This window comes from Streptomyces sp. NPDC008137 (assembly GCF_042957035.1).
Classification (GTDB): domain Bacteria; phylum Actinomycetota; class Actinomycetes; order Streptomycetales; family Streptomycetaceae; genus Streptomyces.
Window position 1 is genome coordinate 55,307 of record NZ_JBIBHN010000002.1, and the last position, 57,130, is coordinate 112,436.

Genomic DNA, 57,130 nt, shown 5'->3' on the forward strand with positions numbered 1-57,130 from the left:
CATCGGCCGGGAGCCAGGAGACTCACGCGGTCGCCTCCTCCACGAACCACCGGGGCGGATCTCCCCGGAGAGAGGACAGGTGCGGCATGTCCGCAACCCCGGCCGGAGGGGTTCCGTGCCGCGTCGTCGTCTGCCGGGACTGCTGCTGCGGCACCGGCAAGGTGACCGGCGTCGATCACACGGCACAGACCGAGCGGCTGCGCGAGGCGGCGCCCGTACGGGTCTCCGAGTGCCTCGACGTCTGCGACCAGGCCAACGTCATCGTCGTACAGCCGTCCGCCGCGGGCCGGGCCGCCGGGGCCCGGCCGGTGTGGCTCGGGCTGGTCAACGACCCGGCCGCGACCGAGGACGTCGTCTCCTGGGTCCGCGAGGGCGGCCCCGGTGTCGCGCCCCTGCCCGAGATCCTCGGCCTGTACGCCTTCAGCCCGCTCGCGAAACGGCGCGCGGGCAGCTCCTGACCAGGCCCGGCTCTCAGGACTCCTGTTCCTCGGCCGGCACGCACAGGACCGGGACGTTCGACAGGTGCAGCAGCTTGTGGGGCGTCGAGCCCAGCAGGGCCCCGCGCACCGGGCTCTCGCCCCACGTGCCCACCACGATCACCCTGGCGTCATGGCGTGCCGCGGCGTCGATCAGCGCCTGCGCGGGCCGCTCGTCGATGAGTTCGACCGTGCTGGGCACACCGGCCTCGTCGGCGACCCGGACCGCGTGACCGAGCACGGTGGTGCCGGCCTCGCGGACGGCCTTCTGATGGGCGCCGAACTCCTCGCCCGTGACGCCGGGGGCCGCGGCGCCGTAGACGATCACCAGGGGCTCGCCGTACGCCGCCGCCACCTCGATCGCGACCCGCAGCGCGCGCAGGGCACCCGGGGACTCGTCGTAGCCGAGGACCACCGACATCTTCAGGACTCCTTGCCGTGGACGAGATCGGGGTCGACCGTGCTCGGGCGTTCCGACCAGAACGCGGGGGCCGTCAGCCGCCAGACGACCATGATGATCACGCCCGCGAGGGCGACGCCGATGCCGATGACGAGCGGCGGACCGAGCCCCAACCAGGAGCTGCCGGTGTAGGAGTTGGCCGGGTCGGCCATGTCCTGGACCGACTCCACCAGCAGCCACGCCAGCAGCCCGGCGCCGATCAGCGGGCCGAGGCCGATCAGGAGGAAGTCCCTCACGCTCCTGGTCAGCTCGCGCCGGTAGTAGACCGCGCAGGCGAGGCCGGTGAGCGCGTAGTAGAACGCGATCAGCAGGGAGAGCGCCGTCAGGGAGTCGAAGAGGGCGTTCTCGCTGGCGTGATACAGGACGAGGTACCAGACGATGGCGATGCCGGCGACCCACCAGGTGCTCACGTCCGGGGTGCGGAACCGGGGGCTGATGTGCCCGAAATGCTTCGGCAGGGCGTACCGGCGGGCCATGGACAGTCCGGTGCGGGACGCCGGGATGATCGTCGTCTGCGTGGACGCCAGCGCCGATGTCGACACCGCCAGCAGCACGACCCAGTCCCAGCCGCCCATCGCCTCTTCGGCGAGCAGCGCGAAGATGAACTCCTCCTCGGCGGCGTTCTCGGCGAGGTAGTCCGTGCCCGCGTAGGCGACGACCGCGAAGGCGACGGCGAGGTAGGTCACCAGCAGCAGCACCGTCGACCAGATGGCCGCCTTGCCGGGGGCGGTGGCGGAGTCCTCGGTCTCCTCGGTGAGGTTGACCGCCGACTCCCACCCCCAGTAGATGAACACGCCCAGCAGCAGGGCGCCGGTCAGGGACGCCCCGCCCGCCCCGAAGGGGTCGAGCCAGCTGAACTCCGGATCGATGGCGTCGAGGGTTCCGGTGTCGGCGTAGACGCGGTACAGCGCCACCACGGCGAAGGCGAGCAGGCAGACGACCTGCGCCAGGATGAGGACGTTCTGCACCTTGGCCGATACATCGATGCCGATCACACAGATGGCCGTCATCACCACGATGAGCAGCACGGTGAGCACTTGGCGCACGACGTCGTTGTCCGCCCAGCTGTCCAGGCCCACGGCGAGCAGGAAGAAGGTCACGGCGACATCCGCCAGCGAACCGACGACCAGGACGCCCGTCATCGCGATGGCCCAGCCGCCGAGCCAGCCCGCCCACGGCCCCATGGCCCGGGTGACCCAGGAGAAGGTCGTGCCGCAGTCCTGGTCGACCTTGTTGAGGTAGTAGAACGCCGACGCGATCAGCAGCATCGGCACGAACGAGGCGATCATCACCCCGGGGGCGTAGATGCCCACCAGGGCGACGATCGGGCCGATGACCGCCGCCACCGAGTACGCCGGCGAGGTCGCGTTGAGCCCGATGACCAGCGCGTCGAGGAACCCGATCGCATTGGGCTTCAGGCTCGCGGACGGTGGCGGGCCCGCGTCCGTGATGTCCTTGGCCATGCTCCCTCACTCCCGTTGTGCGTGGATCCATACAACAGGCAGGCGCGAGGCATTTTGGCGATTGACGGCCTTTTAGGAGATTTATGTCGCTTTGCGGCTCCGCACCAGCAGACGCAGGAAGTACGGAGTGCCGATCACCGCCGTCATCAGTCCGGCGCCCAGCTGGGCCGGGGCGATGACGGTCCGTCCGAGCAGATCCGCCGTACAGACGAGCGCGGCGCCGAGCAGGACGGCGACCGGCACCACCCGTACATGCCGCCGACCCACGAGGGCACGCGCCGCGTGCGGCGCCACGAGACCCACGAAGCCGATGGTCCCGGCCGAGGCGACGGCCGTCGCGGCGAGCAGGACGCTCACCACCAGGAAGCCGAGCCTGGCCCGGGGCAGCCCGAGGCCGAGCAGCCGTGGGGTGTCCTCGTCCAGGGAGACGAGATCCAGCTCGGTGCGGCGCGCGACCGCGACGGCCAGGCCCAGTGCCAGCACGAGCGCGACGGGCACGACGTCCGGCATGGTCCGCCCGTACGTCGAACCGGACAGCCAGGTCAGCGCCTTCGTGGCGTTGAACGGGTCGGTGAGCACGATGAGCAGACTGATCAGGGCCGTGGAGCCGGCGGCCATGCCGATCCCGACGAGGACCAGCCGGTTCTGCCGGTAGCCGCCCCGGGCCGCGAGCCCGAAGACGATGGCGGAGGACAGCGCGGCGCCCCCGAACGCGGCACCCGCGAGGCCCCACGAACCGGCGGTGGGCACGGTCGTCACCAGCAGCACGGCGCCCAGCGCGCCGCCGCCGGAGACACCCAGAACCCCCGGCTCCGCCAGCGGGTTGCGGGTCACGGCCTGCACGAGCGTCCCGGCCAGGGCGAGCGCGGCGCCCGCGCACAGGGCCGCGAGCACCCGCGGCACCCGGGTGTCCAGCACGAAGGAGACGGCCTGACCGGCCCGCCCCTGCGCCCAGTTCGCGACATCGCCGAGCAGGAGCTTGCTGTCGCCGAGCAGGACACCGGCCAGCGTGACACCCACGACCACGGCGGCCAGGGCGCCCACCGTGACCAGGAACGCCGTCCGGCTGGGGATGCGCAGCCGGTCCGGCGCGTCGGCCCCGGCCGTGTCCCGCAGCCGCAGGGCGGTCACCACCAGGAACACGGCACCGACCAGGCTGGTGACGATGCCGGTGGGCACGGCGACCGCCCGGTCCGCCGGGACCAGGGCCCGCAGCAGCACGTCCGACCCGAGCACCAGCGCGGCACCGGTCAGCCCGGCCACCGGCAGGGCCGCGCGGGAGCGCACGAAGCCCCGGAACCGGCGGGCGAGCGGACGCACCAGGGCGGGGGCGCAGAGCCCGACGTACCCGATGGGCCCGGCCAGCGTCACGGCCGCCGCCGACAGCAGCGCCGCCAGCACCACCACTGTGACGCGGGTGGCGTGGACCGGGACGCCAAGACCGCGCGCCGCGTCGTCCCCGAGGGCGAGCGCGTCGACCCGCCGCGCGACCAGCAGCAGCCCGGCGAGTCCCACCAGGGCGACGGGGAGCATCTGCACGACGCCGTCGAAGCCGTTCTGGCCGATGCTCCCCTGGTTCCACTGGTAGAGGCCCTCCGTCTCCTGCGGGAACAGCAGGAGCAGCCCCTCCGTCACGGAGTTCAGGCCCAGCGCCAGCGCCGTGCCGGCCAGGACCAGCCGTACGGTGCCCGTGCCGAGCCCCGACAGGGCGAGCACCACGGCCGCCGCCACCAGCCCGCCCGCGAAGGCGACGCCCGAGGACGCCAGCAGGGGCAGGGAGAGGCCGGTCGCGCCGACCAGCGCGAGCGCCAGATACGAACCGGCGTTCACCGCGAGGGTGTCGGGCGAGGCGAGCACATTGCGGCTGACGGCCTGGAGGACGGCGCCCGCGATGCCGAGGACGACGCCGACCAGGACGCCGGCGGCCATCCGCGGCAGCCGGGAGGCGATGACCACGGACGCGTCGCCCGGATCGGCCTGCCCGGTCAGGGCCTTGAAAACCTGCGCCGGTCCGACGGCGGCGGTGCCCTGGGTGATGTCGACGACCGCGAGAGCGGCGACGAGGAGGACGAGCCCGGCCGTCACCGCGGCCGCGCCCGTACGGGACGCTGCCGCCGGCGGGCGGGTGGTGCTGGGGGGTGCTTCGGTGACGGCCATGGCTCCGGTGCTTCTGCTTCGTCCGAGCGGCTGTTTCGCCGGCTGCTACTTCGTCAGCTCGCCGACGAGGGCGTCGATGTACGCCTCCATCGACTCGGGGCCGCCGAACATCCAGATGCCGTCGGGCAGCCGGTGCACCTGGTCCGCCTTGACGAACGGCAGGGACGTCCACACGGCGTTCTTCCTCAGCTGGCCGGAGAACGGGTTGCTGGTCTTGTCCTCGTCGTTGCCGATGTAGGCGAACCGCACGTCCTTCGGCAGGGCGGTGAGGCCCTCGACGTCGGTGGTGCCGAGGCCGTAGGCCGAGTCGCCCTTGACCTTCCAGGCGTTCTTCAGACCGAGCTGCTTGTTGACCGACCCGATGAGGGAGCCGTCGGTGTACGGGCGCAGGGAGACCTGGTTGGCGTTGACGTAGCCGTCGGCGAAGGCGATGTCGGAGCCGTCGAGCTTGGCGTCGGCGAGGGCCTTCTTGCCCTCGGCGACCTTCGCGTCGAAGCTCTTGCGGGCCGCCTCGGCCTTGTCGGTGGTGCCGGTCGCCTTGGCGATCAGGTCCAGGTTGGTGAACATCTGCCCGATCTGGTCGGACGCGTCGGCGGACTTGATCTCCAGCACCGGGGCGATCTTCTTCAGCTGCTTCACGGCCGCGTCCGGCAGGTCGGAGCTGGCCACGATGAGATCGGGGGAGAGCGAGGCGACGGTGTCCATGCTGGGCTCGCCGCGGGTGCCGATGTCCTTGGGCTCGTTCTTCAGCGGGACGGCGGTGTCCCAGGTCTTGTAGCCCTTGACGTCGGCGACGCCGACGGGGTCGACGCCGAGGGTGATGAGACTCTCGACCTCGTTCCACTCGGTGGCGACGACCTTCTTCGCCGGGCCGTCCAGCTTGACCTTCGCGCCCGTGGAGTCGGTGAGGTTGATGGCCTCGGAGGTCTTCTTCGAGGAGCTGTCGGCGGCCGGCTCGGTGGTGCCGCAGGCGGCGAGGGTGAGCGCCGCGGCGGTGGTGGTGGCCGCGGTGAGCAGGATGCGTCTCATGAGGTGGTGCCGAGCCTTTCGCTTCGGGTGTTGCGGGTGTGGTGCCGGCCGATCGGACGGGTCCGCAGTCGGCCGGTGTGGGGGTCTGTGTCGACGTCGATCCGGATGCCGTAGACGGCGGTCAGCCGCTCCGGGGTCAGGACCTCCTCGGGCCGGCCCTCGGCGACGATCCGGCCCGCTTCGAGCAGCGTGATCCGGTCGGCGATGGCCGCCGCCTGGTCGAGGTCGTGCAGCACGACCCCGACGGCGATCCCGTGGTCGTCCGCCAGATCGCGGACGAGGTCGAGTAGTTCGATCTGGTAGCGCAGGTCGAGATAGGTCGTCGGCTCGTCCAGCAGCAGCACACCGGTCTCCTGGGCGAGACAGCTCGCGAGCCAGACCCGCTGCAACTGCCCGCCGGAGAGGTGGTCGGCGCCGCGCTCGGCGAGGTCGGTGACCCCGGTCAGCGACAGCGCCCGCTCGACCGCGGCCGACGCGTCCGGGTCGGGGCGGCCGAAGCGGCCCCGGTAGGGGTAGCGGCCGAACTCGACGAGGTCCCGCACGGTCAGCCCGCTGGGCGTGGGCCGCCCCTGGGTCAGCAGGGCCACGTACCGCGCGAACTCCCGGGCGGTCAGGGCGAGGCCGTCGGTCGTGTCGTCGATCCTGAGCGCGGCCTCGCGGGCCCGCTGCAGCCGGGCGATCGTCCGCAGCAGCGTCGACTTCCCGCTGCCGTTGGGGCCGACCAGGACGGTCACCTCACCGGGCCGGAGCGCGATCGCCGCGTCGTGCACGACATCCACGCCGTCGTACGACACGGTCACGCCCGTGGCCGAAAGTTGATGCCCGCGCAGACGCTGTCCGCCGGCCGTTTCTTCACCAGATCTCACGCGGCGAAGGTTAGCCTAACCTAAGTGCAGGTCGGGAGGGGGGTGCCTGAACCGTGACCTCAGCCCGTCGGCCACGAGGCCGGATTCCACACCCCCGAGCGGCGGCGACGCGGCCACGTACCTTCGAGCCGTCTGCCGGCTGACGAGACCTGCCCCGGCTGATGCGGTGTCACCGCGCGGGCCCTCACTTCCCTCCACGGAAGGTGTTGCGGTACGCGCGCGGTGACACGCCCAGCGCTTCACGGAAGTGCTGGCGCATCGCGGTACCCGTCCCGAAGCCTGCCTCGGCCGCGATGCGGTCCACAGGGTCGTCCGTGCGTTCCAGCAGCCTGCGAGCGAGCTGCAGGCGCTGCTGACCGAGCCACTGCATCGGAGGCATCCCGGTCTCCTTGTGAAACCTGCGAGTCAGCGTGCGTACGCTCGTCGCTGCCCGGCAGGCCAGAGCCTCCAGAGTGAGGGGCTCTCCGAGATGTTCCAGAGCCCAGACACGGGCCGCGGCAATGGAGCTGTCCCCGGCTTCCGGCACCGGACGGTCGATGTACTGGGCCTGGCCGCCTTCACGGTGCGGAGGCACCACCGTGCCGCGGGCGACGGTGTTGGCGATGTCGGCGCCGTGGTCGCTGCGGATCATGTGCAGGCACAAGTCGATGCCGGCGGCGACACCCGCGGACGTCAGAACGCGGCGGTCGTCAGTGTAGAGAACATCGGGGTCCACCTCGATCTCCGGGTACAGGGCTGCGAGTTCCGGACAGGACTTCCAGTGCGTCGTCGCCCGGCGACCCGCGAGCAGACCGGCCGCCGCCAGCACGAACGACCCGGTGCAGATGGAAGCCAGACGTGCTGATTCCGGCACTTCCTCAAGTGCCGCTCGTACCGGCGGACTCAGCTGACCGCGCCGCTGGGGGCCGTAATCCTCGACAGCGGCAGGCACGATGACCGTGTCCGCCTGGCGCAGCGCCCGCGGCCCCAGCGGCACGTTGACGGTGAAGTCGGCTTCCGTGGATATCTCACCGGGCTCCACCGCGCAGGTCACCACCGAATACAACGGTCGGCCGGCGTCATCCGCCGCGGTCCCGAACAGCCGGTGCACGATCCCCAGCTCCATGGGCAGCAGCCCAGGCCGCACCAGGACAGCGACTGTGAGCACCCCTTCATCACTTACCGTCATGGCCAGATTCTTTCACTACATGTCCAAGCGGCCAGTGGTTCCGGGCACTCGTCTCACTCAAGGATGACGACATGCATGACACAACCGGCCATCACACCAAGGAATCCGGGCGCCGCGCCTGGTGGGTAGCCGCCGTCGCCGGAGTGGCGATCATCGTCGCCGGCGCCTTCTCCACCATGCCGGGCATTCTGCAAGATCCCCTGCGCCAGGAGTTCCACTGGTCCCGGGGCTCCATCGGCCTGGCCGCCTCGGTCAACATGGTCCTCTACGGCCTGACGGCCCCCTACGCCGCCGCCCTGATGGACCGGTTCGGCATCCGCCGAGTCGTCATTGCCGCCCTCGGGACCGTAGCCGCCGGAGCAGCGCTCACCACCGTGATGAACGCCGCCTGGCAGTTCACTCTCTTCTGGGGCTTCCTCGTCGGCCTGGGCACCGGTTCACTGTCGATGACCCTGGGCACCACCGTCACCAACCGCTGGTTCACCACCCACCGCGGCCTGGTGACCGGCATCCTCTCCTCCGGAAGCGTCCTCGGCCAGATGGTCTTCCTGCCCGCACTCGCGTGGATCATCGCCCGATACGACTGGCGCCCCGCCCTCGTCAGCCTCGCCGCAGCCGCGCTGGCGATCACTCCACTGATCTACCTCATCCTGCGCGACCACCCCGCCGACCGAGGACAACGCCCCTACGGCAGCGACACCTTCATCCCGCGGCCTGAGCCCGTCCCCGGCGCCGCCCGCCGCACCCTGACCGTGCTGCGCCACGCCGCACGGACCTTCCCCTTCTGGATGCTCGCCGGCACCTTCGCCATCTGCGGCGCATCCACCAACGGCATCATGTGGACCCACTTCACCCCGGCCGCCCACGACCACGGCATGCCGGTCACCACAGCCTCAACCCTGCTGGCATTCATCGGCGTCTTCAACGTGGTCGGCACGATCGCCTCCGGATGGCTCACCGACCGCATGGACGCCCGTCGGCTCCTCGCCGTCTGCTTCCTCCTACGGGGCCTGCTGCTGGTCGGCCTGCCGCTGACGATGGCCGCCACCGTCAACGCGCCCATGGTGGTCTTCGTAGTCGCCTTCGGCCTGCTCGACCTGGCGACCGTGCCACCGGTCATCGCCCTGTGCCGGACCTTCTACGGGGAAGACAGCGCCATCGTCTTCGGCTGGACCAACGCAGCACACCAGATCGGCGCCGCATCGGCATCCTTCCTCGGAGGCGTCACCCGCGACACATTCGGCAGCTACAACCCGGTCTGGCTCGCTCTGGGTGCCGCCTGCGCGGCCGCAGCCCTGCTGTCCACGGTCATCCGTCACCACCCCACCGCTTCGAACGAGGCCGACCAGAAGGTATACGCAACATCGGCAACGCGGAGCGACCGGTGAACGAGGTGTGAGGAAGCACGCCGCTTGGCCAACTCCTCGGCCAGTCGCGCAACAGCTGTTCCCGCTCGTCACGCGAGGCGAGGTGCCGCACCGAGGGCCGTCGATACTTGAAGGGCATCTCGTCGGCCAACCGGGTCGAGGGCAACCAGGTGGGGTGTCCAAGGTGGTGCGCGCCGTCGTTGAGCGCGAGCAATGGACGGCTTCCACGTGCTGCGGCACACCTGCACCTCGATCACGCATGGTTACTATGCTCACTTCATGCCGGAGGCCGGAGGCCGGAGGTAAGGTCCCGTTCTCCCGGATTGCGCCGCGTTGGAGCTTGCCGTGAAATGTAAGGTAATCGAGTAGTGGGACCTTTGAAGATGCTGAGAGAGGTCACCGCCACCCGCTACGTCGCACCCCTGCACTCCGGCGGCTCCGTCCCCGGCGTCGTCGAGGCCGACGACCTCGGCACGTACGTCGTGAAGTTCACCGGCTCCGCGCAGGGCCGCAAGGCGCTGGTCGCCGAGGTGATCGTGGGCGAACTGGCCCGTGCCCTCGGGCTGCGGTTCCCGGAACTGGTCCTCGTCCACTTCGACCCGGAGGTCGCCGACGCCGAGCCCCACCAGGAGGTGCGGGAGCTGCACGCGGCCAGCGCGGGCGTCAATCTCGGCATGGACTACCTGCCGGGCGCCCGGGACTTCACGCCGGAGGTCGCCCGGGTCTTCCCGGTCGACCCCCTGGAAGCGGGCAGGATCGTCTGGCTGGACGCCCTGACCGTGAACGTCGACCGCACGGTCCACAGTTCCAACCTGATGGTCTGGCCCACCCTGGGCGTCGCACCCCCGCGCCTGTGGCTGATCGACCACGGCGCCGCCCTCGTCTTCCACCATCGCTGGGACGCCGCCGACCCGGCCAAGGCCTACGACTTCCGGCACCACGCCCTCGGCCACTACGGGCCCGATGTGCGGGCCGCCGACACCGAGCTGGCTCCCCGGGTGACCGAGGATCTGCTGCGCGGCATCCTCGCGGAGGTCCCCGACGCCTGGCTCGCGGACGAGCCCGGGTTCGACACCCCGGACGAGGCACGCGAGGCGTATGCGACGTACCTCCACGCGCGCGTGCGGTCCTCCGAGGCCTGGCTGCCCACCGGCTTCCCCACCCCGGAGGAACGCGCCGCCGAGGAGGACGCCCGGGCGGCGAGAACCCGGCAAGGACGACCCGCGTGGCTCAAGCAGGTCCCCGACCTGCACGGCAAACCCGCGGCCCAACAGGATTGGTCGGTGCACCTCGGATGAGTGGCCGTGTGGAGATCGAGTACTGCACCCAGTGCCGCTGGCTGCCCCGGGCGGCATGGCTGGCGCAGGAGTTGCTCACGACCTTCGAGGCGGAGCTGACGGAGCTGGCGCTGAAGCCGGGCAAGGGCGGCGTGTTCGTCGTCCGCGTCGGCGACGAGGTCGTCTGGGACCGGCGCGAGCAGGGCTTCCCCGAACCGACCGCCGTGAAGAAGGCCGTACGCGACCGAGTGGCCCCGGGAAAGACCCTGGGCCACTCGGAGCGGTGATTGTTCGGCCGCTGACTGTTCAGCCCTTGAGCTGCTCGTACGCGGGCAGCGTGAGGAAGTCGGCGTAGTCCTCGTCGAGGGAGACGGTCAGCAGCAGGTCGTGTGCCTGCTGCCAGTTGCCGGCCGCGAAGGCCTCGTCGCCGTTCTCGGCGCGGATGTTCGCGAGTTCCTCGGCGGCGACCTTGCGGGCCAGCTCGGCGGTGACCTGCTCGCCGTTGTCGAGGACGACCTCCGCGTTGATCCACTGCCAGATCTGCGAGCGGGAGATCTCGGCGGTGGCCGCGTCCTCCATCAGGTTGAAGATGGCGACCGCGCCGAGCCCGCGCAGCCAGGCCTCGATGTAACGGATGCCGACCTGCACGGCGTTGACCAGACCCGCGTACGAGGGCTTGGCGTCGAGCGAGTCCACGGCGATCAGGTCGGCCGCCTTGACATCGACGTCCTCGCGCAGCCGGTCCTTCTGGTTGGGCTTCTCGCCGAGAACCTTGTCGAAGGACTCCATGGCGATCGGCACCAGGTCGGGGTGGGCGACCCAGGAGCCGTCGAAGCCGTCCCCGGCCTCGCGGTCCTTGTCGGCGCGGACCTTCTCGAAGGCGACCTTGTTGACCTCGGCGTCCCGGCGGGACGGGATGAAAGCCGCCATGCCGCCGATGGCGTGCGCGCCGCGCTTGTGGCAGGTGCGGACGAGGAGTTCGGTGTAGGCGCGCATGAACGGGGCCGTCATCGTGACCGCGTTGCGGTCCGGCAGGACGAACTTGGCGCCGCCGTCCCGGAAGTTCTTGACGATGGAGAACAGGTAGTCCCAGCGGCCCGCGTTCAGCCCGGAGGCGTGGTCGCGCAGCTCGTAGAGGATCTCCTCCATCTCGTACGCGGCCGTGATCGTCTCGATCAGGACGGTCGCGCGGACGGTGCCCTGCGGGATGCCGACGTACTCCTGTGCGAAGACGAAGACCTCGTTCCAGAGACGGGCCTCCAGGTGCGACTCCGTCTTCGGGAGGTAGAAGTACGGGCCCTTGCCGAGGCCCAGCAGGCGCTTGGCGTTGTGGAAGAAGTACAGGCCGAAGTCGACCAGCGCGCCGGGCACCGGGGTGCCGTCCGCGTCGACGAGGTGACGCTCGTTCAGGTGCCAGCCGCGCGGGCGCATGACGACCGTGGCGAGTTCCTCGTTCGCCTTCAGGGCGTACGACTTGCCGGACCTCTCGTCCGTGAAGTCGATGTTCCGGGTGTAGGCGTCGCTCAGGTTGAGCTGGCCGAGGACCACGTTCTCCCAGGTGGGCGCCGAGGCGTCCTCGAAGTCCGCGAGCCACACCCTGGCGCCCGAGTTGAGGGCGTTGATGGTCATCTTGCGGTCGGTGGGGCCGGTGATCTCGACCCGGCGGTCGTTCAGCGCGTCGGGGGCCGGGGCGACCTTCCAGGAGTCGTCGGCGCGGATCGCGGCGGTCTCCGGAAGGAAGTCGAGGGTGGAGGTGCGGGCGATCTCGGCGCGGCGCTCGGCGCGGCGGGCGAGGAGTTCGTCACGCCGGGGCGTGAACCGCCGGTGCAGCTCGGCCACGAAGGCCAGCGCCGCTTCGGTGAGGACCTCCTCCTGCCGGGGCAGGGGCTCGGCGTCGACGATGGCCAGCGGTGACGGCGCTGGTGCGGACATGAACGGTCACTTCCTTCAGCGAGCTGTGAAGACGAGGCGGCGGTTCGGCACCGGGTGCCAGTCTTCCCGGATACGGCGTTTCGGCGCCCACGGAGCCCTCGGGCGCTTCTGAAGTGTGGATACTAGTTTCCTCATAGTGGAAGTTCAATCGTGTGTTGACGTCGAGACTCTTTGGATCGAGGAAAGGTGGCGCTCCGTGCCACCCCGCTCACTCAAGGTGCGCCAGATCGGACTCGGTGTCGATGTCGAAGGGTCGGGCCACGTCCCCGCACTCGACGAGCGCGATCGCCGGCTCGTGTTCCTTCAGATAGGCGCGTGCCCCCCGGTCCCCGGTGGCAGTCGCGGCGATGCCCGCCCAGTGGGCGGCCCCGAACAGCACCGGATGGCCCCGCACCCCGGAGTACGCGGCCGACACCAGCGACTCCTCGCCCTTGTGTGCCCCGAGGACCCGGGCCACCGCCTCCGCGCCGATGCCGGGCTGGTCGACGAGCGAGACCAGGGCGGCCCGGGCGCCCGTACCGGCGAGCGAGTCGAGCCCGGCCCGCAGGGACGTCCCCATGCCCTGCTCCCAGTCGGGGTTGTCGACGAGGACGCAGTCCGGCAGGGCGGCGCGTTCGCGCACCTCTTCGGACCGGGCGCCCAGTACGACGTGGATCCGGGTGCAACCGCCCTCCCGCAGCACGCGCACCGCGTGCTCCACCAGCGGCCGCCCCCGATGGGGGAGCAGCGCCTTGGGCCGCCCTCCGAGGCGTCGCCCGCCCCCGGCGGCGAGCAGGAGCCCGGCAACCTCCCGGGCCTCTTCCGGCGTCTTCCGTGTCGTCATGGATCCTGCATACCGCACGATCCGGGGCCGAGAAGTAACGCAGCGGAGCAAGTCGATGACGCATTGGACTGGCGCCTGGTGGGCCCCGTCGTTTAATCTCGCCCGCACCGACCGTCCGGGTGTCCGATCGCTGCCCGGTGTGGGGGACTTCGCGTCGGATTGGCACGCGCACGACGAGGTGCGAGGGGGAGGACTGTGTTGCGGAGCGTGGAGCAGAAGCGGCAGGGGCCTGTGACCAGCGGCGACGAGGACCCGCGCGTGACGGAGCTGCGCTCCGCCGTGTCGGGGCTGCGCCGCCGGCTCGCCGCCCATCCCGGCGATTTCGCCGACCGGACCATCGCCGAGGAGGAACTGGCCGCGCTGGACGCGATGGCCGTCGCCGGCATCCCCGAGATCCCGCGGCTGCGCCGCTGCTTGCTGCTGATCGCCGGTGCGATCGGCTCGGTGAGCGCGCTGTCCCCAGGCCTCTCCGAGGTCCGCCGGGCCGTGGACCTCTTCGGAGGGCCGGTGCGCGGGGAGGGCTAGGGTCTGTCGTTTGGATCACGGCGCAGGGAATCGGCAGCACTTCTTCGACGCCGGTGAGCGGGGCCTGGTGCGTGCAGCTGCACGGCGGAGGAGGGAGTCGACGCGATGGGGGCCCCGCCCGCGCGAGCGAAGCCGAGCGTGGGGGAGTCGGCGACCGACGAGAACGCGGCAGATGTGCGTGCCAGGCCCCGCTCACCGGCGTGATCCAAACGACAGGCCCTAGGACACCGCGCCCGCGCCGAACGTCAGGCGGGGCTCTGGTTGGCCAGGGCCTCCGACAGTTCCGCGGCGACCTGCTGGAGCACCGGCACGATCTTGTCCGTCGCCGCCTCCGTGACCCGGCCGGCCGGGCCGGAGATGGAGATGGCCGCTGCGGTGGGGGAGTCGGGCACCGAGACCGCCAGGCAGCGGACCCCGATCTCCTGCTCGTTGTCGTCGATCGCGTAGCCCTGCCGGCGTACTTCCTCCAGCGCGGCGATGAACCCGTCCGGCGTCGTGATCGTCTTCTCCGTCGCGGCGGGCATGCCCGTGCGGTGGAGCAGGGCGCGCACCTCTTCCGCCGGGAAGCCCGCGAGCAGAGCCTTGCCCACGCCCGTGGAGTGCGGCAGGACGCGCCGGCCGACCTCCGTGAACATGCGCATCGAGTGCTTCGACGGCACCTGTGCCACGTACACGATCTCGTCCCCGTCCAGCAGCGCCATGTTCGCCGTCTCGCCGGTCTCCTCGACCAGCCGGGCGAGGTAGGGCCGTGCCCAGGTGCCCAGCAGCCGGGCAGCCGACTCGCCGAGACGGATCAGGCGCGGGCCGAGCGCGTACCGCCGGTTCGGCTGCTGACGGACGTAGCCGCAGGCCACCAGGGTGCGCATCAGGCGGTGGATGGTCGGAAGCGGCAGCCCGCTGCTCGCGGACAGCTCGCTCAGGCCGACCTCGCCACCCGCGTCCGCCATCCGTTCGAGCAGGTCGAAGGCGCGCTCCAGGGACTGTACGCCGCCGTTGGCGGAGGACCGGGCGGAGTCGGTGGTGCTGGCGCTGGACGTCGGCACGGCGCGTTCCTTTCGGGACTGGCGGCGGAAGAGCAGAAGCCTACCCGGCAGTCGGTTGACTCCCTGCTCGTACGTAGCTACGTTCTGCGTGCTGGAAGTTTAATTCCGCTTTGTGGAAACGTCCAGGAGTGGCCACGTGAAAGGCGCCTGAATCCAGTGTGCCCTTGACTGGCACAGGAGAGGGAGTGAAACTCCTTCAACAGAAAGTTGAATTCCGGTAGGTGGAAGTAACAGGTGGAAGTAAGGGGTTCGGGTGTCCGACGCTGAACTGGTGCTCCGCTCGACGCGTGTCATCACTCCCGAGGGGACGCGCGCCGCCTCGGTCGCCGTCGCCGGCGGCACGATCACGGCCGTCCTCCCGTACGACGCGCCCGTACCGGAGGGCGCCCGCCTGGAGGACCTGGGCGACCACGTCCTGCTGCCCGGCCTGGTCGACACCCACGTCCATGTGAACGACCCCGGCCGCACCGAGTGGGAGGGCTTCTGGACCGCCACCCGCGCCGCGGCGGCCGGCGGCATCACGACCCTCGTCGACATGCCCCTCAACTCCCTCCCGCCGACCACGACCGTCGCGCACCTCCGTACGAAGCAGCGGGTCGCCGCCGACAAGGCGCACATCGACGTCGGCTTCTGGGGTGGCGCCCTGCCCGACAACGTCAAGGACCTGCGCCCGCTGCACGAGGCCGGAGTCTTCGGCTTCAAGGCGTTCCTGTCGCCGTCCGGCGTCGACGAGTTCCCGCACCTCGACCGGGACCCGCTCGCCCGCTCCATGGCCGAGATCGCCGCCCTCGACGGACTGCTCATCGTGCACGCCGAGGACCCCCACCTCCTCGCCTCCGCCCCGCAGCGGCCCGGCCCTCGGTACGCCGACTTCCTCGCCTCCCGCCCCCGGGACGCCGAGGACACCGCCATCGCCCAGCTCATCCGCGAGGCGAAGGCCCTCCACGCGCGCGTGCACATCCTGCACCTGTCCTCCAGCGACGCCCTGCCCATGATCGCCGAGGCGAAGGCGGAGGGCGTCCGCATCACCGTGGAGACGTGCCCCCACTACCTCACGCTCATCGCCGAGGAAGTCCCCGACGGCGCCAGCGAGTTCAAGTGCTGCCCGCCGATCCGCGAGTCCGCCAACCAGGACCTGCTCTGGCAGGCGCTGGCCGACGGCACCATCGACTGCGTCGTCACCGACCACTCCCCGTCCACCGCCGACCTCAAGACGGACGACTTCGCGACGGCGTGGGGCGGCATCTCCGGACTCCAGCTGAGCCTCGCGGCGGTCTGGACAGCGGCCCGCGAGCGCGGTCACGGCCTGGAGGACGTGGTCCGCTGGATGTCCACGCGGACCTCCGAGCTGGTCGGGCTCGACACCCGCAAGGGCGCCATCGCGGCGGGCCGCGACGCCGACTTCGCCGTCCTGGCGCCCGACGAGACCTTCACCGTCGACCCGGCGGCCCTCCAGCACCGCAATCACGTCACGGCGTACGCGGGCAAGACCCTGTACGGCGTCGTGAAGTCCACCTGGCTGCGCGGACAGCGCATCGTCGCGGACGGCGAGTTCACCGAACCGAAGGGGCGGCTCCTCACCCGAACCGACTGAATCCCAGCCCAGACCTCGAAAGGCAGATCTGATCACCGTGACGGCGATTCCCAGCTTCACCGGCGACGCGAACCCCTACGGAGGCGGCGACCCGTACGCGGACTACCGCACCGCCGACTTCCCCTTCACCCAGTACGCCGACCTCGCCGACCGGCGCCTCGGAGCCGGTGTCATCGCCGCCAACGACGAGTTCTTCGCCCAGCGCGAGAACCTGCTGGTGCCCGGGCCCGCCGAGTTCGACCCCGAGCACTTCGGGCACAAGGGCAAGATCATGGACGGCTGGGAGACGCGGCGGCGGCGCGGTGCCTCCGCCGGGCACCCGTGGCCGGCCGCCGAGGATCACGACTGGGCTCTGGTGCGTCTCGGCGCGCCCGGGGTGATCCGCGGGATCGTCGTCGACACGGCCCACTTCCGCGGCAACTACCCGCAGGCGGTGTCCGTCGAGGGCACCTCCGTGCCGGGTTCCCCGTCGCCGGAGGAACTCCTCGGGGACGACGTGAAGTGGACGACCCTCATCCCGCGCACCCCGGTCGGCGGCCACGCGGCGAACGGTTTCTCCGTCGCGGCCGAGCAGCGCTTCACCCACCTGCGGGTGAACCAGCACCCCGACGGCGGCATCGCCCGCCTGCGCGTGCACGGCGAGGTCGTCCCGGACCCCGAGTGGCTGGAGACGCTCGGCACCGTCGACGTCGTCGCCCTGGAGAACGGCGGCCGGGCGGAGGACGCCTCCAACCTCTTCTACTCGCCCGCCTCCAACACCATCCAGCCGGGCCGCTCCCGCAAGATGGACGACGGCTGGGAGACCCGGCGCCGCCGCGACCAGGGCAACGACTGGATCCGCTATCGGCTGGCCGCCCAGGCGCGGATCCGCGCCCTGGAGATCGACACCGCCTACCTCAAGGGCAACAGCGCCGGCTGGGCGTCCGTGTCGGTCAGGGACGGCGAGGACGGGGAGTGGCGCGAGATCCTGCCCCGCACCCGCCTCCAGCCCGACACCAACCACCGCTTCGTCCTCCCGGAGCCGGCCGTCGGCACGCACGCGCGCGTGGACATCTTCCCGGACGGCGGCATCTCCCGGCTGCGCCTGTTCGGCTCCCTGACGGAAGACGGCGCCCGGCGTCTCGCGGCGCGTCACCAGGAGCTGGGCGGCTGAGCCGACGCCGGCCCATGGGGCGCACCGGCCTGACAGCACCGGTGCGCCCCATGCACATCACGTGCGCCCCATGCACATCACGTGCGCTCCATGTACGTCACGTGCGCCCTGAGAGCCTCACGCCGCGTGCCCGCCGTCCACCGCGAACTCCGCACCGGTCACATACGTCGCCCCCGCGAGGTAGGCGACCATCGACGCCACCTCGTCCGCCGTCCCGAACCGCCCCAGCGCGGTCATCGCCGCCTGGCCCTCCGCATGCGGACCGTCCGCCGGATTCATGTCCGTGTCGATCGGGCCGGGCAGGACCAGGTTCGCCGTGATCCCGCGCCCGCCCAGCTCCCTGGCCAGGGCCTTCGTCAGACCGGCCAGGGCGGCCTTGCTCATCGCGTAGAGCGTCCCGCCGGGCCCCGGCACGCGCTGTGCCATGCAACTGCCGATCGTGATGATCCGCCCACCCTCGGGCAGCCACGCGGCGGCCGCCCGGGACGTCAGGAAGACGCCCCGTACGTTGATGTCGAGGACCCGGTCGACGTCCTCGAGGGACAGCGTCTCCAGCAGCCCGAGCACCCCCACGCCCGCGCTGTTCACCAGGACGTCGAGCCTGCCCAGCGCCTCGGCCGCCGCATCCACCACTTCGGCCGCGTCGGTGGCGTCCCCGGCGTCCGCCCGCAGCGCCACCGACCGGCGTCCCAGCGCCTCCACGGCCCGTACGACGTCCTCGGCCGCCTCCTTGCCGTTGACATAGCCGACGGCCACGTCCGCGCCCTCCTGAGCCAGCCGCAGGGCCGTCGCCGCGCCGATGCCACGGCTCCCGCCGGTCACGAGAGCGACCTTGCCGTGCAGGGTTTCCCGAAAAGCCGGCCGCGAAGTCGCCTGAGAAGTTCCTTGTGAAGTCATGTGTCCATCCCAGCGGCGTCCGGACGGCGACGCTGGCGGCGAACGGACATCGAGGTCCCGGGCGACACGCGCGCGTGGCGTACGGCCCAGCGATGAGTTGCGGGTGCCTGCGGGGTCTGAACCCATGACAACGGACCCTCTTCGTTCCGGAAAGGCAGGCACCCGTCATGGGCAAGCTCGTCTCCACCCTCTTCGTCACCCTCGACGGCGTCTACCAGGCCCCCGGCGGGCCCAAGGAGGACACCCGCGGGGGCTTCGCCCACGGCGGCTGGAGCTTCTGGTACGCCGACGAGGACTTCGGCCGGTTCGTCAACGACGTCTTCGCGCGCCCGGCCGCCTTCCTGCTCGGGCGCCGTACATACGACATCTTCTCCTCGTACTGGCCGAAGGTGACCGACCCGGCCGATCCGGTCGCCTCGAAGCTCAACTCACTGCCGAAGTACGTCCCTTCCTCGACCCTGAAGGACCCCGGCTGGGCGGGCACCACCGTGCTCTCCGGTGACCTCGGCAAGGAGGTCACCGCCCTGAAGGAGCGCACCGACGGCGAACTGCAGGTGCACGGCAGCGGCGCCCTCGTCCGCTCCCTGCTGTCGCTCGACCTCGTCGACACGCTCCACCTGCTGACGTTCCCGGTCGTGCTCGGCACCGGGTTCCGGCTGTTCCCGGAGGGCGCCGAACCGACCGCGTTCCGGCACACGGGAGGGAGCGTCTCCGGCGCGGGCGTCTCGATGCAGACGTACGACCTGGCGGGCCGCCCGGAGTACGGCGAGTACAAGCTGCCGGAGGACGCGTAGCCGAGGTTAACTTCCCGCAAACTCATCCGACTTGACGGGAAAAACTCCGCGCTTGACATTGACATGCCACTGTCTACGCGCGTCATCATGAGCGCATGAATTTCCCCCCACGCGCCTCGCGACTCGGCGCAGCAGCCGCCCTCGTGTCCGCTCTCCTCATCGGCGGGACCGTCTCCGCCACCACGGCCGACGCCGCCCCCACCGCCGTCGGTGACATCTGCTACAGCAAACTGCCGTCCCAGGCCCACGACACGCTCGACCTGATCGAGCAGGGCGGCCCCTACCCGTACGACCAGGACGGCACCGTCTTCCAGAACCGGGAGGGCATCCTGCCCCAGCAGTCGACCGGGTATTACCACGAGTACACGGTCATCACCCCGGGCTCCTCCAACCGCGGTGCGCGGCGCATCGTCACCGGTGAGGAGAACCAGGAGGACTACTACACGGCCGACCACTACGAGTCGTTCGATCTGGTCGACTACGGCTGCTGAACCGGGCGGCCCCTTCGCTGAACACCGGCCGGAAGTCCGCCCGCACGCTCAGACGGACTTCCGGCTCCCGGCCGCCGCGAACAGGGCGACGCCCAGCACGAGCAGGGTGACGCTCGCGTAGATCTCGTAGCCCTCGAGGAACCCCAGCCGCTGCACGAGGCCCCAGTCCCAGTCGGTGAACTCGTGCACCAGGCCCGCCACGCCCTGCACGAGGGCGAGGAAGCCAAGAATCTCCAGTACCTGCTTCATGCCACGAGCCTCGCCTCCCGGACCCCCTCGCGCGTCGGCCGCGGGGCGCACATCCGGTGGCGGAGGTCCCTGTTCGCGCCCGGCCGGCCGCGCCGAAGGTCTCCGGTGCGACGACTTTGGTCGACGATCCCGCCCGGGAAGCGGACGAACGGGACCCGGGCTGCGTAGATTTGCCGACCGTGAGTGGTGACAACGCGGGGCAGGCCGCCCCGGTACCGCCGGGGGAGGCGCCCTCGCTGTTCACCGGGCCCAGATGGCTCATCCCGTCCGCCCTGTTGCGTGAACTCGACCCGGACACCGAACGGGCCGGGCGGAGGCCCCGGCGCACCGCGCGCGACTGGGTCGTCGACTTCTGCTGCTTCGCGCTCGCCGTGCTCATCGGGATGATCGCCATGGAGTCGCTCGTCGAGAACCCCCACGTCCCGGTGGGGCTGGCCGTCGTCGACCAGGTGATCGGCGCGCTGGCCTGCGCGGCGGTCTGGCTGCGCCGCCGCTGGCCGCTGGGTCTCGCCGTGGCGCTGACACCCGTCACCTTCGTCTCGGACACCGCGGGCGGCGCGGGCGTCATCGCCCTGTTCACCCTCGCCGTGCACCGTCCCTTCCGGTACGTGGCCTGGGTGGGCGGCGTCAACGTGGCGCTGGTCCCGCTGTTCTACTGGCTGCGCCCCGACGGGGACATCTCCTACCTGGTGAGTGTGGTCTTCGCCGTGCTGCTCACCGTGGCGATCGTCGGGTGGGGCATGTTCGTACGAGCCAAGCGGCAGTTGCTGCTCAGTCTCCGGGACCGTGCCCGGCGGGCCGAGACGGAGGCGAGGCTGCGGGCCGAGCAGGCGCAGCGGCTCGCCCGCGAGGCCATCGCGCGGGAGATGCACGACGTACTGGCCCACCGGCTGACGCTGCTGAGCGTGCACGCGGGAGCCCTGGAGTTCCGGCCCGACGCGCCCCCGGCACAGACCGCGCGGGCGGCGGGAGTGATCCGGGAGAGTGCGCACGAGGCCCTTCAGGACCTGCGCGAGATCATCGGCGTGCTGCGGGCGGGCGAGCCCGACGACACGGGCAGACCGCAGCCGACCCTCGGGGCGCTGGACACGCTGGTCGCCGAGTCCCGCCAGGCCGGCATGAAGGTCTCCCTGGACCAGCGCGTCGGCGACCCCGCCGCCGTCCCGTCCTCCGTCGGCCGCACCGCCTACCGCATCGCGCAGGAGGGGCTGACCAACGCCCGCAAGCACGCGCCCGGCACGGAGGTCACGGTGTCCGTCACCGGCGCACCGGGCGACGGCCTCACCGTCCGCGTGCACAACCCGCCCCCCGAGGGCGAGGTGCCCCCCGTACCCGGCTCCGGCCAGGGCCTGATCGGGCTGAGGGAACGGGCGACCCTGGCGGGCGGCCGTCTGGAGCACGGGCACACACCGGAGGGCGGGTTCGAGGTACGGGCGTGGCTGCCGTGGGCGTGCGGGCCGGTCCTCGTCTGACCGGGACGTCACCCGGGCGCACGCCGGGCGTCCGTGCGCAACCCCATGTCCCCGCGCGCCGAAGCCAGTTGACTTGACCGCGGAGATGGCTGATGTTTGTGCCGCCTTCAGCACCACGAGTAACGGAAGGAACACCACGTGAGTTTCGGGGGACCCGCCAACCCGTACCAGCCGCCAGGACCGCCGGCCGGGGGACCGTACCCGCCGCCTCCGGCCATGGGCCCCTACGTACCGCCCCAGCCGGGCCCGGTCCCCTACGGCTACCCGCAGCCACAGCCGTATCCCTATCCCTACCCCCACCCTCAGCCGTATCCACCGCAGCCTCACCCGGGGCTTGCTCCGGCTCCGGGGGGAGTGCGCGCCGGCGAATGGCCCTCCCTGCGCCAGCTGTTGCGGCAGGGACGGTCCAACACCTCCGGCTGCCTGTGGCTGCTGCTGCTCGCCCCGTGTACCTGGTTCGCGTCCGTGCCGCTCGTGGTCGGCTACTCGTTCGCGCGCTCGGCCCGCAACCGGGCCCACCGGCTCTTCCCGCGGCACGGGCACCGGGCCGTCAACGACCGGCATGTCACGCGCGTGCAGAAGGTGCGGGCCTGGACCGCGGCCGCCATGTCGCTGCTGCTGCTCGGCGTCTACGGCAAACCGGAGGACGTCGCCGAGGTCCAGGAGCAGTACATGATGCGGCTGGCGGTCACTCCTCCGCTGCTGCTCCTGAGCGCGCCCGTCGTGATCGCGGTGCTCTTCCGCTGGGCGTCGGGGGAGAGACGGTCCGCCATGCGCGCCAGTGTGCGGGCCGCCCTGCGGTCGGCCGGGGTGTATGTCGGCGCGGTGACGGCCCTTCCGCTGCTCGGCGGGGCGATCATCCTGCTCGGCCGGAACCGGTCGCCCTCCGCCGGCGTGTCGGAACCCGCTCCCTGGCTGATCCTCGCCGCGGCCCTGCCCCTGGTCTGGCTCCTGTTCTTCATCGGCTTCTCCACCGGCCCGGCCATCCGCACCGGTTTCAACACCGCCGGCGTGCACGCGGCGCTGCCCGCCCTGCTGACCGGCACCCTGGTGTGGGAGTTCGCGGTCATCAGCCTGGTCGCGGGTGGTCTGCCGCCCGGTCCGCCGGTGATCCAGGCCCTCGCCGTCGTCGGCGGTCCCGCCTCGGTGACGGCGGTGGTCTGGTGGGAGATCCGCCGCCTGCGCACCCGGTTCGGGGTGACGCTGCGTGCCTGACCGCGGCCGTGATGACGTGACGCCCATGACTGCGATCAGGCTTCTCCTCGTCGACGACGATCCGCTCGTGCGGGCCGGGCTGTCCTTCATGTTGGGCGGCGCCGACGACATCGAGATCGTCGGAGAGGCCGCCGACGGCGGCGAGGTGGCGGCGCTCGTCGACCGCACCCGCCCGGACGTGGTGCTCATGGACATCCGGATGCCGACGGTGGACGGTCTCACGGCCACGGAGCGGTTGCGTGCCCGCGAGGACGCCCCGCAGGTGGTGGTGCTCACCACCTTCCACGCCGACGAACAGGTACTGCGGGCGCTGCGCGTGGGCGCGGCCGGTTTCGTCCTCAAGGACACCCCGCCCACCGAGATCCTCGCGGCGGTGCGCCGGGTCGCGGCCGGCGACCCGGTCCTGTCGCCCAGCGTCACGCGTCAGCTGATGCGGCACGCCGTCGGCAGCGCCGCCGACACGCGCCGCGCACGCGCGCGTGCCCGTATGGCCGACCTCAACGACCGTGAGCGCGAGGTCGCCGTCGCGGTCGGCCGGGGCCTGGCCAACGCCGAGATCGCCACCGGCCTCTACATGAGCGTCGCCACCGTGAAGACCCATGTCTCCCGCGTCCTGGCCAAGCTCGACCTCAACAACCGGGTGCAGATCGCGCTGCTGGCGTACGACGCCGGGCTTCTGGACGAGGAGGGGGAGGAACACACGGGGCACTGACTCCCCGCGCCCGGTCGTCTTCGTACGGGTCCGCCGTCACACGAACGTCTGGGCGGCCCCGCCGGGGATCTCCGCCAGGCGGACCGCTCTGCGCTCCCGCCGGGACAGCTCGCACGCCTCGGCGACGCGCAGGGCCTGCAGCGCCTCGCGCCCGTCGCAGGGATTGGCCCGCTCGCCCCGGACGACCTCGACGAACGCGTTCAACTCCGCCTCGTAGGCCGGGCCGAAGCGCTCCAGGAAGCCCGTCCAGGGCTTGTCGGCGGCCGGCGGCCCGGTCGGTTCGGTGGACGCGATCGGCGTACGGTCGTCCAGGCCGACCACGATCTGGTCGAGTTCCCCGGCGAGCTCCATGCGGACGTCGTAGCCGGCACCGTTCATCCGGGACCCGGTGATCGTGGCGAGTGTGCCGTCGTCGAGGGTGAGGAGCGCGGCGGCGGTGTCGACGTCGCCCGCCTCGCGGAACATGGCGGGCCCCGCGTCCGACCCGGCCGCGTACACGTCCGTCACCTCGCGGCTCGTCACCCAGCGCAGCACGTCGAAGTCGTGGATCAGGGTGTCCCGGTACAGCCCGCCGGACAGCGGCAGCCAGTCGGCGCGCGGCGGCGACTGGTCGCTGGTCAGCGCCCGGACGGTGTGCAGCCGCCCCAGCCTGCCGGACCGCACGGCATCGCGGGCGCCCGTGTAGCCCTTGTCGAAGCGGCGCTGGAAGCCCATCTGGAGGACCGTCCCGACCGTCTCGACCTCGGCGATCGCGCTCAGCGTGCCCGGCAGATCCAGCGCGATGGGCTTCTCGCAGAACACGGGCAGGCCCGAGCGTGCTGCCCGACCGATCAGTTCGGCGTGGGCCGACGTGTTCGTCGTGATCACCACGGCGTCGACCCCCCAGCGGAAGATCTCCTCCACACCCGGCGCCGCCGTCTCACCCAGCCGGTGCGCCAGATCCTGGGCCCGTGCGGGGTCCGCGTCCGTCAGGATCAAGGACCCGACGTCGCGGTGCCGGCTGAGCGTGTTCGCGTGGATCGTGCCGATGCGGCCCGTCCCGATGACCCCGATGCGCATGGAAACAAAGTGCGTGCACAGCCCGCCCCTGTCAATCGGAATGTCCGGACAATCTGACTACACAACTTCCCGTCAACAACGCACGGAGCTACGCTCGGCCCGTGCCGAAACCAGAAGTGGACCCGACCGTGCAACTGGAGCTGAGCGTGGACCGCAGCTCTCCCGTGCCGTTGTACTTCCAGCTGTCCCAGCAGTTGGAGGCCGCGATCGAGCACGGCACGCTGACCCCCGGCAGCCTGCTGGGCAACGAGATCGAGCTCGCGGCCCGGCTGGGCCTGTCGCGGCCGACCGTCCGCCAGGCCATCCAGTCGCTCGTCGACAAGGGCCTCCTCGTACGCCGCCGCGGCGTGGGCACCCAGGTCGTGCACAGCCAGGTCAAGCGCCCGCTGGAGCTCAGCAGCCTCTACGACGACCTGGAGGCGGCGGGCCAGCGCCCGGCCACGAAGGTCCTGGTCAACACGGTGGAGCCCGCCTCCGCCGAGGTCGCCGCCGCACTCGGCGTCGCCGAGGACAGCGACGTCCACCGCGTGGAACGCCTCCGTCTCGCCCACGGCGAGCCCATGGCCCACCTGTGCAACTTCCTGCCCCCCGGCCTCATCGACCTCGACACCGGCCAACTGGAGGCGACCGGCCTCTACCGCCTGATGCGCGCCGCCGGAATCACCCTCCACAGCGCCCGCCAGTCCATCGGCGCCCGAGCGGCGACGACGGAGGAGGCGGACCGCCTGGCGGAGGAGACCGGCGCGCCCCTGCTCACCATGCAACGCGTCACGTTCGACGACACGGGCCGAGCAGTGGAATACGGCACACACACGTACCGCCCGACGCGCTATTCGTTCGAGTTCCAGCTTCTTGTGAGGACTTGAGGGGGACGCGTTTCCTGGGGGCGCGGGGAACCGCGCGACAAGCCCCCACCGGCCCGCACCCGGCGATGACCCGCACCACCCCGCCCCTGCCCCGCTCCGCACACACCCCCACCGTGAGGCAGAATCGGGCGCGATGAGCACCTACCGCGACTTCACCGCCCCCATCGGCTCCCGCCGCGCCACGGCCCTGCGCACCGTCGGCACCCGGGAGCGCCGCTCACACCTGACGGCACCCCGCGTGCCGACGGTCGGCATCGACATCGGCGGTACGAAGGTGATGGCGGGCGTCGTCGACGCCGACGGCAACATCCTGGAGAAGGTCCGCACGGAGACCCCGGACAAGTCCAAGAGCCCCAAGGTCGTCGAGGACACCATCGCCGAGCTGGTCCTGGACCTCTCCGACCGGCACGACGTGCACGCCGTCGGCATCGGCGCCGCCGGCTGGGTCGACGCCGACCGCAACCGCGTGCTGTTCGCCCCCCACCTGTCCTGGCGCAACGAGCCGCTGCGTGACCGCCTGGCCGAGCGGCTCGCCGTGCCCGTCCTGGTCGACAACGACGCCAACAGCGCCGCCTGGGCCGAGTGGCGCTTCGGCGCCGGCCGCGGTGAGGACCACCTCGTCATGATCACGCTGGGCACCGGCATCGGCGGCGCGATCCTGGAGGACGGCCAGGTCAAGCGCGGCAAGTACGGCGTGGCCGGCGAGTTCGGCCATATGCAGGTCGTGCCCGGCGGCCACCGCTGCCCGTGCGGCAACCGCGGCTGCTGGGAGCAGTACAGCTCCGGAAACGCCCTGGTCCGCGAGGCACGCGAGCTGGCCGCCGCCGACTCGCCGGTGGCGTACGGGATCATCGAGCACGTCAAGGGCAACATCTCCGAGATCAGCGGCCCGATGATCACCGAGCTGGCCCGCGAGGGCGACGCCATGTGCATCGAGCTGCTCCAGGACATCGGCCAGTGGCTCGGCGTCGGCATCGCCAACCTCGCGGCCGCCCTCGACCCCTCCTGCTTCGTCATCGGCGGCGGTGTCTCGGCCGCCGACGACCTGCTGATCGGGCCCGCGCGGGACGCCTTCCGCCGGCATCTGACGGGCCGCGGCTACCGTCCCGAGGCCCGCATCACCCGGGCCCAGCTCGGCCCTGAGGCCGGCATGGTCGGCGCCGCAGACCTGGCCCGGCTGGTCGCCCGCCGCTTCCGCCGCGCCAAGCGCCGCCGGGTGGAGCGCTACGAGCGCTACGAGCGGTACGCGCAGTCGCTCCGCAGTACCCAGGAGACGCCGTGACCGCTTCGCTGCCCCACCAGGGCCCCTGGCCCGACGAGCCGGAGCGCCCGGTCGAGGACCGCCGCCACATGATCCGCCGCAGGGCGCTCACCCTGCTGATCATCGTGCTGCTCATCGGCATCCCGGCCGGCTACCTGGTGATCTCCGCGAACCAGAGCCGGGACAGCGGCAAGGACAAGGAGGCGAAGTACTCGGCGACCGGCCTCACCGAGGGCTGGCCCTCCAAGCTCCAGCGCCGGATCTACCAGGTGCCCGTCCCGCACCCGGCCTGGCACGTGGCGTACTACGAGACCAACAACTGGAAGACCAGCCGCCTGTACGCCCAGTTCGAGACCAATGCGGCCGGGCTGGACGCGTACCTGACGGGTCTCGGCCTGACCCGGGACGACCTGAAGAAGGGCCACGTCACCATCGGCGCCCGCGACCGGAAGGTCACCGGCTGGAAGTTCGCCGACGACGGCCTGTGGTCGGGCGTCGTCAACCGCCAGAAGAACCCGGCCCCCACGCACGACGTGGTCGTGGACCTGTCCAACCCGGCCTACCCCTGGGTGTTCGTGGTCTCCCGGACGGTGCCCTGACCCGGAGCACGGCGGGCCGATGCGGCCGCCGGGGCCGATTGTCAGACCCCGCCCGTAGAGTCGGAGACGATTGATCCGACACGCGGGACGGGAGGTGGCAGGACGTATGGGCGACACGGCCGCGGTGGCCGAGCGGGCGGGGGAGCCGGCGGTCCCGGTCCGGCTCCCGGCCGTCTTCCTGCCGGCGCCCCTCCCGCGCGACGGGCGGATCGCCTTCTGGGACCCCGAGGGCGAGCCCCTGCGCACCGGGGACACGGAGGACACCGAGGAAGCCGTGGCCACCGAGCTGACCGTCGTACGACGGCATGGCGCGGGCGTCCGGCGGCGGACCACCCCGGCGCTGTCCCTCCCGCTGGAGGAGGCCCTGCCACTCCTGGTGCGCGCCCGGCACGATCCCGCCGCCCACCCCGCCACCGCCTGCTGGGGCGCCGCCGCCCTGCACGCCCTGCGGCTGACCGCGCGCGGCCGGCTGCTGCCCGGCCTCACGGGCGCGGGACACGACGCGTGGCGCGCCGGGCCCCTCGACCCGGACGACATCGCGCACCTGCGCGCGGTGGCCGCCGCCCTGCCGTACGAGGGGCACGCCGTCCCGCTGCCCGGCCCGGGCCCGATCCGCCTCCCCGAACCGGAAGCGCTGGTGCGCGCCTTCCTGGACGCGGTCGCCGACACCCTGCCCCGCACCCCGGCCGCGCCCCACACCTCCGGCAGGCCCTTCGCGGCCCGCGAGGCCCAGCGCCTGCCCGGCGCCCACGACTGGGCCGCCGAGGTCGCCGCGGGTATGGACGCCGGGGTGCGGATCTCGCTCCGCCTGGACCTGTCGGCGTACGACCTGTTCGACGGCGACTCCGCCGGCGGCGCCCGCAGCGCGGGCGCCGCGATCGTCCAGGTGCACAGCCTCGCCGACCCGACCCTCGTGGCCGACGCCGCCGCCCTGTGGGCGGGCGGGGCCGCCGACGCCTTCGGTCCACGCGCGCGCGTGGACGCGGCCCTCGCGGTCCGCCGGGCGGCCCGGGTCTGGCCCCCGCTGGACCGGCTCTCCGACCAGGACGTGCCCGATGTGCTGGCGCTGACGGAGGAGGAGCTGACCGACCTCCTCGGGGTGGCGGCCACCCGGCTCGCCGCGGCCGGGGTCGCCGTGCACTGGCCGAGGGACCTGGCCCAGGACCTGTCCGCCACGGCGGTGGTCCACCCGGCCCCCGGCTCGGCCAAGGACGGCACCGGCTTCTTCGAGAGCGAGGACCTGCTCCGGTTCAGCTGGCGGCTGGCGCTCGGCGGCGACCCGCTCACCGACACCGAGATGGACACCCTCGCCGAGGCCCACCGCCCGGTCGTCCGGCTGCGCGACCAGTGGGTGCTGGTCGACCCGGCCCTCGTCCGCAAGGCCCGCAAACGGGACCTGGGCCTGCTCGACCCGGTCGACGCGCTGTCCGTCGCCCTCACCGGCACGGCCGACGTGGACGGTGAGACGGTCGAGGCCGTCCCGGTCGGCGCGCTGGCCGGCCTGCGCGACCGCCTGACCGCGGGCATCCGCCCGGCCGCGCCGCCCCCGGGCCTGCACGCCACCCTCCGCGACTACCAGCTCCGGGGCCTGGCCTGGCTGGAGCTGATGACCTCCCTGGGCCTCGGCGGCTGCCTCGCCGACGACATGGGCCTCGGCAAGACCGTCACCCTCATCGCCCTGCACCTGAAGCGGGCCCGCAGCGAGCCGACCCTGGTGGTCTGCCCGGCCTCGCTGCTGGGTAACTGGCAGCGGGAGATCACCCGTTTCGCGCCCGGCGTCCCCGTCCGCCGCTTCCACGGCCCGGACCGCAGCCTGGCCGGCCTCGACGGCGGTTTCGTCCTCACCACCTACGGCACGATGCGCTCGGCGGCCCCCGCCCTGGCCGAGCGGACCTGGGGCATGGTCGTCGCCGACGAGGCGCAGCACGTCAAGAACCCCTACTCGGCCACGGCCAAGGCGCTGCGCACGATCCCGTCCCCCGCGCGGGTCGCCCTGACCGGCACACCCGTCGAGAACAACCTGTCGGAGCTGTGGGCCCTGCTCGACTGGACGACACCGGGCCTCCTCGGCCCCCTGAAGTCCTTCCGCGCCCGGCACGCCAGGGCCGTCGAGACCGGCGAGGACCAGCAGGCGGTGGAGCGTCTGGCCCGCCTGGTCCGTCCCTTCCTCCTGCGCCGCAAGAAGTCCGACCCGGGCATCGTCCCCGAGCTGCCGCCCAAGACGGAGACCGACCACCCGGTCCCGCTCACCCGCGAACAGGCCGCGCTGTACGAGGCGGTGGTCCGCGAGTCGATGCTCGCCATCGAGACCTCCGAGGGCATGGCCCGCCGGGGCCTGGTACTGAAGCTCCTGACCTCGCTGAAGCAGATCTGCAACCACCCCGCGCTGTACCTCAAGGAAGACGCCGTGCCGGAGCACGCCCGGCCCGGCGGCGAGTGGTTCGCCACCCGCTCCGGCAAACTCGCCCTGCTGGACGAGCTGTTGGACACGCTGCTCGCCGAGGACGGCTCCGCACTCGTCTTCACCCAGTACGTGGGGATGGCCCGGCTGATCACCACTCACCTGGCCACCCGGGCCGTCCCGGTCGACCTCCTCCACGGCGGCACACCGGTCCCGGAGCGGGAGCGCATGGTGGACCGTTTCCAGGCCGGCTCGACCCCCGTCCTGGTCCTCTCCCTGAAGGCCGCCGGAACCGGCCTCAACCTCACCCGCGCGGGCCATGTCGTCCACTTCGACCGCTGGTGGAACCCGGCCGTAGAGGAACAGGCCACCGACCGCGCCTACCGCATCGGCCAGACCCAGCCCGTCCAGGTCCACCGCCTCATCACCGAGGGCACGGTCGAGGACCGGATCGCCGAGATGCTCCAAGCCAAGCGCGCCCTGGCCGACGCCGTCCTCGGCTCCGGCGAGTCGGCCCTCACCGAGCTGACAAACCGCGAGCTGTCCGACCTGGTCTCCCTGCGGAGGACGCCATGACCCACAGCGGGGCCGACGAGGCCCGCCGGGCCCTGCGGGCGGCCCGGGAGCAGGCGGCCCGGGACCCGGAGCAGGCATCATCCGCTTCCCCTCCGGCACCGTCCCCGTCCCCCGCCGCACGGGAGGCCGCCCGGCCGGGAGACGCGGCCCGCGAGGCCCTGCGCAGGGCGGTGTCCGAGCGTCGCGGGGCAGACGCGGGCGACGCGTGCTCTCCAGGTGACGTGCCCGCGGCCGATGACGCCGTGGCCGGGGCGCCGGGTGCCTCGTCGGGCCACGGCGGCGGTAGCGGGGACCTCAGGGGAAGCGCCGAAGGCGAAGACGACGGCCAAGGGGGGCCTGGGGCGGCTCCGTCCTGCGGGCCGTCGGAGGACGAGGGCGGGGTGCCGCCCGCCGACGTGCCGGGCGGCGCCCTCGACGACGCTCCCGGCGGCACCCCCGGGCAGTCGGGTCCGCGCGCGGGGGACGTGGCGCGTGAGGCACTGCGCGCGGCTCGGGACGACGCGCGGCGGGCACGGGAAGAGACCGAGCGGGAGGGGGCCGTCCGCAGACGCCGGGCCGCCCGGCAGAGCGCGGCGCACCGGAGCCCGGCGCCTGAGCGGCGAGCGGGGGAGTACCCCGTCGGCGGGGGAGCGCGTGACGTACGGCAGCTGCTGGGCGACCTCTTCCGGATGCCTCTGGACGCGGACGAGCCGGACGCGGAGCCCGAGGGCGCCGGCGAAACGGGCCAAGGACATTCGCCCGACCTCGGGGCCGATGCCCCGCACAGCCCGGCGGCCCCCGGCACACCAACTCCCGCGACCTCCGACCCCTGGCCCACCCCGCCCACAACCCCCCGAACAGCGGTCCCCCCTCACGCCCCTCCCCGGAAGCCCCGCTCCATGGCCGCCCCCGGCCGCGACAGCGAGCTCCGCCGTACCTTCCCGGCCTTCCCGCCCCGGGAGCCCGACGGCAGGGGATTCGCCGGGAGCTGGTGGGGGAACGCCTGGGTCACGGCGCTGGAGCAGGGCGCGCTGGACGCCAAGCGGCTGGAGCGCGGGCGCGGTTACGCGGGTCAGGGGCATGTCGACGCCATCACCGTGACGCCCGGACAGGTGCTGGCCTACGTCCAGGGCAGCCGCCCCCGCCCGTACCGCGTACAGGTGCGGCTGCGCACGCTCGACGACGCCGACTGGGAGCGGTTCCTGGACGCCGCCGTCGACCGGCCCGGGAACATCGCCGCGCTCCTCGACAAGGAGATGCCCCAGTCCCTCGCGGACTGCGGCGTGCCCCTGCTGCCGGGACCCGGCGACCTGGAACCGCGGTGCGGCTGCCCCGACCGGGGCCACCCCTGCAAGCACGCCGCCGCCCTCTGCTACCAGACGGCCCGGCTGCTGGACGCCGACCCCTTCGTCCTGCTCCTGCTGCGGGGCCGGGGCGAACGGGACCTGCTCGACGCGCTGTCCCGGCTGAGCGCCACCCGCGCGGCGCGTGCCGCCCAGGACAAGGAACCGGAGCCCTTCCCCGGCGTACGGGCCGGTGACGCCCTCGCGCCGCGCGCCCTCCCGCCCCTGCCGACGCCGCTGCCCACGCCCGCGCACCCCGAGCAGCCCCCGGCCTATCCGGCCTCCCCCGGCGGTCCCGACCCCTTCGCGCTGGACCAACTGGCCACGGACGCCGCCGCCCGGGCACACGCTCTGCTCGCCACCGGCCGTGATCCGGTCGGGCAGTTGACCCTCTGGCAGGACGCGGTCCGCCTGGCCGCGGCCCGCCCCGGCTCGGGACTCACCGCGGGCACCCGGGCGCTCTACTCCTCCCTCGCCGCCGCGGCGGGCCGCACACCCTCCGAGCTGGCCCGCGCGGTCGCCGCCTGGCGCCAAGGCGGACTGGAGGGCCTCGCCGTACTGGAGGAACCGTGGGACCCGCCGGCCGGCCGGTTCGACCGGGCCCGCCCGCTCCTCCTCGCCGCCGACCTGCCCGCCTTCCGCCCCCGGCGCAACCACCTCACCCACCCCCACGGCCACGTCCAGCTCCGCCTGGGCCGCGACGGCCTCTGGTACGCCTACGAGTCCGAGCCGGGCCAGGACGACTGGTGGCCGAGAGGCACCCCCGACCTGGACCCGGTGGGCGCGCTGACCGGACTCGGCCTGCCGGGCGAGCTCTGAGCACCGGCCGTGTCTCTGCCACCGGGATGAACGGGGGTGAACCGATGGGGCGCTTCGACCGGACGTTCACCGACCTCTTCTGGAACCCCTGACCGCCCCACGTACCCGGTCGGCTAGCGTGGCGACCACCGAGTGGTGATACGTGAAGCCGGATGTAAAGGATCTTCGCGGAGCCGCCACAACGTGGGATGGGTTGCATGGGGTTGCGCCCCAGGTACGTGAGAAATCGTGAGATGTGGGAGCGTGAGTCGGGTGAGTGAGAGTACGACCAACACCCTTCAATACCGCTTTGACGGGCCAGAAGACGCACCCGTCCTGATCCTGGGTCCGTCACTCGGTACTACCTGGCACATGTGGGACCGTCAGATCCCCGAGCTGATCAAGCACTGGCGGGTCTTCCGGTTCGACCTGCCCGGACACGGCGGCGCTCCCGCCTACCCGGCGGGCTCGGTCGACGACCTCACCACACGGCTGCTGGCCACCCTCGAAGGGCTCGGCGTGCAGCGCTTCGGCTACGCGGGCTGCGCGCTCGGCGGAGCGGTCGGCATCCAGCTGGCCCTTCGCCACCCCGAACGGCTCGCCTCCCTCGCGCTGATCGCGGCCTCGCCCCGCTTCGGCACGGCCGACGAGTTCCGGCAGAGAGGCGTGATCGTCCGCACGAACGGCCTCGACCCCATCGCCCGCACCTCGCCCGAGCGCTGGTTCACCGGCGGGTTCGCCGCCGCGCAGCCCGCGATCACCGAGTGGGCCGTGCAGATGGTCCGCACCACCGACCCCGGCTGCTACATCGCAGCCTGCGAGGCGCTCGCCTCGTTCGACGTCCGGGCCGAACTCGGCCGCGTTGGCGTGCCGACCCTGGTCCTCGTCGGCTCCGACGACCAGGTCACCGGCCCCGCCGAGGCCCGCACCCTGGTCGCCGGCATCCCGGACGCCCGCCTCGCCGTCGTCCCCGGCGCCTCCCACCTGGTGCCGGTGGAGCAGCCCGCGGCGGTCACCGACCTCCTGGTGCGGCACTTCTCCACCGCCTGGCAGCCGGCCTTCGACACCTCCACCGGTCATACGGCCCTGCCCGCGGCCGCCGTCAAGCCGGCCCTGTCCCCGGTACCGCAACAGCCCCTCCAGACCGGGCCCGTCGCCGAGATCGCCCCGGTCGTGGCACCCCAGGCGCAGGGGCGGCCCGACCCCTACGACGCCGGGCTCAAGGTCCGCCGCGAGGTGCTGGGCGACGCACACGTCGACCGGGCGCTGGCGCAGGCCGACGACTTCTCCGGGGACTTCCAGGAGTTCATCACCCGCTACGCCTGGGGCGAGATCTGGGACCGCCCCGGACTCGACCGGCGCACCCGCAGCTCCGTCACCCTCACCGCCCTGGTCGCCGGCGGCCACCTGGACGAGCTGGCCTTCCACACCCGGGCCGCCCTGCGCAACGGCCTCACCCCGGGCGAGATCAAGGAAGTGCTGCTCCAGGCGGCCGTCTACTGCGGCGTCCCGGCCGCGAACAGCGCGTTCAAGGTCGCCCAGCAGGTCATCCGCGAGGAGACCACGCCCCAGGAGTGAGGGCCCGGGCGAACCCGGGAGGCAGGATGGACTCATGAAGCTCACGAAGATGTCGCACGCCTGCGTCCGCCTCGAGAAGGAGGGCCGGACCCTCGTCCTCGACCCCGGCGGGTTCAGCGAGGAGGACGCCGCGATCGGCGCGGACGCCATCCTCGTCACCCACGAGCACCCGGACCACTTCGACGAGTCCCGGCTGCGCGCCGCGATGGAGAACAACCCGGCCGCGGAGATCTGGACCCTGAAATCCGTCGCCGGGAAGATCTCCTCCGCCTTCCCCGGCCGGGTCCACACCGTCGGCCACGGCGACACGTTCACGGCCGCCGGCTTCGACGTCCAGGTCCACGGCGAACTCCACGCCGTGATCCACCCGGACATCCCGCGCATCACCAACGTCGGCTACCTCGTCGACGGCGGCAAGGTCTTCCACCCCGGCGACGCCCTTACGGTCCCCGACCATCCGGTGGAGACGCTGATGCTCCCGGTCATGGCCCCGTGGAGCAAGATCTCCGAGGTCATCGACTACGTCCGCGAGCTCCGGCCGCAGCGCGCCTACGACATCCACGACGCCTACCTCACCGATATCGCCCGCCCGATCTACGACCACCAGATCGGCGGCCTCGGCGGGGCCGAGCACCTGCGGCTCACCCCCGGGGCGTCGGCCGACCTCTGAGGCCCGGGCGGCGTTGTCAGACCCTCCGGGTAGGTTGTGGGACATGCGCATCGCCACCTGGAACGTGAACTCGATCACCGCCCGCCTGCCGAGGCTCCTGGCCTGGCTGGAGAGCAGCGGCACGGACGTGCTGTGCCTCCAGGAGGCCAAGGTCAGCGAGGAGCAGTTCCCCGCGGAGCAGCTGCGCGAGCTGGGCTACGAGTCGGCGGTCCACGCGACGGGCCGGTGGAACGGCGTGGCGGTGCTCTCCCGGGTCGGCATCGAGGACGTCGTGAAGGGCCTGCCCGGCGACCCCGGGTTCGACGGCTCGGTGGAGCCCCGCGCGATCTCGGCGACCTGCGGCCCGCTCCGCGTGTGGTCGGTGTACGTGCCGAACGGCCGTGAGGTGGACCACCCGCACTACGCCTACAAGCTCCAGTGGTTCGAGGCCCTCAAGTCCGCCGTCGCCGGAGACGCGGCCGGCAGCCGCCCCTTCGCGGTGATGGGCGACTACAACGTGGCGCCGACGGACGAGGACGTCTACGACCGCGCGGCCTTCGAGGGCGCCACCCACGTCACCCCCGCCGAGCGCGCCGCACTGGCCTCCCTGCGCGAGGCGGGCCTGTCGGACGTGGTCCCGCGGCCCCTGAAGTACGACCACCCGTTCACGTACTGGGACTACCGCCAGCTCTGCTTCCCGAAGAACCGCGGTATGCGCATCGACCTGGTGTACGCCAACGCGCCGTTCGGCAAGGCGGTCAAGGACGCGTACGTGGACCGTGAGGAGCGCAAGGGCAAGGGCGCTTCCGACCACGCGCCGGTCGTGGTCGATCTGGACGTGTAGCTCACAGCAGCCGCAGGTCCACCGACTCCGCCAGCGCCGCGAGCCCCGCGTCCCCGGGATGCAGATGGTCGCCGCTGTCGTACGCGGGCAGAATCCGAGCGGGGTCGGCCGGGTCGCGTACGACGGCATCGAAGTCGAGCATCCCGTCGAAGACACCGCCCCGGCGGATCCACTCGTTCACCACGCCCCGCTCGGCGTCGACGGCCGCCGTGCACCGCGTCTCGCCCGCGCACGGCAGGATCGTCGCCGCGAGCATCCGGAGCCCCCGGGCCCGCCCGCGCTCCGCCAGCTCCCGCAGCCCCGCGATCACCTGCTCCGCCGAGGCGCCCCAGCGCACGTCGTTGACGCCCTCGAAGACGATCGCGGTACGGGCCGACGGCTGGGCGAGGACGTCCCGGTCGAACCGGTGCAGGGCACTCACCCCGGCCGTGTCGGTGGACACCCCGTCGCCGGGGTACCGGTCGGTGACCACACGGTTGCCCGAGACGCCCTGGTTCAGCACCCCGTAGCGCGGCACGGAGCTCTGCCGCAGCAGCCGGCCGGCCAGCACGTTCGGCCACCGCCGGTTCGCGTCCACCGTGGACTTGTCGCCGTCGGTGATCGAGTCCCCGAGCAGCACCACGGACCCGGGCCCGCCGCTCACATCGACCCCGGCGAGCAACGGCCAGCTGGTGATCACCGAGGTGTAAGCCCCGGCCGTGCCGTCCGCCGTGTGGTCGCCGGGCTCGCTGACGTACGACCGCTGCTGCGCGAGCCGGTGCAGGGGCGCCGCCGGCACCGGGCCGGGCAGATGGAAGCTGACCAGCAGATCGGCGTCCGCCGGCACCGCGAAGCCCAGCGGATCGCTGTACGCCTGGGCCCCGGCCGGGATCTCCACGCTTTCCTCACCGGCGAAGGACAGCGGCACCGGCGTCCCGCGCGCCGCCGCTCCCGAGGCCCGCACGGCGACCGTCGCGCCGTCGATCCGCACCGGGGCCGACGCGAAGGTGTTGTCGAACCGCATCCGCACCCGGGGCCCGCCCGCCGAGGTGCGCACCACCAGCCGCAGCGTCCGGTCCGTCCAGGGCCCCACGGCCGCGTAGCCGCCCGTCGACGTCGCCCAGCTGCCCGTCCAGCCCTGGGTGGCGGTCCGTACCGACACCGCGAAGACATGCAGTCCGGCGGCGCGCGGCAGCCGGACCGAGGCGAGCTCGCGCCCCGGCGCCAGCGGCACCGTCACGACGTACAGGCGGGCCGGCTCGGCGAGTTGCCCACCGGGCGTGTTGATGTGCGGCAGGGCGACCGCCTTCGTGGCGAGCGGCCCGGTGCGCCAGTCGGGCGCGGTCAGCCGGTAGCCGGAGCGGGTGCCGTTCGCGTACGTGACCGTGCCCGGGCCGCCCGTCTCCGTGCCTGCCGTGCCCGCCACCAGGAAGGCCAGGGCGTCGCCGCGCCCCGTGACGCGGACGTCCTGCCCGGCGGCGCGGACGTTGTCCGGCTCGCCCGGCTGCCGTCGCGGCCAGGTCAGCCGGGCTCCCTGGACGGTCAGGGTGCGGCCGGGCACCCAGCCCGCGGCCGTGAGGTCCCGAGCCGACAGGGAGGCACCGGCGCCGTCGAAGTCGGCCGCCGCGGGCAGGCCGTCGTCGCTGACGGCGACGTTGTCGAACAGCCGCTCAAGCGGCACCGGCGCGGCCTGCCGCGCCTCGACGGCCTGCGCCGGCGCCGCCGACAACAAGGACCCGCTCAGGGCCAGGACGATCAGGATCCCCCGGACACATCGGCGCACGGCCGACTCCTCCCGCTCATCGACATACGAGACACACGACGCGACAACACCGAACGCACGGACGGAACAGAAGACACCACGAAGGCCGAGACGCAAGACGCACGGTGAAGCTAGGGAGACAACAGGGACTCGTCAACGCGCCATGCGCGAACTCGGCGTGAACTCGACCGTCAGCGACGGCCCGCGCGCCTGTGGTGCGTACGGCGGTACGAATGACACGCTGGACGTATGAACATCCCTTTCCTGGGCAACCGGCGCCAGAAGGTCGGGTTCCCCGACCCCGCGGGCATCGCGGACCTGCTCGCCGAGTGCGAACTGCTCCGCTCCCAGGCGTCCCGGGCGGGGGTCCGGCTGGACGACTCGGCGGCCTCACTGGAGGCGCTGGACCAGCTGCTGCCACGCTGGCGGGACGACGAGGAGACCCTGGCCTGGCTCGGCAACGACGCCGGGCTCTACCTGGGCACCGTCATCGTGCGCACCGTGCCGGGAGCCGCCTGGGAGATCCGTTCCGACGGCCAGCCCGTCGTGCGGCTCACCTCCGGCAGGGAGTTCGACGTCGTGGCCTCCGGGCACGAGTGGGCCGCTTACGGCGTGCCCGAGCTGTCGCAGCTGTACGCGGAAGTCGCGGAGTCGTGAGGCCCACGGCCGTACCCATGACCGCACCCGTGGTCGTACCCTTTGACCCAAAGTGCGATGTAAATACGGCTAATGATCGAAAAGTGCGTGTCGCCCGACAAGTCCGATCTTGCCTGGATACGTTGCGGCAACCACCACACAGCTGAGAGTGAGTAGGGCTGAGTATGGCCGTAGATCCGCTGATCGAGCTGCGTGACGTCAACAAGCACTTCGGGGAGCTGCATGTCCTGCGGGACATCAACCTCACCGTCGGCAAGGGGGAGGTGGTCGTGGTCATCGGCCCCTCGGGGTCGGGAAAGTCGACACTGTGCCGGGCGATCAACCGGCTGGAGACCATCGAGTCGGGGACGATCGTCCTCGACGGACAGCCGCTGCCCGAGGAGGGCAAGCCTCTGGCCCGGCTGCGCGCCGACGTCGGCATGGTCTTCCAGGCGTTCAACCTCTTCGCCCACAAGACCGTCCTGCAGAACCTCTCCCTGGGGCAGATCAAGGTGCGCGGGCGCAAGAAGGAGGACGCCGACAAGCGCTCCCGGGAACTCCTCGACCGGGTCGGCGTCGCCGACCAGGCGGACAAGTACCCGGCGCAGCTCTCCGGCGGCCAGCAGCAGCGCGTGGCCATCGCCCGCGCCCTGGCCATGGAGCCCAAGGCGATGCTCTTCGACGAGCCGACCTCGGCCCTCGACCCGGAGATGATCAACGAGGTGCTGGAGGTCATGAAGCAACTGGCCCGCGACGGCATGACCATGATCGTCGTCACGCACGAGATGGGCTTCGCCCGCTCGGCCGCCAACCGCGTCGTCTTCATGGCCGACGGCGGGATCGTCGAGGACCGCACCCCCGACGAGTTCTTCACCAACCCCACCAGCGACCGCGCCAAGGACTTCCTCTCCAAGATCCTCAAGCACTGAACGGGCGGGCACCGGACGGCTCATCGGATCGGACCTCGACTACGATGTGCCCTTCATCCCTGTCGGAGAGGGGGACTTCGCCGAAGCCCGCCGATCCCGCCGGGGGTGAACACACCGCCGGCCCGGTCCGCGGGGCGTTCCCGCCGGGTGCGGCCCCCACGGCCCTTCCGGCCACGGGGGGCGGCGGTTCACATCGGCCAGGCCCGTCCGGCGGCAGCCGGAGATCACTGCTCGCGCAGCGGGACCGACACGTACGACGGGTCGTTCGCAGGCGAGGAGAAGGTCAGCTGCGCGCCGGACGGGTTGTGCTCGATGTAGAGCGGGTCGACCGTGTCGACGACCAGGGCGAGGCGATGCCCGGCCGGGACGTCGTAGGCCGTGGAGTACAGCTCCAGGTCGACGCCGAACGGCTTTCCGGGGGTGCGCCCGTGGAAGGTGTACGGCGCGTTGGAGACCAGCTTGCCGAGGCCGAGCGGCCCCACGTCGTAGAGATAGGCGACGAGGGTGCCGCTCTCCTTGGTCGGGGTGAGGGTCGTGTGCAACTTCGCGGTGCCGCGCACCTGCTGAGCCTGTGTGTACTTCTCCGACTGCCAGACGGCGGCCCAGCGGCGGGGGAGCAGCGGGATCGAGGCCATCGGGGGCAGCTGGGCCACCTGGTCGAGGATGCTGGACAGGAAGACGACTCCGCCGTCCGCCCCCGAGTTCACGTTCGCGCGGATGGTGGTCGTGCCCCCGAGAGCGATCTTCCGGTCGGTCGCGGCGACCGACTTCCAGTCCGGATAGCCCTCGTAGCCGCCCGAGGAGCGGGACTTGAGCTGGACGGGCTGCTCGCGGTCGATGCCGTTGTCCTCGCCCCTGAGGTAGTGGTCGAACCAGCGTGCGGTGTCCTTCCACACGTCGTTGGGCAGCCCGAACAGGCCGGTCATCTCTGCGGTCGCGTGGTCTCCCGGCCGCATCTCCAGCCGCTTCGGGCCGGTCAGCTTCTCGTAGAAGTCGGCGTACTGGTTGGGCGGGAAGATCGAGTCGCCCCAGGCGTTGGCGAGCATGATCGCCGCGCCGTTCTTGTTGATCTGGTCGACATAGGTCGCAGCGGAACGTTTCTTCCCCCAGGCGATCAGCTCCGGCTCCTTCGCCAGGTTGGAAGCGTAGAAGTCGTCGAAGGTCTGCCGGAGTTCGGCGCTCTGCCGGCCCGTCACGATGCTGGCGCCGTCCAGCAGGGCGGACGCCTGGAGGTGCTGGGTGCGTCCGGCGTAGATGGAGTCGATCAGGTCCGCCCAGCCGCTCAGCGAGGCGACCGCCTTGACGCGCTTGTCCTGCGCGGCGGTGAGCAGGCTGATGCCGGCGCCGTAGGAGACGCCCGCCATGCCGATGTGCCCGGCGTCCGAGGGGGTGTTCGCGATCGCCCAGTCGATGACCTTCGAGGCGTCGGCGATGTCGGGTGGGCCCGCGACTTCTATCTCGCCGCCCGACTGCCAGAAGCCGCGCACGTTGTACGTGACCACGACGTACCCGGAGTCGGCGAGTTTCTGTGCCTGGGCCAGATACTCGACCTGGGGCAGGCCCCAGCTCGTGGGCATGACGAGCAGCGGGTAGCGGCGCGTGCCGTCGGCCCCGGCCGGGGTGACGACGTTGGCCTTGAGGACGGTGCCGCCGTCACCGGTGATGTCGACGAAGCGGACGGGGTTCGGGGCCGCCTGTGCGGTGGGGGCGAGTCCGAGGGCTGTGCCGGCGACCAGAGCGGCCGAGACGGCGCCTACGGCGGTGGTGCGCAGGGCCTTACGGGTGTGTCCCACGGGTCACTCCTCACTCGTGTAAGTGCAAAGTGACCAGACGGTAACCTCGGCCCCTTACCAGTGGTAACCCGTCGGTAAGTTACGTGCCAGTAACGATTGTTGAGAAGTGGAGGACTTCAGGAGGCCCGGTGGCTGTTGCGTGGAGCGGCGGGCGCGGGCAGCGGGCTCTGTGCCGCCCGTGTCACGTCCTCCACCAGTTCGACGACGTCCGGGCCATAAGCCTGCGAGTTGATCACCTTCAGCAGCAGCACGAAGGAATCGCCGTGCTTGCGGGCCAGCCGCTCGTGGTTGCGGGCGAGGTAGCGGGTGGCGGCCTGGTTGGTGATGGCCCGCTGACCGCAGAAGAGGAACACGGGACGCGCGTCGCGGCGGTCGCCGGCGGTGAGCCGTGCCAGCAGGACGTACTCCGTGATGCCCGGATCGAGGCGGTAGCGCTCGTCGCCGATCTGGAAGGCGCCCCGGTCCGGCCCTGGTTCGGCGTCGATGTTGACGCGCACGCCGGGCAGCATGGCCGCCATGTGCGCCATCATGCGCCGGTTGGACCCCGGGCCGCCGACGCAGAACTCGGTACGCTCACCGAAGCCCTGATGGGCCGAGTCCTGGGTGACCACGTGGAGGTGCGCCCCGCAGCTCTTGATCAGGGCGGAGAGTTCCAGGAGCGCGTACACGTCGAAGCGGTGCACCGCCGGCTCGGTGGCGGCCGGGTCACGGTTGACGACCAGGAGCGACTCGGAGTTCTCGGGCAGCCCGAAGAAGGCCTGCTTGCGCCGGAGTTTCCGCTTCCACAGAAACGTACGGGCGAGCCAGCCCAGCGCGGCGCTGATCCCCGCCGCGACCACACCCAGAACGATGTTGCGCACGTCGTCATTCATGGGCGCGCATGCTAGCGGGCCCGACGCACCGGTGTTCGACGCGTGCCTGACGCGACCAGGGCCATGAATTAAGCTGCGCGGACGGCTTTTGACTGGAGGTGCGGATGCGTCGCCCTGTCGCACGGAATCTGGCGGTCCTGGCGGTTTCGGCCGCCGTGGTGGTGTCGGTGGGGGCGTCCGCGCCACCCGCCGCGCAGAGCGACGGGGGTGAGAAAACCCCACTGGCCGTCGGATACGGCGGCGCTGTCTCCAGCGTCGACCCTGACGCTTCGGCCGCCGGGATCGAGGTCCTGCGCAAGGGCGGCAACGCCGTCGACGCGGCCGTCGCCACGGCCGCCGCGCTCGGTGTCACCGAGCCCTACTCCGCCGGCATCGGCGGGGGCGGCTACTTCGTCTACTACGACGCCAAGTCCCGCAAGGTGCGCACCATCGACGGCCGCGAGACCGCTCCGCTGTCCGCCGACAAGAATCTGTTCACCGAGAACGGCAAGCCCATCCCGTTCGCCGAGGCCGTCAGCAGCGGCCTGAGCGTCGGCACGCCCGGCACGCCCGCCACCTGGCAGACGGCACTGGACCAGTGGGGCAGCAAGCGGCTCGCGAGCGTCCTGAAGCCGGCCGAGCGGCTGGCGCGCGACGGTTTCAGGGTCGACGAGACCTTCCGTTCGCAGACGGCGTCCAACGAGACCCGCTTCCGCTACTTCCCGGACACCGCCGAGCTGTTCCTGCCCGGCGGGCGGCTCCCGGTCGTAGGCTCCACCTTCAAGAACCCCGACCTCGCCCGCACCTACGCGGAACTGGGGAGCAAGGGCGTCGGCGCGCTCTACCGAGGCGGCCTGGGCCGGGAGATCGTCGACACGGTCGACAAGCCGCCCGTAGACCCGGCCTCCGGCTGGAACGCCCGCCCCGGCGACCTGTCCGTCAGGGACCTGGCCGCCTACCGCACCAAGCTCCAGGCACCCACCAGGACCTCGTACCGGGGCCTCGGCGTCTACTCCATGGCGCCGTCGTCCTCCGGCGGCACGACGGTCGGCGAGGCGCTCAACATCCTGGAGCGGACCGACCTGTCGAAGGCGAGCAAGGCGAAGTACCTGCACCGCTTCATCGAGGCGAGCCGGATCGCGTTCGCCGACCGGGGGCGGTGGGTGGGCGACCCCGCGTTCGAGGACGTGCCGACGAAGGAGCTGCTGTCGCAGCGGTTCGCGGACTCGCGCGAGTGCCTGATCAAGGACGACGCGGTGCTCACGAGTCCGGTGGCGCCGGGGGACCCGCGCAACCCGGCGCGCTGCGGCTCCGGCGGCAAGGCCGCTCCGACGACGTATGAGGGTGACAGCACCACGCATCTGACGGTGGCCGACAAGTGGGGCAACGTCGTCGCCTACACGCTCACCATCGAGCAGACCGGCGGCAGCGGGATCACCGTGCCGGGGCGGGGGTTCATCCTCAACAACGAGCTGACGGACTTCTCCTTCACGCCGGCGAACCCCGCCGTGCACGACCCGAACCTGCCCGGGCCGGGGAAGCGGCCCCGGTCGTCGATCTCGCCGACGATCGTGCTCGACCGGCACGACAAGCCGGTGGTGGCGCTGGGGTCGCCGGGTGGGGCGACGATCATCACGACCGTTCTGCAGACGCTGACCGGGTTCGTCGACCGGGGGTTGCCGTTGGTCGACGCGATCGCCGCGCCTCGGGCCAGTCAGCGGAATGCCGCGCAGACCGAGCTGGAGCCGGGGCTGTACGGCAACGCCGAGTTGCGGAAGCAGCTTGAGGCGATCGGGCACTCGTTCAAGGCCAATCCGGAGATCGGTGCGGCTACGGCTGTGCAGCGGCTGCCGGACGGGAAGTGGCTGGCAGCCGCTGAGAAGGTACGGCGGGGTGGGGGGTCGGCGATGGTGGTGCGGCCTTCGCGTTGAGTGCCGGGTGCGGGTGCGTGGGGGCTGGTCGCGCAGTTCCCCGCGCCCCTTTCAGGGCGTTGCTGAACCCTGCGTCTTGAAGGCCAAGTGGCCGTCCTCCACGTCCACCGTCACCCGGCCGTTCTCCTCCACCCTGCCATCCAGCAACAGCCGGGACAGCTCGTTGTCCACCTCGCGCTGGATCGTGCGGCGCAGCGGGCGGGCGCCGTACTCCGGCTGGTAGCCGTGGTCGGCCAGCCATTCCACCGCCCGGTCGGTGAAGGTCACCGTGATGCCCTTGTCCTGGACGAGGGAACGGGTGCGGTCCAGCAGGAGGTTGGTGATCCGGCGCAGCTGTTCCGTGGTGAGCTGGCGGAAGACGACGATCTCGTCGATGCGGTTGAGGAACTCGGGGCGGAAGTGCTCGCGCAGCGGGCGCAGGATCTGCTCGCGCCGGGCCTCCTCGTCCGCGTCGTCGCCGCCCGGCGCGAAGCCCATCGTGGCGCCGCGGCGGGTGATCGCCTCGGAGCCGAGGTTGCTGGTCATCACGATGACGGTGTTGGTGAAGTCCACCGTGCGGCCCTGGGAGTCGGTCAGCCGGCCGTCGTCGAGGACCTGGAGCAGGATGTTGAAGACGTCCGGGTGCGCCTTCTCCACCTCGTCGAGAAGAAGGAGGGAGTACGGGTGGCGGCGGACGACCTCGGTGAGCTGGCCGGCCTCCTCGTGGCCGACATAGCCGGGCGGGGCGCCGACCAGGCGGCTGACGGTGTGCCGCTCCTGGTACTCGCTCATGTCGAGGCGGACCATGCGGTCCTCGCTGCCGAACAGCGCCTCGGCGAGCGCCCGGGCCAGTTCGGTCTTGCCGACCCCGGTCGGGCCGAGGAAGAGGAAGCTGCCGATCGGCCGGTCGGGGCTGGCCAGGCCGGCCCGGGAGCGCAGCACGGCGTCGGAGACGACCCGTACGGCCTCGTCCTGGCCGACCACCCGCTGGTGCAGATGCTCCTCCAGGCCGAGCAGCCGGTCCTTCTCCTCCTGGGTGAGGCTGCTCACCGGGATGCCGGTCTGGCGTGACACCACCTCGGCGATCGACTCGGCCTCGACGACGAGGTCCTGGCCCTCGTCGATCTCGCTCTCGCCGCCGGCCTGGGCGATCCGCTGCTTCACGTCCACGATCCGGTCGCGCAACTGGGTGGCCTGCTCGTACTGCTCGTCCGCGACCGCCTGATCCTTGTCCAGGGTCAGTTGCTCCAGCTCCCGCTCCAGGGCCCGTACGTCCGTGCCCTTGGTCCGGGCCCGCAGCCGCACCCGGGCACCGGCCTGGTCGATGAGGTCGATGGCCTTGTCCGGCAGGCGGCGGTCGGTGAGATAGCGGTCCGACAGCTCCACGGCCGCCACCAGCGCCTCGTCGGTGTAGCGGACCTGGTGGTGGGCCTCGTAGCGGTCCCGCAGGCCACGCAGGATCTCGATCGTGTCCGCGGCGGTCGGCTCCGGGACCATGATCGGCTGGAAGCGGCGGGCCAGCGCGGCGTCCTTCTCGATCCGGCGGTACTCCTCCAGCGTGGTGGCGCCGACGATGTGCAGCTCGCCGCGGGCGAGGGCCGGTTTGAGGATGTTGCCGGCGTCCAGCGAACTGCCGTCGCCGCCACCGGAACCGGCGCCCACGACCGTGTGCAGCTCGTCGATGAAGATGATCAACTGCTCCGAGTGGGACCGGATCTCACTGACGATGTTGTTCATCCGCTCCTCGAAGTCACCCCGGTAGCGGGTGCCCGCGACGACGCCCGTCAGGTCCAGGGCGACCACGCGGCGCCCGATCAGTATGTCGGGCACGTCCCCCTCGGAGACGCGCTGCGCCAGCCCCTCCACGACGGCGGTCTTGCCGACCCCCGCGTCACCGATCAGCACCGGGTTGTTCTTGCCGCGGCGGGAGAGGACCTCGACGGTCTGCTCGATCTCCTCGTCCCGGCCGATCACCGGGTCGATACGCCCCTGCCGGGCCAGTTCGGTGAGGTCGCGGCCGTACTTGTCCAGGGTCGGCGTGTTCGTCGGGCGCGGCCGCTCGGCCTGCGGGACCTCCGGTGCCTCGGGCGGGGCGGAGGGCGCGAAGCGGGCCGCGTTCAGGATGTGCCCGGCGGCCGAGTCGGGGTTCGAGGCCAGGGCGCTGAGCACGTGCTCCGGGCCGATGTAGCCGTAGCCGCGGGCCCGGGCCATGTCGTGCGCGTCCAGCAGCGCCCGCTTGGCGGCCGGGGTGAGGGACAGCGCGGTCGGCGGCGGCGCGTCCTCGGGGCCGTGCTGGGCCGGGCCCGACCGGTCGTCGATCTGCGACGCCAGCGAGTCGGGATTGGCTCCGGCCTTGCTGAGCAGGGTCCGGGTGGGCTCGGTGGCGAGCGCCGCCCGCAGCAGATGCTCCGTGTCGAGGTCCCGGCTGCCGTGCTCGGCGGCGTACTGCGCGGCACCGCGCACGAGCTCCCGGGCCGGCTGGCTGAGCAGCCGCCCGAGGTCGATCTGCCGGGGGCCCGGACGCGGTCCGCCGAAGAAGCGTGCGAGGAATTCTCCGAAGGGATCCGAGCCGTAGCCCTCCGGGCTGGTGAAGCCGCTGCTCATGGGCCTTCCGTTCCCGGCGTCCCCGGCGCCCGGGCGGGGGACACCCTCGCTGGTCGACGTGCCGGGGCCGGGTAACCCGGGTGGCAGCCGGTTACACCTGGGGCGCGCTCGTAGAACACCTTCGCACGATCGTGGTCGGCGAGCACCTTTGGGGCGTTTCAGGAGGATTCGGGGTATCGGGCACGCGGGTGGCGTGGTTCAGCGTGCCGTCAGGATCCTCGGTCCGGAATCCGTGATCGCCACCGTGTGCTCCGCGTGGGCCGCGCGGGAGCCGTCGTTCGTCTTCAGGGTCCAGCCGTCGGGTGCCGCGTGGTAGGCGTCCGTGCCGCCCCCGATGACCATGGGCTCGATCGCCAGCACCATGCCGTGCCGCAGGCGCATGCCCCGTCCCGGCCGGCCCTCGTTCGGCACCCCGGGGTCCTCGTGCATGCGGCGGCCGATGCCGTGGCCGCCGAAGCCGTCCGGGATGCCGTAACCGGCGCCGCGGCACACCGTGCCGATCGCGTGGGCGATGTCGCCGACGCGGTTGCCCACGACGGCCGCCTCGATGCCCGCGGCGAGGGCCCGCTCGGCGGTCTCGACCAGGCGCGGATCGCCCTTGCGCGGGGTGCCGACGATGAAACTGAGGGCCGAGTCGCCGACCCAGCCGCCCAGTTCGGCGCCGAAGTCCAGGGACACGAGGTCACCGTCGCGCAGGCGGTAGGGGCCCGGGACGCCGTGCACGATCGCGTCGTTGACCGAGGCGCACAGGACGGCGGGGAACGGGGTCGGCGCGAAGGACGGACGGTACCCCAGGAACGGCGAGGTCGCGCCCGCCTCGCGCAGCACGTCGTGCGCCACCTCGTCCAGTTCCAGCAGGGAGACGCCCACGTGGGCGGCCTGGCGCGCTGCCGTCAGGGCGCGGGCGACGACCTGGCCCGCCTCGTACATGGCATCGATCGATGTGTCGGTCTTGAGTTCCACCATGCCAATTACTATACCGGTATTAGAATGGGGGGCATGGTGCGCACCCCTCTCACCCCCGAAGAGCGCGAACGCGGCGAACGGCTGGGCCGGCTGCTGCGTGAGGCGCGTGGCGACCGGAGCATGACGGAGATCGCCGCGAACGCGGGCATCTCCGCCGAGACCCTCCGGAAGATCGAGACCGGACGGGCCCCCACCCCGGCCTTCTTCACGGTGGCCGCGCTGGCCGGCGTGCTCGGGCTGTCCATGGACGAAGTGGCGCAGCGGTGCGCGCCTGCACCGGTCTGACGTCCTGGCACTGAGGCGCCCGCGTCGCGCGCGAAAACTCCCCGTAGCACTCCCGTAACACGACTGGTGTTGCCTACTGGGCGGAGCGCTCCGGTCTGGCGGGAGTTGAGCGATGGCAGCGGATCAACTCCCGGGCAGGGTCCGGGAGTTCGCGAACTACCTGGACGGTCTGCTGGCGCGCCTGGATGCGTCCGGCGGCTGGTGCGCCGTGTTCTGGCAGCGCGACCCGGAGGGCATGCGGGCCTGCCTCGACGGGCAGGAGGTGCCGCCCTGGGACGTGGTGGAGGCGCTGCTGCAGGACCTCGCCGGGCAGTACGGTCCCGGCGGCGTGGGCCCGGAGACAGAGCACGCCCGGTCCCTTCATGCCGCCGCGCTCGCCGCGTACGACGCCCGGCCGGGGGGCCGCGACGCCCTCGGGGACCGGCTGGACGTCATGCTCCGCGAGCAGAAGTACGCCGCCGAACGCCAGGCGGACCTGGCCCGCCTCCTCGCCTCGGCCCTCACCCGCGAACAGGCCGACACCCTCCGCCTCGACCTTGCCTGGGCCCAGGACGACCACGAACGCGCGACGGCGCGCTGCGCGGAGTTGCGCGACCGGATGTCCCGCCTGGACGACCACGACCGCGGCGCCGCCGCCTTCTTCGAGGGGCGGGGTGCGGCGGCCGGGCCGGGGGGCGTCCCGGGTGCGAGGAGTGAGGGGACGCCGGGGGTCTTCGGCAGCGGGGTAGGGGCCTGGGCCGGGGGCGGTGGAGTTGCTTCGGGGCGATCCGAGGGTGTGCGTGGTGGGGAAGCCACCGGGGATGCCGGGAGCGTGCGGGGCGGGGAGGCGCCAGGGGCTGCCGGGGGTGCGCGTGGTGGGCCGGAGCCAGGGGCGTCTGCGGCGGTGTCCGGCGGCGGGGCGCCGACGGATGCTCCGCGTGGCGGCGCCGGCCCGAGCAGGCGGGCTGATGTGTTCGGTGGCGCGAGGTCGGTGGCAGGCGGACCGGGGTTCGGGGCTGGTGCGGTCGGGGGCGGATCCTGGGCGTCCGGCGGCGGTGCGGCTGAGGATGGCGGCGCGCTCGGGGGTGCTGGGGGCGCGGGTGATGTCCGCGCGTACGGCGCAGGACCGAGCGGGTCGGCGGATGTGTTCGGTGGCGCGAGGCCGGCGGCAGGCGGAGCGGAGTTCGGGGCTGGTGCGGTCGGGGGCGGATCCCGGGCGGCCGAGGGTGGTGGTGACGCGGCCGAGGGCGGTGTCCGTGGGTACGGCGACGGAAGGGCGGCTGCCGGGGCTCAGAGTGCCCCGGGCGGTCCGTACGGCCCCGGGGCGCCCGCCGCGCCGTGGCACTCCGCCCAGCAGCAGACGCCGTCCGGCACGGCCGGTCGGCACGACACCCGGCACGCGGACGCCGGCCCGGAGCCGGAGCGGGACGCCCGGAAGCATCCGGCGGGCGGGGCCGTTCCCGCCCCGGTTCCGGCCTCCGAGCCCCCGGCCCCGCAACCGCTCACGCCCAAGCAGCGCAAACGCCGGCGCGGCGGTGCCCGGTTCGCCGGGATGGACGAGGAGGAGGCCGCGCCCGTCGTCGTGCCGCCCGCGGCCGTACCGACGCTGCCCGAGCCCGCCCCCGTGACCGGCCGCACCCGGGGCGGCGCGCGGTTCGCCGGGGCCGCCGAAGAAGGCGAGGCTCAGCACGCCGTGGAGCCGCAGGGTGCGGCAGGCGGCGCGGCGGACCGGACGGAGGTCGCGAGGACCGTCGAGACACTGGCACGGCTGCGTGCCGAGGGGCGCAGCGGGGAGGCGCATGTGCTGCTGGTCGAGCTGACCTCCTCGGCCCCCGCCCGGTTCCCGCTGCTCGCGGGCGAGCTGGAGCGGGCCGGTCTGGGCGCGGACTGGCAGACCCTGCTGTGGGAGGCCGCCTCGCTGCCCGCGGGGCGGCTGGTCGCAGCGGCGGACGCGCTGAGCGCGGCAGGGCGCGTGGGCGACGGGCAGCAGATCCTGCGGCAGGGCGTCGCCCGGCCCCCGGCCGAGGTCGGTGCGGCCGTCCTCGGGCTGGCCGCCGAGGGCCGTCACCGCGAGGTGCGCGCGCTGCTCGACGCGTACGTCAGAGCCCGCACCCCCGAGGAGGCCGCTCGTAGCGCCGAGCCTGATCCGCGGCGCCTCGTACCGCTTCTGCTGGCAGCCGCGCAGGGTGTGTCGGACGAGCGTCGCTGGGATCTCGTGCACGCGCTCCGGGTCGCCGGATTCCCCGCCTGACCGGCGCCGCCGTGCCCAGCGCGACTCACCCACAGGAGTGCGAATCGCGCTCCGGCCAGCGGGTTGGGGACGATGGTCTTGGCAAGCCCGAGCCGGAGGCTTACGTTCGTGGCTCTACGGCCCGTTTCTACGGGCGTAGAGACGCAGACGTCGCGTCGAAGGAGCAGCTCATGGCCAACGTCGTACGTGCCGCTCTGGTCCAGGCCACCTGGACCGGCGACACCGAGTCCATGGTGGCGAAACACGAGGAGCACGCCCGCGAGGCGGCCCGCCGGGGCGCGCAGATCATCGGCTTCCAGGAAGTCTTCAACAGCCCCTACTTCTGTCAGGTCCAGGAGCCCGAGCACTACCGCTGGGCCGAGCCCGTCCCGGACGGCCCGACCGTCCAGCGCATGCGGGCGCTCGCACGCGAGACCGGCATGGTGATCGTCGTGCCGGTGTTCGAGGTCGAGCAGTCCGGCTTCTACTACAACACGGCGGCCGTGATCGACTCCGACGGCAGCTACCTCGGCAAGTACCGCAAGCACCACATCCCGCAGGTCAAGGGCTTCTGGGAGAAGTACTACTTCAAACCCGGCAACCTCGGCTGGCCCGTCTTCGACACCGCCGTCGGCAAGGTCGGCGTCTACATCTGCTACGACCGCCACTTCCCGGAGGGCTGGCGCGAGCTCGGCCTGAGGGGCGCCCAGCTGGTCTACAACCCCTCCGCCACCCACCGGGGCCTGTCGTCCCACCTGTGGCGGCTGGAGCAGCCCGCCGCGGCCGTCGCCAACGAGTACTTCGTCGCCGCGATCAACCGCGTGGGCCAGGAGGAGTACGGGGACAACGACTTCTACGGGACGTCGTACTTCGTCGACCCGCGCGGACAGTTCGTCGGCGACGTCGCCAGCGACAGCAAGGAGGAGCTCCTCGTCCGCGACCTGGACCTCGGCCTCGTCGAGGACGTGCGGCAGCAGTGGGCCTTCTACCGCGACCGCCGCCCCGACGCCTACGAAGGGCTGGTGCGACCGTGACCGACGACCTGCTGGGCCGCCACCGGACCGTGCTCCCCGACTGGCTCGCCCTCTACTACGAGGAGCCCATCGAGATCACCCACGGCGAGGGCCGCCACGTCTGGGACGCCCAGGGCAACCGGTACCTCGACTTCTTCGGCGGCATCCTCACCACGATGACCGCCCACGCGCTGCCCGAGATCACCAAGGCGGTGAGCGAGCAGTCCGCGCGGATCATCCACTCCTCGACCCTGTACCTCAACCGGCAGATGATCGAACTCGCCGAGCGCATCGCCCAGTTGAGCGGCATCCCGGACGCCCGGGTCTTCTTCACCACGTCCGGTACCGAGGCCAACGACACCGCCCTGCTGCTGGCCACCACGTACCGGCGCAGCAACACGGTCCTGGCGATGCGCAACAGCTACCACGGCCGCTCCTTCAGCTCGGTCGGCATCACCGGCAACAGCGGCTGGTCCCCGACCTCGCTGTCCCCGCTGCAGACGCTCTACGTGCACGGCGGTGTGCGCACCCGCGGCCCCTACGCGGCCCTGAGCGACGCCGAGTTCATCGCGGCCTGCGTCGAGGACCTGGAGGACCTGCTCGGCCACACCCGCCCGCCGGCCGCGCTGATCGCCGAGCCCATCCAGGGCGTCGGCGGCTTCACCTCACCGCCGGACGGGCTGTACGCCGCCTTCCGCGAGGTGCTGAACGAGCGCGGCATCCTGTGGATCGCCGACGAGGTGCAGACCGGCTGGGGCCGCACCGGCGAGCACTTCTGGGGCTGGCAGGCCCACGGGCGCAACGGACCGCCGGACATCATGACCTTCGCCAAGGGCATCGGCAACGGCATGTCCATCGGCGGAGTCGTCGCCCGCTCCGAGATCATGAACTGCCTGGACTCCAACAGCATCTCCACGTTCGGCGGCACCCAGATCACCATGGCGGCGGGCCTCGCCAACCTCAACTACCTCGTGGAACACGACCTCCAGGGCAACGCGCGGCGCGTCGGCGGCCTGCTCATCGAGCGGTTGCGGTCCGCCGCCGCGCAGGTGCCCGCCGTACGGGAGGTCCGCGGGCGCGGCCTGATGATCGGCATCGAGGTGACCAAGCCCGGCACCGACGAGGCCGATCCGCAGGCCGCCACGGCCGTCCTGGAGGCAGCCCGCGAGGGCGGCCTGCTGCTCGGCAAGGGCGGTGGCCACAACACCAGCTGTCTGCGGGTCGCCCCGCCGCTGTCCCTCAACGTCGCGGAGGCCGAGGAGGGCGCCGAGATCCTCGAGAACGCTCTGAGGAGCATCCGATAGCAGCGCACCGAGGCAATTGACGCAAGGGAAGTCGCCATGGCCACCACCCCGGACACCTGGGAACCCGCCCTGTCGGTCCGGCAGGTCCTCACTCTGGAGCGGGTGCTCGCCGGGGAGCCCGAGGTGGTGGCCGGGGCGAGGCACCTGGACCGGCCGGTGCGCTGGGTGCACGTCGCCGAGGCCGCCGACGTCGGTGTGATGCTCAGCGGCGGCGAGATGGTCCTCACCACCGGCGTGCTGCTCGCCGGTGACGAGGACAAGCAGGCCGAGTACGTCCGGTCGCTGCACCGCGCGGAGGCCGCCGCCGTCGTCCTCGGACTCGGCCGCGCCTTCCCCGCCGCGCCGGACGTGATGCGCCGGGCGGCCGAGCGGTGCGGTCTGCCGATGGTCGTCCTGCACCGGCCCTTCCCCTTCGCCGATCTCACCGAGGAGGTCCAGTCACGGCTCGTGCGGCGCAAGTTCGCCGCCGTCAGCCTCTCCGAGGCCGTCCGCACCGAACTCACCGCCCTCATCACCGCGGGCGCCCCGCTGCAACGCCTGCTCGACGAGGTCGCCCGGCACAGCGCCTGCCCGGTCGTCGTCACCAACCTCGCCCACCGTGTCCTCGGCACGGCGGGGGAGCGGCCCGCGGTCGACGACGTCCTGCGCGACTGGGAACGCATCGCCCGCCAGGCCGGTGGCACCGAGGGCGACGGCTGGATCCGGGCCGAACTGGGCGGGCGCGGGGAGCGCTGGGGCCGCATCGTGCTGTGCGGCTACCGGGGCGACACCGCGACCGGGCGGCTGCTGGCCGACCGCGCGGCCGAGGCCCTCGTCCTGCACCGCATGCTCGGCGGCACGGCGGCCTGCTCGTGGGAGGAGCAGTCGGCGCAGAGCCTGCTCACCGACCTGGTCAGCGGTGTCGTACCGGCACGGCAATTGCTGCCCCGGGCCCGCGCGGCCGGACTGCCCGTCAACCGGCGGACCTTCGTGCCGCTGGTCGTCCGCGACGGCGACACCGGCCGCCTCGACCGGCTGCTGCGGCTGCTGGGCCTGCCCGGCCTGGTCGCCGAACTCGCCGACGGCGCCACCGCCGTACTGCTCAGCCTCGCCCGCGACCAGGACGCGGGCGCCCTCGCCGCCCACTTCGCGACCAGGCTGCGGACCGAGCCGGGGTCGGAGGCCCGCACGATCGTCGCCGCCGCCGACCCCCGGGCCGTCTGGGACGACGTACCCGCGGGACTGCGCGAGGCCCAGCACGTGGCGGACGCGGTCGCCGACTCCACGGCGGCCCTCGACCTCCCGCCGGTCGTCCGTCTGAAGGACGTCCACCTGCGCGGTCTGATCCGTCTCCTGCGGGACGATCCGCAGGTGCAGTCCTTCGCGGAGCGGGAGCTGGACGGGCTGCTGTGCGAGAGCGACGAGGACCTGCTGTCCGTCCTGCGCACCTACCTCGCCACCGGCCGCAACAAGTCCCGCACGGCCCAGCTCCACCACGTCTCCCGCCCGGCGCTCTACCGCCGCCTGGAAGCCATACAGGTCCGCCTCGGGGTGGACCTCGACGACTTCGAGCAGGCCGCCTCCGTGCACATCGCGCTCCTCGCGCACGACGCGCAACAGCAGTGAAACCTGTGACCACCTGGGAAAACGGCGGTGAAACATGGACCCACGGCAGCGTGACACGGTGACACGCCGCACGCCCCCAGACGTGACACGGTGCAACTCAAAGACCACTTCGCGACTTCCTAGGCTCACGGCACACCGAGCGACCGGAGGTCCCGATGAGCAGAGTGATCCGTGCCGCCGTCTTCCAGACCGCCTGGACGGGCGACAAGGAGTCGATGATCCAGGTCCACGAGCAGGCGGCCCGCGACGCGGCCGCGCAGGGTGCTCAGGTCCTGTGCTTCCAGGAGCTGTTCTACGGACCGTACTTCTGCCAGGTCCAGGACCCGGCCTTCTACGAGTACGCCGAGCAGATCCCCGAGGGCCCCATCGTCCGGCGCTTCCAGGCCCTCGCGAAGGAACTGGGCATCGTCCTGGTCCTGCCGATGTACGAGGAGGAGCAGCCCGGCGTCCTCTACAACACCGCGGCCGTGATCGACGCGGACGGCTCCTACCTCGGCAAGTACCGCAAGACCCACATCCCCCAGGTGCGCGGCTTCTGGGAGAAGTTCTACTTCCGCCCCGGCAACAGCGGCTGGCCCGTCTTCGACACGGCCGTGGGCAAGGTCGGCGTCTACATCTGCTACGACCGCCACTTCCCGGAGGGCTGGCGGGCACTCGGCCTCGCGGGCGCCGAGATCGTCTTCAACCCCTCCGCCACCTCGCGCGGCCTGTCGGCCTACCTCTGGCAGCTGGAACAGCCGGCCGCGGCCGTGGCCAACGAGTACTTCGTCGGCGCGATCAACCGGGTCGGAGTCGAGGAGTACGGCGACAACGACTTCTACGGCACCTCGTACTTCGTCGACCCGGAGGCCCAGTTCGTCGGCGAGGTCGCGAGCGACAAGGAGCCCGAACTGGTCGTCCGCGACCTGGACATGGCCAAACTCCGCGAGGTCCGCGACCGCTGGCAGTTCTACCGGGACCGGGCACCGGGGGCGTACGGGCCTCTGACAGCACCGTAAGGAACCCAGGGGCGCGGGGAACTGCGCGACCAGCCACACACAACCGTCACGTTCAAACGGCGAGGAGCGACAGAGCATGAGCACCCGAACCGTCATCCGAGGCGGCCTCGTCATCACCGCCTCCGACGAACTACACGCCGACGTCCTGATCGAGGACGGTCGAATCGCCGCCCTCGCAGCCTCCAACACCCCCGCCGCGGAGGCCTTCACCGCAGACCGGGTCATCGACGCCACCGGAAAGTACGTCATCCCCGGCGGCGTCGACGCCCACACCCACATGGAGCTGCCCTTCGGCGGCACCTTCGCCTCCGACACCTTCGAGACCGGCACCCGCGCCGCCGCCTGGGGCGGCACGACGACGATCGTCGACTTCGCCGTGCAGAGCGTCGGGCACAGCCTCCGCGAGGGCCTGGACGCCTGGCACGCCAAGGCCGACGGCAACTGCGCCATCGACTACGGCTTCCACATGATCGTCTCCGACGTCAACGAGCACACGCTCAAGGAGATGGACCACCTGGTCGAGGAGGGCGTCACCTCCTTCAAGCAGTTCATGGCCTACCCGGGCGTCTTCTACAGCGACGACGGCCAGATCCTGCGCGCCATGCAGCGCTCCGCCGACAACGGCGGCCTGATCATGATGCACGCCGAGAACGGCATCGCGATCGACGTCCTGGTCGAACAGGCGCTGGCCCGCGGCGAGACCGACCCGCGCCACCACGGCGAGGTCCGCAAGGCCCTGCTGGAGGCCGAGGCCACCCACCGCGCCATCAAGCTCGCGCAGGTGGCCGGCGCGCCCCTGTACGTCGTGCACGTCTCGGCGACGGAGGCGGTCGCCGAGCTGGCCCGGGCCCGGGACGAGGGGCTGCCCGTCTTCGGCGAGACGTGCCCGCAGTACCTGTTCCTGTCCACGGACAACCTCGCCGAGCCGGACTTCGAGGGCGCCAAGTACGTGTGCAGCACACCGCTCAGGCCCCGGGAGCACCAGGCGGCACTGTGGCGGGGCCTGCGCACGAACGACCTCCAGGTCGTCTCGACCGACCACTGCCCGTTCTGCTTCGTGGGCCAGAAGGAACTCGGCCGCGGCGACTTCTCCAAGATCCCCAACGGCCTTCCGGGCGTCGAGAACCGTATGGACCTGCTCCACCAGGCGGTGCTCGACGGGCACATCTCCCGCCGCCGCTGGATCGAGATCGCCTGCGCCTCCCCGGCCCGGATGTTCGGCATGTACCCGAAGAAGGGCACCATCGCGCCGGGCGCCGACGCCGACGTCGTCATCTACGACCCGCACGCCGAGCAGGTCATGTCGGCCGAGACGCACCACATGAACGTCGACTACTCGGCGTACGAGGGCAAACGCACCACCGGCCGGGTCGAGACGGTCCTCTCGCGCGGCGAACTCGTCATCACCGAGCGGGAGTACACCGGACACGCCGGGCACGGCGTCTTCACCCCGCGTTCCACCTGTCAGTACCTCAACTAGGGAGTGGAGCGGATGGACTTCGGACTCGTCCTGCAGACCGACCCGCCGGCCTCGCGGGTGATCAGCCTGATGAAACGCGCGGAACGCAACGGCTTCTCGTACGGCTGGACCTTCGACTCCGCCGTGCTGTGGCAGGAGCCGTTCGTGATCTACAGCCAGATCCTGGCCAACACGACCAAGCTGAAGGTCGGGCCGATGGTGACCAACCCGGGCACCCGCACCTGGGAGGTCACCGCCTCCACCTTCGCCACCCTCAACGACATGTTCGGCAACCGCACGGTCTGCGGCATCGGCCGCGGCGACTCCGCGATGCGGGTGGCCGGCCGCAAGCCCAACACCCTGGCCCGGATCAGCGAGGCCATGAAGGTCATCCGGGCCCTGGGCAGCGGAGGGGAGGCCGACCTCGGCGGCGGCACCGTCGTCCGCTTCCCCTGGATCAAGCCGGGCGCCGAACTGCCCGTGTGGATGGCCGCGTACGGCCCCAAGGCCCTGAAGATGACCGGCGAGGAGGCGGACGGGTTCATCCTCCAGCTCGCCGACCTGTATCTCACCGAGTACATGGTCAAGGCCGTGAAGGACGCGGCCGTCGCCGCCGGCCGGGACCCCGACGCGGTGACCATCTGCGTGGCCGCCCCGGCCTATGTCACCGAGGACGACTCACCCGAGGCGCTCGCCCACGCGCGCGAGCAGTGCCGGTGGTTCGGCGGCATGGTCGGCAACCACGTCGCCGACCTGGTCTCCAAGTACGGCGAGCACTCCTCCCAGGTGCCCGACGAACTCACCGACTACATCAAGGCCCGCCAGGGCTACGACTACTCCCACCACGGGCGCAGCGGAAACCCCGACACCCAGTTCGTGCCCGACGAGATCGTCGACCGGTTCTGCCTGATCGGCCCGCCCGAGCGGCACATCGAGAAGCTGAACGCGCTGCGCGCCCTCGGCGTGGACCAGTTCGCCGTCTACGACATGCACGACGCGCAGGAGGCCGTGATCGACGCGTACGGGACGCGGGTCATCCCGGCCGTCAACTCCTGACGCCCCCGCCCGGCACCACCTCTCCTCGAACTCCCCCTTCCCGGCGGCCCGGGAAGGGGGCCCCGGACGCTCCCGAGCGCACCCCCCATCGGCGTCACCCGCATGGCCTTTCCCGTCCCACCTCCCCTGATTGGCCTGGCACATGACCGATACCGCTCCCACGGCACCACCGCCGACCTCCCAAGTCACCCTCGCCGACGGCCGGGTGGAGATCGCCCCGGGCGCCCCCGCACCGACCGGTCCCTACGCCAACGAGGACCTGCTGCCGGTCCCCGTCGAGAAGCGCACCTGGACCACGTACAACTTCTCCGCGCTGTGGGTCGGCATGGCCCACAACACGGCCTCCTGGACCCTGGCCTCCGGGCTCATAGCCGTCGGCATGGACTGGAAGCAGGCGGTGCTCACCATCGCCCTGGCCAACGTCATCGTGCTGATACCGATGCTGCTCACCGGGCACGCCGGACCGAAGTACGGCATCCCCTTCCCGGTCTTCGCCCGTGCCTCCTTCGGCATCCGCGGGGCCAACCTGCCCGCCGTCGTCAGGGCGTTGGTGGCGTGCGGCTGGTTCGGCATCCAGACCTGGATCGGCGGCGAGGCCATCTACTTCCTCGCCGGCAAGCTCATCGGCACCGGCTGGACGGACGCCGCGAAGGTC

The 57,130-nt window shown here is 71.9% G+C and carries 49 protein-coding genes and 1 riboswitch (2 of these 50 cut by a window edge); of the genes, 32 read left to right on the forward strand and 17 right to left on the reverse strand.

All coding sequences use genetic code 11. From position 1 onward, the window contains the following. Positions 1-41, forward strand: a riboswitch (cobalamin riboswitch) (it extends 86 nt beyond the left edge of the window). A 45-nt stretch (positions 42-86) separates the two neighbouring features. Continuing rightward, positions 87-458 carry a (2Fe-2S) ferredoxin domain-containing protein gene (locus ACFZBT_RS03590; protein ID WP_391097929.1) on the forward strand — a complete coding sequence of 124 codons (372 nt, stop codon included), beginning with the start codon at positions 87-89 and terminating at the stop codon, positions 456-458. A gap of 13 nt (positions 459-471) precedes the next feature. On the opposite strand, the gene ACFZBT_RS03595 is transcribed toward ACFZBT_RS03590, so the two are convergent. From ACFZBT_RS03595 to ACFZBT_RS03620, 6 genes are all read right to left on the reverse strand, one after another. After that, positions 472-897 (reverse strand): universal stress protein, encoded by a 426-nt coding sequence (locus tag ACFZBT_RS03595; RefSeq protein ID WP_391097930.1) that lies wholly within the window; start codon positions 895-897, stop codon positions 472-474. 2 nt (positions 898-899) lie between these two features. Further along, complete coding sequence (locus ACFZBT_RS03600) at positions 900-2,399, reverse strand: amino acid permease (RefSeq protein WP_391097931.1); 1,500 nt, start codon at positions 2,397-2,399, stop codon at positions 900-902. Positions 2,400-2,480: 81 nt separating this feature from the next. Continuing rightward, positions 2,481-4,556 (reverse strand): Fe(3+)-hydroxamate ABC transporter permease FhuB, encoded by a 2,076-nt coding sequence (locus ACFZBT_RS03605; RefSeq protein WP_391097932.1) that lies wholly within the window; start codon positions 4,554-4,556, stop codon positions 2,481-2,483. A 45-nt stretch (positions 4,557-4,601) separates the two neighbouring features. Further along, positions 4,602-5,585 (reverse strand): ABC transporter substrate-binding protein, encoded by a 984-nt coding sequence (locus ACFZBT_RS03610; protein WP_391097934.1) that lies wholly within the window; start codon positions 5,583-5,585, stop codon positions 4,602-4,604. Then, positions 5,582-6,451, reverse strand: coding sequence for an ATP-binding cassette domain-containing protein (locus tag ACFZBT_RS03615; RefSeq protein WP_391097935.1), 870 nt, complete (start codon positions 6,449-6,451; stop codon positions 5,582-5,584). Before ACFZBT_RS03615 ends, ACFZBT_RS03610 begins: the two co-directional genes overlap by 4 nt. Before the next feature lie 184 nt (positions 6,452-6,635). Next, the gene (locus ACFZBT_RS03620; protein ID WP_391097936.1) at positions 6,636-7,556 is read right to left on the reverse strand and encodes a helix-turn-helix domain-containing protein; all 921 of its coding nucleotides are present in this window, start codon (positions 7,554-7,556) and stop codon (positions 6,636-6,638) included. Positions 7,557-7,690: 134 nt separating this feature from the next. On the opposite strand from ACFZBT_RS03620, the gene ACFZBT_RS03625 reads away from it, so the two are divergent. The 3 genes from ACFZBT_RS03625 (at position 7,691) to ACFZBT_RS03635 (ending at position 10,550) form a co-directional block, all read left to right on the forward strand. Next, positions 7,691-9,007: an MFS transporter gene (locus ACFZBT_RS03625; RefSeq protein WP_391097937.1), complete on the forward strand. Its 1,317-nt coding sequence runs from the start codon at positions 7,691-7,693 to the stop codon at positions 9,005-9,007. A gap of 362 nt (positions 9,008-9,369) precedes the next feature. Next, on the forward strand, positions 9,370-10,284 hold the full coding sequence (locus ACFZBT_RS03630) for a HipA family kinase (RefSeq protein ID WP_391098857.1): 915 nt from the start codon (positions 9,370-9,372) through the stop codon (positions 10,282-10,284). Then, complete coding sequence (locus ACFZBT_RS03635; RefSeq protein ID WP_184588795.1) at positions 10,281-10,550, forward strand: SelT/SelW/SelH family protein; 270 nt, start codon at positions 10,281-10,283, stop codon at positions 10,548-10,550. Before ACFZBT_RS03630 ends, ACFZBT_RS03635 begins: the two co-directional genes overlap by 4 nt. 19 nt (positions 10,551-10,569) lie before the next feature. On the opposite strand, the gene aceB is transcribed toward ACFZBT_RS03635, so the two are convergent. Next, positions 10,570-12,195: a malate synthase A gene (gene aceB, locus ACFZBT_RS03640; RefSeq protein ID WP_391097938.1), complete on the reverse strand. Its 1,626-nt coding sequence runs from the start codon at positions 12,193-12,195 to the stop codon at positions 10,570-10,572. 208 nt (positions 12,196-12,403) lie between these two features. Continuing rightward, positions 12,404-13,018: an NTP transferase domain-containing protein gene (locus ACFZBT_RS03645; protein WP_391097940.1), complete on the reverse strand. Its 615-nt coding sequence runs from the start codon at positions 13,016-13,018 to the stop codon at positions 12,404-12,406. 198 nt (positions 13,019-13,216) lie between these two features. Here ACFZBT_RS03645 and ACFZBT_RS03650 point away from each other — a divergent pair, with 198 nt between their 5' ends. Continuing rightward, on the forward strand, positions 13,217-13,543 hold the full coding sequence (locus tag ACFZBT_RS03650; RefSeq protein ID WP_391097942.1) for a DUF5955 family protein: 327 nt from the start codon (positions 13,217-13,219) through the stop codon (positions 13,541-13,543). 245 nt (positions 13,544-13,788) lie between these two features. Here the strand turns inward: ACFZBT_RS03650 and ACFZBT_RS03655 are convergent, their stop codons facing one another. Continuing rightward, positions 13,789-14,586 (reverse strand): IclR family transcriptional regulator C-terminal domain-containing protein, encoded by a 798-nt coding sequence (locus tag ACFZBT_RS03655; protein ID WP_391097944.1) that lies wholly within the window; start codon positions 14,584-14,586, stop codon positions 13,789-13,791. Between the two features lie 253 nt (positions 14,587-14,839). Here ACFZBT_RS03655 and allB point away from each other — a divergent pair, with 253 nt between their 5' ends. Beyond that, positions 14,840-16,180, forward strand: a complete 1,341-nt coding sequence (gene allB / locus ACFZBT_RS03660; protein WP_391097946.1) for an allantoinase AllB — start codon at positions 14,840-14,842, stop codon at positions 16,178-16,180. A 37-nt stretch (positions 16,181-16,217) separates the two neighbouring features. Further along, complete coding sequence (gene alc / locus ACFZBT_RS03665; protein WP_391097947.1) at positions 16,218-17,333, forward strand: allantoicase; 1,116 nt, start codon at positions 16,218-16,220, stop codon at positions 17,331-17,333. 117 nt (positions 17,334-17,450) lie between these two features. On the opposite strand, the gene ACFZBT_RS03670 is transcribed toward alc, so the two are convergent. Next, on the reverse strand, positions 17,451-18,230 hold the full coding sequence (locus ACFZBT_RS03670) for an SDR family oxidoreductase (protein ID WP_391097948.1): 780 nt from the start codon (positions 18,228-18,230) through the stop codon (positions 17,451-17,453). Between the two features lie 167 nt (positions 18,231-18,397). Between ACFZBT_RS03670 and ACFZBT_RS03675 the strand changes: the two genes are divergently transcribed. Beyond that, a complete protein-coding gene (locus ACFZBT_RS03675) occupies positions 18,398-19,024 on the forward strand; it encodes a dihydrofolate reductase family protein (RefSeq protein ID WP_391097950.1) in 627 nt (208 codons plus the stop codon). Positions 19,025-19,119: 95 nt separating this feature from the next. Beyond that, positions 19,120-19,515, forward strand: a complete 396-nt coding sequence (locus tag ACFZBT_RS03680) for a ribonuclease domain-containing protein (protein ID WP_391097952.1) — start codon at positions 19,120-19,122, stop codon at positions 19,513-19,515. Between the two features lie 48 nt (positions 19,516-19,563). Here the strand turns inward: ACFZBT_RS03680 and ACFZBT_RS03685 are convergent, their stop codons facing one another. Beyond that, positions 19,564-19,764, reverse strand: a complete 201-nt coding sequence (locus tag ACFZBT_RS03685) for a hypothetical protein (protein WP_391097954.1) — start codon at positions 19,762-19,764, stop codon at positions 19,564-19,566. Between the two features lie 179 nt (positions 19,765-19,943). Here ACFZBT_RS03685 and ACFZBT_RS03690 point away from each other — a divergent pair, with 179 nt between their 5' ends. From ACFZBT_RS03690 to ACFZBT_RS03700, 3 genes are all read left to right on the forward strand, one after another. Further along, positions 19,944-21,236, forward strand: a complete 1,293-nt coding sequence (locus ACFZBT_RS03690) for a histidine kinase (protein WP_391097956.1) — start codon at positions 19,944-19,946, stop codon at positions 21,234-21,236. A gap of 354 nt (positions 21,237-21,590) precedes the next feature. Then, positions 21,591-22,451 carry a hypothetical protein gene (locus ACFZBT_RS03695; protein ID WP_391097957.1) on the forward strand — a complete coding sequence of 287 codons (861 nt, stop codon included), beginning with the start codon at positions 21,591-21,593 and terminating at the stop codon, positions 22,449-22,451. A gap of 25 nt (positions 22,452-22,476) precedes the next feature. After that, positions 22,477-23,163 carry a response regulator gene (locus ACFZBT_RS03700; RefSeq protein WP_391097958.1) on the forward strand — a complete coding sequence of 229 codons (687 nt, stop codon included), beginning with the start codon at positions 22,477-22,479 and terminating at the stop codon, positions 23,161-23,163. A gap of 36 nt (positions 23,164-23,199) precedes the next feature. Here the strand turns inward: ACFZBT_RS03700 and ACFZBT_RS03705 are convergent, their stop codons facing one another. After that, the gene (locus ACFZBT_RS03705; RefSeq protein WP_391097959.1) at positions 23,200-24,222 is read right to left on the reverse strand and encodes a Gfo/Idh/MocA family oxidoreductase; all 1,023 of its coding nucleotides are present in this window, start codon (positions 24,220-24,222) and stop codon (positions 23,200-23,202) included. A gap of 128 nt (positions 24,223-24,350) precedes the next feature. Between ACFZBT_RS03705 and ACFZBT_RS03710 the strand changes: the two genes are divergently transcribed. The 8 genes from ACFZBT_RS03710 to ACFZBT_RS03745 all read left to right on the forward strand — a co-directional run bounded on the left by ACFZBT_RS03710 (position 24,351) and on the right by ACFZBT_RS03745 (position 35,116). After that, a complete protein-coding gene (locus ACFZBT_RS03710; protein WP_391098860.1) occupies positions 24,351-25,088 on the forward strand; it encodes a UTRA domain-containing protein in 738 nt (245 codons plus the stop codon). 133 nt (positions 25,089-25,221) lie between these two features. Beyond that, positions 25,222-26,370: an ROK family glucokinase gene (locus tag ACFZBT_RS03715; protein WP_391097961.1), complete on the forward strand. Its 1,149-nt coding sequence runs from the start codon at positions 25,222-25,224 to the stop codon at positions 26,368-26,370. Beyond that, the gene (locus ACFZBT_RS03720) at positions 26,367-26,948 is read left to right on the forward strand and encodes a sugar kinase (protein WP_391097962.1); all 582 of its coding nucleotides are present in this window, start codon (positions 26,367-26,369) and stop codon (positions 26,946-26,948) included. Before ACFZBT_RS03715 ends, ACFZBT_RS03720 begins: the two co-directional genes overlap by 4 nt. Positions 26,949-27,054: 106 nt before the next feature. After that, on the forward strand, positions 27,055-29,925 hold the full coding sequence (locus tag ACFZBT_RS03725; protein WP_391097964.1) for an SNF2-related protein: 2,871 nt from the start codon (positions 27,055-27,057) through the stop codon (positions 29,923-29,925). Further along, entirely contained in the window at positions 29,922-32,066 is a 2,145-nt protein-coding gene (locus ACFZBT_RS03730) for an SWIM zinc finger family protein (protein ID WP_391097965.1), read from the forward strand. Before ACFZBT_RS03725 ends, ACFZBT_RS03730 begins: the two co-directional genes overlap by 4 nt. Positions 32,067-32,318: 252 nt before the next feature. Then, the gene (gene pcaC / locus ACFZBT_RS03735) at positions 32,319-33,623 is read left to right on the forward strand and encodes a 4-carboxymuconolactone decarboxylase (RefSeq protein WP_391097967.1); all 1,305 of its coding nucleotides are present in this window, start codon (positions 32,319-32,321) and stop codon (positions 33,621-33,623) included. Positions 33,624-33,657: 34 nt separating this feature from the next. Further along, positions 33,658-34,293: an MBL fold metallo-hydrolase gene (locus ACFZBT_RS03740; protein WP_391097968.1), complete on the forward strand. Its 636-nt coding sequence runs from the start codon at positions 33,658-33,660 to the stop codon at positions 34,291-34,293. A gap of 43 nt (positions 34,294-34,336) precedes the next feature. Next, entirely contained in the window at positions 34,337-35,116 is a 780-nt protein-coding gene (locus ACFZBT_RS03745) for an exodeoxyribonuclease III (RefSeq protein WP_391097970.1), read from the forward strand. A 1-nt stretch (position 35,117) separates the two neighbouring features. Here the strand turns inward: ACFZBT_RS03745 and ACFZBT_RS03750 are convergent, their stop codons facing one another. Beyond that, positions 35,118-36,878: a GDSL-type esterase/lipase family protein gene (locus ACFZBT_RS03750; RefSeq protein ID WP_391097972.1), complete on the reverse strand. Its 1,761-nt coding sequence runs from the start codon at positions 36,876-36,878 to the stop codon at positions 35,118-35,120. A gap of 228 nt (positions 36,879-37,106) precedes the next feature. Between ACFZBT_RS03750 and ACFZBT_RS03755 the strand changes: the two genes are divergently transcribed. Next, on the forward strand, positions 37,107-37,514 hold the full coding sequence (locus ACFZBT_RS03755) for a DUF6278 family protein (protein ID WP_391097973.1): 408 nt from the start codon (positions 37,107-37,109) through the stop codon (positions 37,512-37,514). Between the two features lie 164 nt (positions 37,515-37,678). Then, on the forward strand, positions 37,679-38,422 hold the full coding sequence (locus ACFZBT_RS03760) for an amino acid ABC transporter ATP-binding protein (RefSeq protein WP_189726292.1): 744 nt from the start codon (positions 37,679-37,681) through the stop codon (positions 38,420-38,422). A 224-nt stretch (positions 38,423-38,646) separates the two neighbouring features. Here ACFZBT_RS03760 and ACFZBT_RS03765 read toward each other — a convergent pair whose 3' ends face one another. Both ACFZBT_RS03765 and ACFZBT_RS03770 read right to left on the reverse strand, forming a co-directional pair. Beyond that, complete coding sequence (locus tag ACFZBT_RS03765; RefSeq protein WP_391097974.1) at positions 38,647-40,215, reverse strand: CocE/NonD family hydrolase; 1,569 nt, start codon at positions 40,213-40,215, stop codon at positions 38,647-38,649. Between the two features lie 116 nt (positions 40,216-40,331). Next, positions 40,332-41,087: a hypothetical protein gene (locus tag ACFZBT_RS03770; protein ID WP_391097975.1), complete on the reverse strand. Its 756-nt coding sequence runs from the start codon at positions 41,085-41,087 to the stop codon at positions 40,332-40,334. A gap of 104 nt (positions 41,088-41,191) precedes the next feature. Here ACFZBT_RS03770 and ggt point away from each other — a divergent pair, with 104 nt between their 5' ends. Then, positions 41,192-42,997 carry a gamma-glutamyltransferase gene (gene ggt, locus ACFZBT_RS03775; RefSeq protein ID WP_391097976.1) on the forward strand — a complete coding sequence of 602 codons (1,806 nt, stop codon included), beginning with the start codon at positions 41,192-41,194 and terminating at the stop codon, positions 42,995-42,997. A 51-nt stretch (positions 42,998-43,048) separates the two neighbouring features. Here the strand turns inward: ggt and ACFZBT_RS03780 are convergent, their stop codons facing one another. Together ACFZBT_RS03780 and map are read right to left on the reverse strand one after the other, a co-directional pair. Beyond that, entirely contained in the window at positions 43,049-45,580 is a 2,532-nt protein-coding gene (locus ACFZBT_RS03780) for an AAA family ATPase (RefSeq protein ID WP_391097977.1), read from the reverse strand. 198 nt (positions 45,581-45,778) lie between these two features. Beyond that, positions 45,779-46,546 (reverse strand): type I methionyl aminopeptidase, encoded by a 768-nt coding sequence (gene map, locus ACFZBT_RS03785; RefSeq protein WP_391097978.1) that lies wholly within the window; start codon positions 46,544-46,546, stop codon positions 45,779-45,781. A 33-nt stretch (positions 46,547-46,579) separates the two neighbouring features. On the opposite strand from map, the gene ACFZBT_RS03790 reads away from it, so the two are divergent. From ACFZBT_RS03790 to ACFZBT_RS03830, 9 genes are all read left to right on the forward strand, one after another. Further along, positions 46,580-46,831, forward strand: coding sequence for a helix-turn-helix domain-containing protein (locus tag ACFZBT_RS03790; RefSeq protein WP_382831931.1), 252 nt, complete (start codon positions 46,580-46,582; stop codon positions 46,829-46,831). A 112-nt stretch (positions 46,832-46,943) separates the two neighbouring features. Then, positions 46,944-49,061 carry a hypothetical protein gene (locus ACFZBT_RS03795; RefSeq protein ID WP_391097980.1) on the forward strand — a complete coding sequence of 706 codons (2,118 nt, stop codon included), beginning with the start codon at positions 46,944-46,946 and terminating at the stop codon, positions 49,059-49,061. A 170-nt stretch (positions 49,062-49,231) separates the two neighbouring features. Further along, positions 49,232-50,074, forward strand: a complete 843-nt coding sequence (locus ACFZBT_RS03800; protein ID WP_391097982.1) for a nitrilase-related carbon-nitrogen hydrolase — start codon at positions 49,232-49,234, stop codon at positions 50,072-50,074. After that, entirely contained in the window at positions 50,071-51,357 is a 1,287-nt protein-coding gene (locus ACFZBT_RS03805) for an aminotransferase class III-fold pyridoxal phosphate-dependent enzyme (RefSeq protein WP_391097983.1), read from the forward strand. Before ACFZBT_RS03800 ends, ACFZBT_RS03805 begins: the two co-directional genes overlap by 4 nt. Before the next feature lie 36 nt (positions 51,358-51,393). Then, positions 51,394-52,962 (forward strand): PucR family transcriptional regulator ligand-binding domain-containing protein, encoded by a 1,569-nt coding sequence (locus ACFZBT_RS03810; RefSeq protein WP_391097985.1) that lies wholly within the window; start codon positions 51,394-51,396, stop codon positions 52,960-52,962. 155 nt (positions 52,963-53,117) lie between these two features. Next, complete coding sequence (locus ACFZBT_RS03815) at positions 53,118-53,960, forward strand: nitrilase-related carbon-nitrogen hydrolase (protein ID WP_391097987.1); 843 nt, start codon at positions 53,118-53,120, stop codon at positions 53,958-53,960. A gap of 76 nt (positions 53,961-54,036) precedes the next feature. Continuing rightward, a complete protein-coding gene (hydA, locus tag ACFZBT_RS03820; protein ID WP_391097988.1) occupies positions 54,037-55,440 on the forward strand; it encodes a dihydropyrimidinase in 1,404 nt (467 codons plus the stop codon). 12 nt (positions 55,441-55,452) lie between these two features. Continuing rightward, on the forward strand, positions 55,453-56,475 hold the full coding sequence (locus ACFZBT_RS03825; protein WP_391097989.1) for a TIGR03842 family LLM class F420-dependent oxidoreductase: 1,023 nt from the start codon (positions 55,453-55,455) through the stop codon (positions 56,473-56,475). A 142-nt stretch (positions 56,476-56,617) separates the two neighbouring features. After that, positions 56,618-57,130, forward strand: partial view of an NCS1 family nucleobase:cation symporter gene (locus ACFZBT_RS03830; protein WP_391097991.1) — the 5' end (the start) only. Its footprint extends 1,014 nt past the window's final position; the window shows 513 of its 1,527 coding nt (coding positions 1-513); the start codon lies at positions 56,618-56,620; its stop codon lies off the right edge, out of view.

Excerpts from the sequence above, each read along its gene's own strand:
- ACFZBT_RS03590 (WP_391097929.1), top strand. The coding sequence starts at position 87 with ATGTCCGCAACCCCGGCCGGAGGGGTTCCGTGCCGCGTCGTCGTCTGC.
- ACFZBT_RS03595 (WP_391097930.1), bottom strand. The coding sequence starts at position 897 with ATGTCGGTGGTCCTCGGCTACGACGAGTCCCCGGGTGCCCTGCGCGCG.
- ACFZBT_RS03600 (WP_391097931.1), bottom strand. The coding sequence starts at position 2,399 with ATGGCCAAGGACATCACGGACGCGGGCCCGCCACCGTCCGCGAGCCTG.
- ACFZBT_RS03605 (WP_391097932.1), bottom strand. The coding sequence starts at position 4,556 with ATGGCCGTCACCGAAGCACCCCCCAGCACCACCCGCCCGCCGGCGGCA.
- ACFZBT_RS03610 (WP_391097934.1), bottom strand. The coding sequence starts at position 5,585 with ATGAGACGCATCCTGCTCACCGCGGCCACCACCACCGCCGCGGCGCTC.
- ACFZBT_RS03620 (WP_391097936.1), bottom strand. The coding sequence starts at position 7,556 with ATGGAGCTGGGGATCGTGCACCGGCTGTTCGGGACCGCGGCGGATGAC.
- ACFZBT_RS03625 (WP_391097937.1), top strand. The coding sequence starts at position 7,691 with ATGCATGACACAACCGGCCATCACACCAAGGAATCCGGGCGCCGCGCC.
- ACFZBT_RS03630 (WP_391098857.1), top strand. The coding sequence starts at position 9,370 with ATGCTGAGAGAGGTCACCGCCACCCGCTACGTCGCACCCCTGCACTCC.
- ACFZBT_RS03635 (WP_184588795.1), top strand. The coding sequence starts at position 10,281 with ATGAGTGGCCGTGTGGAGATCGAGTACTGCACCCAGTGCCGCTGGCTG.
- aceB (WP_391097938.1), bottom strand. The coding sequence starts at position 12,195 with ATGTCCGCACCAGCGCCGTCACCGCTGGCCATCGTCGACGCCGAGCCC.
- ACFZBT_RS03645 (WP_391097940.1), bottom strand. The coding sequence starts at position 13,018 with ATGACGACACGGAAGACGCCGGAAGAGGCCCGGGAGGTTGCCGGGCTC.
- ACFZBT_RS03670 (WP_391097948.1), bottom strand. The coding sequence starts at position 18,230 with ATGACTTCACAAGGAACTTCTCAGGCGACTTCGCGGCCGGCTTTTCGG.
- ACFZBT_RS03675 (WP_391097950.1), top strand. The coding sequence starts at position 18,398 with ATGGGCAAGCTCGTCTCCACCCTCTTCGTCACCCTCGACGGCGTCTAC.
- ACFZBT_RS03680 (WP_391097952.1), top strand. The coding sequence starts at position 19,120 with ATGAATTTCCCCCCACGCGCCTCGCGACTCGGCGCAGCAGCCGCCCTC.
- ACFZBT_RS03685 (WP_391097954.1), bottom strand. The coding sequence starts at position 19,764 with ATGAAGCAGGTACTGGAGATTCTTGGCTTCCTCGCCCTCGTGCAGGGC.
- ACFZBT_RS03700 (WP_391097958.1), top strand. The coding sequence starts at position 22,477 with ATGACTGCGATCAGGCTTCTCCTCGTCGACGACGATCCGCTCGTGCGG.
- ACFZBT_RS03705 (WP_391097959.1), bottom strand. The coding sequence starts at position 24,222 with ATGCGCATCGGGGTCATCGGGACGGGCCGCATCGGCACGATCCACGCG.
- ACFZBT_RS03715 (WP_391097961.1), top strand. The coding sequence starts at position 25,222 with ATGAGCACCTACCGCGACTTCACCGCCCCCATCGGCTCCCGCCGCGCC.
- ACFZBT_RS03725 (WP_391097964.1), top strand. The coding sequence starts at position 27,055 with ATGGGCGACACGGCCGCGGTGGCCGAGCGGGCGGGGGAGCCGGCGGTC.
- ACFZBT_RS03730 (WP_391097965.1), top strand. The coding sequence starts at position 29,922 with ATGACCCACAGCGGGGCCGACGAGGCCCGCCGGGCCCTGCGGGCGGCC.
- ACFZBT_RS03740 (WP_391097968.1), top strand. The coding sequence starts at position 33,658 with ATGAAGCTCACGAAGATGTCGCACGCCTGCGTCCGCCTCGAGAAGGAG.
- ACFZBT_RS03745 (WP_391097970.1), top strand. The coding sequence starts at position 34,337 with ATGCGCATCGCCACCTGGAACGTGAACTCGATCACCGCCCGCCTGCCG.
- ACFZBT_RS03755 (WP_391097973.1), top strand. The coding sequence starts at position 37,107 with ATGAACATCCCTTTCCTGGGCAACCGGCGCCAGAAGGTCGGGTTCCCC.
- ACFZBT_RS03760 (WP_189726292.1), top strand. The coding sequence starts at position 37,679 with ATGGCCGTAGATCCGCTGATCGAGCTGCGTGACGTCAACAAGCACTTC.
- ACFZBT_RS03770 (WP_391097975.1), bottom strand. The coding sequence starts at position 41,087 with ATGAATGACGACGTGCGCAACATCGTTCTGGGTGTGGTCGCGGCGGGG.
- ggt (WP_391097976.1), top strand. The coding sequence starts at position 41,192 with ATGCGTCGCCCTGTCGCACGGAATCTGGCGGTCCTGGCGGTTTCGGCC.
- ACFZBT_RS03780 (WP_391097977.1), bottom strand. The coding sequence starts at position 45,580 with ATGAGCAGCGGCTTCACCAGCCCGGAGGGCTACGGCTCGGATCCCTTC.
- map (WP_391097978.1), bottom strand. The coding sequence starts at position 46,546 with ATGGTGGAACTCAAGACCGACACATCGATCGATGCCATGTACGAGGCG.
- ACFZBT_RS03790 (WP_382831931.1), top strand. The coding sequence starts at position 46,580 with ATGGTGCGCACCCCTCTCACCCCCGAAGAGCGCGAACGCGGCGAACGG.
- ACFZBT_RS03795 (WP_391097980.1), top strand. The coding sequence starts at position 46,944 with ATGGCAGCGGATCAACTCCCGGGCAGGGTCCGGGAGTTCGCGAACTAC.
- ACFZBT_RS03800 (WP_391097982.1), top strand. The coding sequence starts at position 49,232 with ATGGCCAACGTCGTACGTGCCGCTCTGGTCCAGGCCACCTGGACCGGC.
- ACFZBT_RS03810 (WP_391097985.1), top strand. The coding sequence starts at position 51,394 with ATGGCCACCACCCCGGACACCTGGGAACCCGCCCTGTCGGTCCGGCAG.
- ACFZBT_RS03815 (WP_391097987.1), top strand. The coding sequence starts at position 53,118 with ATGAGCAGAGTGATCCGTGCCGCCGTCTTCCAGACCGCCTGGACGGGC.
- hydA (WP_391097988.1), top strand. The coding sequence starts at position 54,037 with ATGAGCACCCGAACCGTCATCCGAGGCGGCCTCGTCATCACCGCCTCC.
- ACFZBT_RS03825 (WP_391097989.1), top strand. The coding sequence starts at position 55,453 with ATGGACTTCGGACTCGTCCTGCAGACCGACCCGCCGGCCTCGCGGGTG.